General features: G+C 62.3%; 43 protein-coding genes (2 of these 43 cut by a window edge). 27 read left to right on the forward strand and 16 right to left on the reverse strand.

The features are described 5' to 3' along the window. The 6 genes from ATY78_RS20615 to ATY78_RS20640 form a co-directional block, all read left to right on the forward strand. On the forward strand, positions 1 to 423 hold the 3' portion of the coding sequence (locus ATY78_RS20615) for an alpha-L-fucosidase (protein WP_088684154.1). Its footprint begins 897 nt before the window's first position; the window shows 423 of its 1,320 coding nt (coding positions 898-1,320); the start codon falls outside the window, past its left edge; it ends in the stop codon at positions 421 to 423. Between the two features lie 48 nt (positions 424 to 471). Then, positions 472 to 1,692, forward strand: coding sequence for a sugar ABC transporter substrate-binding protein (locus ATY78_RS20620; RefSeq protein ID WP_088684155.1), 1,221 nt, complete (start codon positions 472 to 474; stop codon positions 1,690 to 1,692). 69 nt (positions 1,693 to 1,761) lie between these two features. Then, complete coding sequence (locus ATY78_RS20625; protein WP_088684156.1) at positions 1,762 to 2,688, forward strand: sugar ABC transporter permease; 927 nt, start codon at positions 1,762 to 1,764, stop codon at positions 2,686 to 2,688. Then, complete coding sequence (locus tag ATY78_RS20630; protein ID WP_088684157.1) at positions 2,678 to 3,562, forward strand: carbohydrate ABC transporter permease; 885 nt, start codon at positions 2,678 to 2,680, stop codon at positions 3,560 to 3,562. Before ATY78_RS20625 ends, ATY78_RS20630 begins: the two co-directional genes overlap by 11 nt. A gap of 199 nt (positions 3,563 to 3,761) precedes the next feature. After that, positions 3,762 to 4,691, forward strand: a complete 930-nt coding sequence (locus tag ATY78_RS20635; RefSeq protein WP_088684158.1) for a substrate-binding domain-containing protein — start codon at positions 3,762 to 3,764, stop codon at positions 4,689 to 4,691. Positions 4,692 to 4,707: 16 nt separating this feature from the next. Beyond that, positions 4,708 to 6,852, forward strand: coding sequence for a methyl-accepting chemotaxis protein (locus ATY78_RS20640; protein WP_088684159.1), 2,145 nt, complete (start codon positions 4,708 to 4,710; stop codon positions 6,850 to 6,852). Positions 6,853 to 6,984: 132 nt separating this feature from the next. Here ATY78_RS20640 and ATY78_RS20645 read toward each other — a convergent pair whose 3' ends face one another. Both ATY78_RS20645 and ATY78_RS20650 read right to left on the reverse strand, forming a co-directional pair. Then, on the reverse strand, positions 6,985 to 7,401 hold the full coding sequence (locus tag ATY78_RS20645; protein ID WP_245313609.1) for an MFS transporter: 417 nt from the start codon (positions 7,399 to 7,401) through the stop codon (positions 6,985 to 6,987). A 171-nt stretch (positions 7,402 to 7,572) separates the two neighbouring features. Beyond that, entirely contained in the window at positions 7,573 to 8,859 is a 1,287-nt protein-coding gene (locus ATY78_RS20650; protein ID WP_088684160.1) for an ABC transporter substrate-binding protein, read from the reverse strand. Between the two features lie 191 nt (positions 8,860 to 9,050). On the opposite strand from ATY78_RS20650, the gene ATY78_RS20655 reads away from it, so the two are divergent. The 7 genes from ATY78_RS20655 (at position 9,051) to ATY78_RS20685 (ending at position 19,673) form a co-directional block, all read left to right on the forward strand. After that, positions 9,051 to 11,573, forward strand: coding sequence for a hypothetical protein (locus ATY78_RS20655; RefSeq protein WP_088684161.1), 2,523 nt, complete (start codon positions 9,051 to 9,053; stop codon positions 11,571 to 11,573). A gap of 16 nt (positions 11,574 to 11,589) precedes the next feature. Then, on the forward strand, positions 11,590 to 12,684 hold the full coding sequence (locus ATY78_RS20660; protein ID WP_088684162.1) for a glycoside hydrolase family 88 protein: 1,095 nt from the start codon (positions 11,590 to 11,592) through the stop codon (positions 12,682 to 12,684). Then, positions 12,681 to 14,045, forward strand: a complete 1,365-nt coding sequence (locus ATY78_RS20665; protein WP_088684163.1) for a glycoside hydrolase family 28 protein — start codon at positions 12,681 to 12,683, stop codon at positions 14,043 to 14,045. The genes ATY78_RS20660 and ATY78_RS20665 overlap by 4 nt, the downstream gene beginning before the upstream one ends. After that, positions 14,033 to 15,139, forward strand: coding sequence for a sn-glycerol-3-phosphate ABC transporter ATP-binding protein UgpC (gene ugpC, locus ATY78_RS20670; protein WP_088684164.1), 1,107 nt, complete (start codon positions 14,033 to 14,035; stop codon positions 15,137 to 15,139). The genes ATY78_RS20665 and ugpC overlap by 13 nt, the downstream gene beginning before the upstream one ends. A 2-nt stretch (positions 15,140 to 15,141) precedes the next feature. Beyond that, complete coding sequence (locus ATY78_RS20675; RefSeq protein ID WP_088684165.1) at positions 15,142 to 16,128, forward strand: sugar ABC transporter permease; 987 nt, start codon at positions 15,142 to 15,144, stop codon at positions 16,126 to 16,128. Position 16,129: 1 nt separating this feature from the next. Further along, positions 16,130 to 17,176: a carbohydrate ABC transporter permease gene (locus ATY78_RS20680; RefSeq protein WP_088684166.1), complete on the forward strand. Its 1,047-nt coding sequence runs from the start codon at positions 16,130 to 16,132 to the stop codon at positions 17,174 to 17,176. Between the two features lie 574 nt (positions 17,177 to 17,750). Beyond that, a complete protein-coding gene (locus ATY78_RS20685; protein WP_088684167.1) occupies positions 17,751 to 19,673 on the forward strand; it encodes a HAMP domain-containing methyl-accepting chemotaxis protein in 1,923 nt (640 codons plus the stop codon). Positions 19,674 to 19,840: 167 nt separating this feature from the next. On the opposite strand, the gene ATY78_RS20690 is transcribed toward ATY78_RS20685, so the two are convergent. The 3 genes from ATY78_RS20690 to ATY78_RS20700 all read right to left on the reverse strand — a co-directional run bounded on the left by ATY78_RS20690 (position 19,841) and on the right by ATY78_RS20700 (position 22,386). Further along, the gene (locus tag ATY78_RS20690) at positions 19,841 to 20,275 is read right to left on the reverse strand and encodes an Imm50 family immunity protein (protein ID WP_088684168.1); all 435 of its coding nucleotides are present in this window, start codon (positions 20,273 to 20,275) and stop codon (positions 19,841 to 19,843) included. A gap of 174 nt (positions 20,276 to 20,449) precedes the next feature. Next, positions 20,450 to 21,487, reverse strand: a complete 1,038-nt coding sequence (locus ATY78_RS20695; protein WP_088684169.1) for a LacI family DNA-binding transcriptional regulator — start codon at positions 21,485 to 21,487, stop codon at positions 20,450 to 20,452. 266 nt (positions 21,488 to 21,753) lie between these two features. Continuing rightward, positions 21,754 to 22,386: a TetR/AcrR family transcriptional regulator gene (locus tag ATY78_RS20700; protein WP_088684170.1), complete on the reverse strand. Its 633-nt coding sequence runs from the start codon at positions 22,384 to 22,386 to the stop codon at positions 21,754 to 21,756. Between the two features lie 111 nt (positions 22,387 to 22,497). Here ATY78_RS20700 and ATY78_RS20705 point away from each other — a divergent pair, with 111 nt between their 5' ends. From ATY78_RS20705 to ATY78_RS20730, 5 genes are all read left to right on the forward strand, one after another. Next, positions 22,498 to 23,571 (forward strand): efflux RND transporter periplasmic adaptor subunit, encoded by a 1,074-nt coding sequence (locus ATY78_RS20705; RefSeq protein WP_088684171.1) that lies wholly within the window; start codon positions 22,498 to 22,500, stop codon positions 23,569 to 23,571. Then, positions 23,568 to 24,653, forward strand: coding sequence for an efflux RND transporter periplasmic adaptor subunit (locus ATY78_RS20710; protein ID WP_088684172.1), 1,086 nt, complete (start codon positions 23,568 to 23,570; stop codon positions 24,651 to 24,653). The genes ATY78_RS20705 and ATY78_RS20710 overlap by 4 nt, the downstream gene beginning before the upstream one ends. Next, complete coding sequence (locus ATY78_RS20715; protein WP_088684173.1) at positions 24,650 to 27,721, forward strand: efflux RND transporter permease subunit; 3,072 nt, start codon at positions 24,650 to 24,652, stop codon at positions 27,719 to 27,721. Before ATY78_RS20710 ends, ATY78_RS20715 begins: the two co-directional genes overlap by 4 nt. 181 nt (positions 27,722 to 27,902) lie before the next feature. Next, positions 27,903 to 29,057 (forward strand): alpha/beta fold hydrolase, encoded by a 1,155-nt coding sequence (locus ATY78_RS20725; protein ID WP_088684175.1) that lies wholly within the window; start codon positions 27,903 to 27,905, stop codon positions 29,055 to 29,057. Positions 29,058 to 29,198: 141 nt separating this feature from the next. After that, complete coding sequence (locus ATY78_RS20730) at positions 29,199 to 30,650, forward strand: NCS1 family nucleobase:cation symporter-1 (protein WP_088684176.1); 1,452 nt, start codon at positions 29,199 to 29,201, stop codon at positions 30,648 to 30,650. Positions 30,651 to 30,713: 63 nt separating this feature from the next. On the opposite strand, the gene ATY78_RS20735 is transcribed toward ATY78_RS20730, so the two are convergent. Then, positions 30,714 to 32,597 (reverse strand): HAMP domain-containing methyl-accepting chemotaxis protein, encoded by a 1,884-nt coding sequence (locus ATY78_RS20735; protein ID WP_088684177.1) that lies wholly within the window; start codon positions 32,595 to 32,597, stop codon positions 30,714 to 30,716. 201 nt (positions 32,598 to 32,798) lie between these two features. On the opposite strand from ATY78_RS20735, the gene ATY78_RS20740 reads away from it, so the two are divergent. The 3 genes from ATY78_RS20740 (at position 32,799) to ATY78_RS20750 (ending at position 34,990) form a co-directional block, all read left to right on the forward strand. After that, on the forward strand, positions 32,799 to 33,506 hold the full coding sequence (locus ATY78_RS20740; RefSeq protein WP_088684178.1) for a DUF4272 domain-containing protein: 708 nt from the start codon (positions 32,799 to 32,801) through the stop codon (positions 33,504 to 33,506). Positions 33,507 to 33,639: 133 nt separating this feature from the next. Beyond that, positions 33,640 to 33,828, forward strand: coding sequence for a DUF1778 domain-containing protein (locus ATY78_RS20745; protein WP_245313610.1), 189 nt, complete (start codon positions 33,640 to 33,642; stop codon positions 33,826 to 33,828). Positions 33,829 to 33,943: 115 nt separating this feature from the next. Then, positions 33,944 to 34,990 (forward strand): magnesium and cobalt transport protein CorA, encoded by a 1,047-nt coding sequence (locus tag ATY78_RS20750; protein ID WP_088684180.1) that lies wholly within the window; start codon positions 33,944 to 33,946, stop codon positions 34,988 to 34,990. Positions 34,991 to 35,094: 104 nt separating this feature from the next. Here ATY78_RS20750 and ATY78_RS20755 read toward each other — a convergent pair whose 3' ends face one another. The 3 genes from ATY78_RS20755 to ATY78_RS20765 all read right to left on the reverse strand — a co-directional run bounded on the left by ATY78_RS20755 (position 35,095) and on the right by ATY78_RS20765 (position 37,193). After that, on the reverse strand, positions 35,095 to 35,868 hold the full coding sequence (locus tag ATY78_RS20755; protein ID WP_088684181.1) for an aminoglycoside phosphotransferase family protein: 774 nt from the start codon (positions 35,866 to 35,868) through the stop codon (positions 35,095 to 35,097). Positions 35,869 to 35,878: 10 nt separating this feature from the next. Continuing rightward, positions 35,879 to 36,760: an MBL fold metallo-hydrolase gene (locus tag ATY78_RS20760; RefSeq protein ID WP_088684182.1), complete on the reverse strand. Its 882-nt coding sequence runs from the start codon at positions 36,758 to 36,760 to the stop codon at positions 35,879 to 35,881. A gap of 70 nt (positions 36,761 to 36,830) precedes the next feature. Beyond that, entirely contained in the window at positions 36,831 to 37,193 is a 363-nt protein-coding gene (locus ATY78_RS20765) for a hypothetical protein (protein WP_088684183.1), read from the reverse strand. 248 nt (positions 37,194 to 37,441) lie between these two features. Between ATY78_RS20765 and ATY78_RS20770 the strand changes: the two genes are divergently transcribed. Genes ATY78_RS20770 through glgB form a run of 3 tightly spaced genes read left to right on the forward strand, consistent with a single transcriptional unit; the run spans position 37,442 to position 46,146 of the window. Continuing rightward, a complete protein-coding gene (locus tag ATY78_RS20770) occupies positions 37,442 to 40,669 on the forward strand; it encodes an alpha-1,4-glucan--maltose-1-phosphate maltosyltransferase (protein ID WP_088684184.1) in 3,228 nt (1,075 codons plus the stop codon). After that, positions 40,670 to 43,951, forward strand: a complete 3,282-nt coding sequence (gene treS, locus ATY78_RS20775) for a maltose alpha-D-glucosyltransferase (protein WP_088684185.1) — start codon at positions 40,670 to 40,672, stop codon at positions 43,949 to 43,951. Next, complete coding sequence (gene glgB / locus ATY78_RS20780; RefSeq protein WP_088684186.1) at positions 43,948 to 46,146, forward strand: 1,4-alpha-glucan branching protein GlgB; 2,199 nt, start codon at positions 43,948 to 43,950, stop codon at positions 46,144 to 46,146. The genes treS and glgB overlap by 4 nt, the downstream gene beginning before the upstream one ends. 21 nt (positions 46,147 to 46,167) lie before the next feature. Here the strand turns inward: glgB and ATY78_RS20785 are convergent, their stop codons facing one another. Then, positions 46,168 to 47,796 carry a thiamine pyrophosphate-dependent enzyme gene (locus ATY78_RS20785; RefSeq protein WP_088684187.1) on the reverse strand — a complete coding sequence of 543 codons (1,629 nt, stop codon included), beginning with the start codon at positions 47,794 to 47,796 and terminating at the stop codon, positions 46,168 to 46,170. A gap of 25 nt (positions 47,797 to 47,821) precedes the next feature. After that, positions 47,822 to 49,000, reverse strand: coding sequence for an amino acid aminotransferase (locus ATY78_RS20790; protein ID WP_088684188.1), 1,179 nt, complete (start codon positions 48,998 to 49,000; stop codon positions 47,822 to 47,824). A gap of 155 nt (positions 49,001 to 49,155) precedes the next feature. On the opposite strand from ATY78_RS20790, the gene ATY78_RS20795 reads away from it, so the two are divergent. Further along, positions 49,156 to 49,623, forward strand: a complete 468-nt coding sequence (locus tag ATY78_RS20795) for an Lrp/AsnC family transcriptional regulator (RefSeq protein WP_088684289.1) — start codon at positions 49,156 to 49,158, stop codon at positions 49,621 to 49,623. A gap of 127 nt (positions 49,624 to 49,750) precedes the next feature. Further along, on the forward strand, positions 49,751 to 50,542 hold the full coding sequence (locus ATY78_RS20800) for a hypothetical protein (RefSeq protein WP_088684189.1): 792 nt from the start codon (positions 49,751 to 49,753) through the stop codon (positions 50,540 to 50,542). Positions 50,543 to 50,664: 122 nt separating this feature from the next. On the opposite strand, the gene ATY78_RS20805 is transcribed toward ATY78_RS20800, so the two are convergent. The 5 genes from ATY78_RS20805 to ATY78_RS20825 all read right to left on the reverse strand — a co-directional run bounded on the left by ATY78_RS20805 (position 50,665) and on the right by ATY78_RS20825 (position 54,408). Further along, positions 50,665 to 51,426, reverse strand: coding sequence for an ABC transporter ATP-binding protein (locus ATY78_RS20805; protein ID WP_088684190.1), 762 nt, complete (start codon positions 51,424 to 51,426; stop codon positions 50,665 to 50,667). Continuing rightward, complete coding sequence (locus tag ATY78_RS20810) at positions 51,423 to 52,463, reverse strand: iron ABC transporter permease (protein WP_088684191.1); 1,041 nt, start codon at positions 52,461 to 52,463, stop codon at positions 51,423 to 51,425. Before ATY78_RS20810 ends, ATY78_RS20805 begins: the two co-directional genes overlap by 4 nt. Beyond that, on the reverse strand, positions 52,460 to 53,485 hold the full coding sequence (locus ATY78_RS20815) for an ABC transporter substrate-binding protein (protein ID WP_088684192.1): 1,026 nt from the start codon (positions 53,483 to 53,485) through the stop codon (positions 52,460 to 52,462). The genes ATY78_RS20810 and ATY78_RS20815 overlap by 4 nt, the downstream gene beginning before the upstream one ends. 161 nt (positions 53,486 to 53,646) lie before the next feature. Continuing rightward, entirely contained in the window at positions 53,647 to 53,928 is a 282-nt protein-coding gene (locus ATY78_RS20820) for a hypothetical protein (RefSeq protein WP_088684193.1), read from the reverse strand. Between the two features lie 27 nt (positions 53,929 to 53,955). Beyond that, positions 53,956 to 54,408, reverse strand: coding sequence for a hypothetical protein (locus ATY78_RS20825; RefSeq protein ID WP_088684194.1), 453 nt, complete (start codon positions 54,406 to 54,408; stop codon positions 53,956 to 53,958). A 168-nt stretch (positions 54,409 to 54,576) separates the two neighbouring features. Between ATY78_RS20825 and ATY78_RS20830 the strand changes: the two genes are divergently transcribed. Further along, positions 54,577 to 57,671 carry the 5' portion of a HAMP domain-containing protein gene (locus tag ATY78_RS20830; RefSeq protein ID WP_088684195.1) on the forward strand. 3,208 nt of this gene lie beyond the right edge of the window, so 3,095 of the gene's 6,303 nt are visible here — the first part of the coding sequence; it begins with the start codon at positions 54,577 to 54,579; the stop codon falls past the right edge of the window.

Below are 57,671 nucleotides of genomic sequence, written 5' to 3' on the forward strand. Positions count from 1 at the left end.
GCGCTCGGCGGCAACCTGCTGATGAATGTCGGCCCGACCGGCCGCGGCACCTTCGATAAACGCGCCATCGCCGCGCTCGAGGTCTACCAGAACTGGATGGAGGTCAATGCACGCTCCATCTACGGCGCCGGTCCGTCCCAACTTCCCGCGCCGGCCGGCTGCCGCTACACCCAGCGCGGCAACCGCCTCTACCTGCATGTCTATAACTGGCCCTACCGCCACATCCATATCGAAGGACTCGCCGACAGGATCGCCTATGCGCAATTCCTGCATGACGCCAGCGAAGTTCGCTGGCTCGGCCATACCGGGGATGTGGATTCCAATATCGGCGTGATGGTGCCGGAAGGCATGATCACGCTCGAACTGCCGGTCCGGCGACCCGACGTTACCGTCCCGGTGATCGAGATCGTCCTCAAGGCGTAGTCGATCGCACCTGCGTGTCCATTGCGTTCATGGAGGGAGGAGAAACCCATGAAGGTTCTGAAGAAGACGCTTATGCTTGCCGCAATCGGCGGCAGCCTTTTTGCCACAGCCGCATCGGCCGAACAGGTCAACCTGACTTGGCAGATGTGGACCGGTTCCGACGCCGATACCAAAGGCTGGCAGCACCTGGCCGACATGGTGACCGCCAAATATCCCGATATCAAGGTGACGCTGACGACGACGGGCTGGGTCGATTACTGGACGCGGCTGCCGGTGCTGGCGGCCTCGGGCCAGCTTGCCGACATCGTGTCCATGCAGTCGCTGCGCATGCCGAATTTCTATTCGCTGCTCGAACCGCTGAACGACCGGATCGCGGCAGACAAGTTCGACGTCGGCGCCTTCACGCCCTCGATCATCGGCGGCATGTCTGTCGACAAGCAGCTCTACGGCCTGCCTTATGACGTCGGTCCGTGGGTCATCTACTATAACCAGGACGCGCTCGAAGCCGCCGGCATTCCGCTGCCGAAACCGGGCTGGACGCTCGCCGAATTTACCGATGCCGCCAAGAAGCTGACGAAAGACGGCCAGTACGGCTTCGGCATCACCCCGCAGAACTATTCGGTCCTGGCCTCGGCCTGGGGCGACAAATACGTCAATGATGCCGGCGAGCTCGACCTTACCAATCCGAGCGCCATTGCCGCTGCCGAGAGGGTGATCGGCTTTGCCGCCAAGGACAAGGTCGCGCCGCTGGTGCCGTCAAGCGCCGATGCCGGCACGGTCATCCAGGGCCGCTTCTATTCTGGCAATGTCGCCATGTATGTCGATGGTCCGTGGTCGATCATCGGCATGAAGGACAAGGTCAAGTTCAAAGTCGGTTCCACCACCCTGCCGCGCGGAGAGGGAGAGCTGACGGCCGTCACGGCGGGCTCCGGTTTCGGCATCGCCACGACGAGCAAGAACAAGGATGCGGCCTGGAAGGCGATCCAGGTGCTGACCAGCCCGGAGGCGCTGCAATATCTCGCCGAACAGGGCCGGGCGCTCCCGGCGCGCACGGCCTCGCAATCCTCCTGGTACAAGGTGGCGGCCAAGGACATCACCAATGGCGGCGAGGCGCTGGATTATTCGCTGGCGCATTCGGTGCCCTATGTCATCACCAACAATTGGGCGGCGGTGGAAAATCTCTTCAACCAGTATTTCCCGCCCGCCTTCGGCGGCAGCGCCGACGCCAAGCAGACGATGGAGTCCATCCAGAGCCTCGCGCAGCAATAGAGCGCCTGCGCGTCCGGCAGGGCGCGCTCGCTTTCGCCGCGGCAGGAGTTGCCGCGCACGGAGGAAGACATGTCGGAAGGCGCCGTTGCCGAAATCGCCATTCAGCCCGATCAGCCGCGGCGCTTCCTGAAGCCCGAGACGCAGACGGCCATGCTGTTCCTGCTGCCGAGTTTCCTCGGTTTCATGGTCTTCATGGCCCTGCCGATCGTTGCGTCGCTGGCGCTTTCCTTCACCAACTGGCAGCTGATCTCGACGCCGTCTTTCGTCGGCTTTCAGAATTACATCAAGCTCTTCACCGTCGATCCGGCCTTCTATACGATATTGAACAATACGCTGTTCTTCGCGGTCGAGTATCTGGCCGTGAATATCATCGTTTCGCTGACGCTCGCGGTCTGGATATCGAGCCTCAAGCGCGGCAAGGCGATCTTCCGGGTGATCTTCTTCCTGCCGACCTTTACCCCGACGATTGCAGCCTCCGTGGTGTGGCTGCTGATCTTCACGCCGGACGGGCTCGCCGACAGCGTCATCCGTTCGCTCGGCCTCGGCCTGCCGAACTTCCTACTGAGTTCGAGCTGGGCCATGCAGGCGGTCGTGCTCGTCACGCTCTGGGCCAATGTCGGCTACAACGTGGTGATGTTCAACGCCGCGCTCGACCTGGTGCCGAAGCATTATCTCGAAGCGGCGATGATCGACGGCGCCGGTCCCTGGCGGCGCTTCTGGCGCATCCGTCTGCCGCTCATCTCGCCGACGGTCTTCTTCGCCACCGTGATGACGGCCATCACCTCGCTGCAGGTCTTCGACGAGATCTTCGCCATGACGCGCGGCGGCCCCGGTTCGGCGACGGCGACGCTCGGCTTCGCCATCTACCAGAAGGGCTTCACCAATTTCCAGATGGGCTATGCCTCGGCGCTTGCCTGGGTGATGTTCGTCATGATCATGGGGCTCACCATCCTGCAGTTCCACATGCAGCGCAAATGGGTGCATTATGACGAATAAGCCGGCCTCACGGCATCCGCACTCCCTGTCGCAGAGCCGGTATCGCATCCTGCGGCGGATCGGCGCCTTCGTCAGCTATGCCGGGCTTTCGCTGATCGCGCTGCTCTTCCTCTTTCCCTTCTTCTGGATGGTGTCGAACGCGGTGCGCTCCAATACCGAGGTGATGGCCGTGCCGGTCCGCATCCTGCCCGAGGAATATCAGTGGGGCAATTTCGTCGAGGCGCTGGTGTCTCTGCCCTTCGGCATCTTCCTGCTGAACTCCCTCGTCGTCGCCTGCGGCGTGACCGCGATCGTCATCGTGGTCTCCTGCCTGTCGGCCTATGCTTTCGCTAGGTTGAGGTTCCCCGGCCGTGAAGGACTGCTGCTCACCTATCTCAGCACGCTGATGATCCCGCAGGTGATGCTGGTCATCCCGCTCTTCCTCGTCGTCAGCAAGCTCGGCTGGATCAACACCTATCACGGCATGATCCTGCCGGTCGCCTTCTCCTCCTTCGGCACCTTCCTGCTGCGCCAGTTCATCCTCGGCATTCCCAAGGATCTCGACGAGGCGGCGATGATGGATGGGGCCTCGCGCCTGCGCATCCTGGTCAGGGTCATCGTTCCGCTCGCCATGCCGGCGATCGGCCTGCTCGCGCTCTTTACCTTCATAGCGCAGTGGAAGAGCTTCCTCTGGCCGCTGATCGCCACCAGCGGGCTCGATAAGGCCACGCTGCCGCTCGGTCTCACCCTGTTCCAGACGCAGCAGGGCACCGCCTGGAATTACATCATGGCGGGCGCCACCATCTCCATGGTGCCGGGCGTCATTCTCGCCATCGTGCTGCAGAGGGTGATCTACAAGGGCATCAGCGTCGGCTCCGGTTTTGGCGGGCGCTAATTCTTATCAAAACAAAGACCTAAGCCCGTTGCATCAAGTCGAATGCGATGTCTTTCAAGTCCGGCCGAGGCCCTTCGAAGAGACGCTCGCGCTGCTGCGAGATCATATCCCCGCGCTTAACTTTCGTGTCCGGCCGAAAAGTAAAATTTAACCAAGATTTGAAATAACGCGTTCATATTCGAATTGCGCAGGGGAATTCATGAAAACGGCCACGCTTGCATCCATCGCTCTGGCGATATCGGTCTCTGTCGCCAATGCGCAGACGATCGGGGTTTCGATGACCAATCTCGACAAGTTCAGAGAGATGCTGGTGAACGGCGTCGTCTCGCACGGGAAGACGATATCAGGGCTCAAGCTCGTCACCGAGAATGCCAATGGCGACAATGAGCTGCAGAAGAAGCAGGTTCAGCAGTTCGTCGCCGACAAGGTCGATGCCATTATCATGATGCTGTCTGATGGCGATCTCGGGCCGCAAATGACCAAGATCGCAGCGGATGCCGGCATTCCGCTTGTTTACATCAACACGACGCCCTCCAATCTCCTGGACTTGCCGGACAATCAGGTTGTCGTCGCCTCCGATGAGAAAGACTCCGGTACGCTGGAGACGAAGCAAGTATGCTCTCTCCTCAAGGGCAAGGGCCGCGTCGTCGTGCTGATGGGGGAGGTCTTCCATGTGGCCGCCCGCACCCGCACCCAGGACATATTGGATGTCATCGCGACGCCGCAATGCAAAGGTCTTGAGATCGTCGAGCAGCAAGCGGCCTATTGGTCGCGCGATTATGCGGATCAGCAGATGCAGGAATGGCTGGCGGCCGGCGTCAAGTTCGACGCCGTCATCGCCAACAACGACGAGATGGCGCTCGGTGCGATCCGCGCCATGAAGAAAGCCAATATCCCGATGAAGGACGTCGTCGTCGCCGGCGTCGATGCGACCGACGATGCGCTTGCCGCAATGGTGGCGGGCGATCTCGACGTGACCATTCTCCAGAGCGCAGTGGGGCAGGGTGCAGCCGCTGTCGAAGCCGCCGTCAAGCTGATCAACAAGGAGAAGGTGCCGCGCGAAAACAACGTTCCCTTCGAACTCGTGACGCCTGAAAACCTTTCCAAATACCTGCCGAAGAGCCAGTGAGCATAAGAGGCCTATAATGTTGCATTTCTGGAATAAATTCGGCATTCGCGCGCAGATCACCTCGGGCTTCGTGCCGCTGATCCTGCTGATGAGCCTGCTCACCGTCAGCGCGATCTCCGGCATGAACGGGCTTGCCGCCATCTTCGCCTCCTATCGCGCCACGGCAGGCCAGAGCCTCGCCATCTCCGATTACAGCGACCAGCTGCACGAGATCCAGATGTCGGCGGAAGCCTTCCGCTCCACGCCGACGCAGGCTGTCGTCGACGGTTTCCGCGCCGGCGTGAAGGCCTTCGAGGCGGACGATCCGCGTTTTGCCGACAACAAGGAACTGCAGGCCGGCCTTGCGATGATCCGCCAGGATATCGCCGCCTACGGCAAGGCCTTCGAACAGATCGTCACCCTTCAGGGGCGGCGCGACCTGCTGATCTCCAAGGTCACTGAATTCGGCCCCTGGACCAGCATCGCACTCAACGACGTCATGCGCAGCGCCTGGCGCCAGAACGACGTGGCCCTGCTGCACACGACGGCGGAAACGCTGGAGGCCCTGAACCGCAGCCTTTATTTCTCCGAGCGCTTCGTGCATTCGGACGATTTTGCCGCCTATGACACGGCGCAGGCAGCGCTTGCCCAGGCCGTGGCGCTAAACGACGCCGCCGCCAAGGCTGCCAAGAACGAGTTGCAGAAGAAGCGCCTGATGGGCGCCGGCCAGCTCATGCAGAATTACACCGCGCGCCTCGGCGATATGAAGGACGTGTTGCAGACCTCCGGCAATATCCGCCAGACGCAGCTCAACGTCTTGGCGCCGAAGATCGCAGGCGAGTTCAAGGATCTGCAGGCGACCGTGACCGGCGCGCAGAAAAACCTCGATGGTTCGGTCGAAGCAACGGTCGCTTCCGCGACCAGCACGACACTCGTCATCAGCGGCCTGCTGATCGTCATCGGCCTCGTGCTCTCCTATTTCGTCGGCCGGCTGATTTCCTCCGCAGTTCGCGGCATGGCGCAGTCCATGGAGCGGCTTGCCCGCGGCGAGGAGTCGATCGTAATCACCGGCGTCGAACACCGTCATGAACTCGGCGCCATGGCGCGTTCGCTGAAGGTCTTCCAGGAGACCGGCCGCGCCAAGCTGATCGCCGAAGCCAATGCCGAACGGGCGCGTCTGGCCGCCGAAGAAGAGCGGCTGCGCCAGGAGGCCGAGCGCCTCAGCGATGCGCAGGTGATGGAGCATGCCTTCCACCAGATTTCGCTCGGCCTCGACGCGCTCTCGAAGGGCGATCTCTCGGTCCGCGTCGGCGACGTCGACCATCGCTATGTCCGGATCCGCGATCACTTCAACAGCTCGGTCGCAAGCCTTGAGGAAGCGATCGATTCGGTCATCCGTGCGGTCACCACCATCCGCTCCGGCCTTGCGGAAATCTCCACCGCTTCCAACGATCTTGCCCGCCGCACCGAGCAGCAGGCCGCTTCGCTGGAGGAAACCGTCGCGGCACTCGGCGACGTCACCCGCGGCGTCAACGGCACGGCGGAGGGCGCCAGCCGCGCCCAGGCCGTCGTGGCGACGGCCCGCACCAATGCCGAAAAGGGCGGAGAGATCGTTTCGCGCGCCATCGCGGCGATGACGGAAATCCAGAATTCGTCGTCGAAGATCGGCAACATCATCAGCGTCATCGACGAAATCGCTTTCCAGACCAACCTGCTGGCGCTGAATGCCGGCGTCGAAGCCGCGCGTGCCGGCGAGGCGGGCAAGGGCTTCGCCGTCGTCGCCCAGGAAGTCCGCGAGCTTGCCCAGCGCTCGGCCAATGCGGCGCGGGAGATCAAGCAACTGATCTCGACCTCCTCGATGCAGGTCAAGACGGGCGTCGAACTGGTCGGCGAATCCGGCGTCTCGCTCGAACAGATCGTCGAGCACGTCACCGCGATGAACGCGACCGTCGCCGAGATCGCGGTAGCTGCCCGCGAGCAGGCGACCAGCCTGCGCGAGGTCTCGGCCGCCGGCGACCAGATGGACAAGGTGACGCAGCAGAACGCCGCGATGGTCGAAGAGACCACGGCCGCCGCCCAGAGCCTGACGCAGGAAACCGAAAGCCTCGCCGAACTGCTGCGCCGCTTCAAGACGGGCAGCCGCCGCGCCTCGGAGCAGCGGTATTACGCGATGGCGTCCTGATGTCTATCGGCGCAAAACTGAATTGCGGTTTTGGGCACGGGATATGAAACAGAGATCTGAGGCGCGCCGCCATGCTGCGCGCCTCAGGCATTTTTGGCAGACAAAGGTGCGACGCCTGTCCCTCGTCGCCCCTCACAACAAGCGCCAGGCGATGACGCGGATCAGCGAAAGCGAGGCCGGCAGGAGAAGTGCGGAGCCGAAGCCGGTCAATGCCCTTGCTCCAATGATAAACGCCGTCGTCGGAGCGAAGGCGCAGCCGAGGCTCGCGAGCGTGAAGAGCATGCAGCCGGCGACGAATAGCCGGCGCCGGCCGTAGAGATCGGCGAACAGGCCGCCGCTGATGAGAAACGAGGCGTAGATCAGGTTATAGGCATCCACCACCCATTGCAGTTCGGCGACGGAAGCCTTGAGGTCGAGGCCTATGGGCTGAACCGCCAGATTGACGACAGACGTGTCAACCTGCGCCACGATCACGCCGAGGCAGAGAATGGCGAGGGCGGCAGGGTTCAGGTCCGGGCGGGAACTGGTGTTTCGTTCGATGATATTCATGACGCTACCTTTCCTCGGCGGAATGTAGCGTCTTCAGGTCATCGACAATTCGAAACGGGTCGAAGTGTCGGAAGCGGCGGTTTGAGCATCGCCCACAAAACGATCAGCCACGGCCCGTTGCGAGGTCGTGGCTGATGCAGCGCGCAATCTGTGGGAGACAGGCGCGGCCGGTTACTTGTTGGCGGCGAGCGCCACGTTGACCTTTTCGACGTCGGCGCTCATGGCCTTGAAGGTGTCTTCGAGGGAGAGTTCGCCGACGATCAGCTGGCTCATTCGCTGGACGATGAGCTGATAGATGGCGGACGATCCCTTGAGGCGTTCCAGGTCACGGGCTGCCTTCGGGGCGCTGTTGCGGGCAGCGAGGAAGACGGCCATGGCATCCTTGGCGTTCTTGCTCTCGAGCTTGTACTGCGGATCCTTGATGTCGGCGCCGGTCAGGATGACGTAGTTTTCGGCGATTTCACGCTGGATCTTTTCAGAGCCGAGGAACTCGATGAAAGCAGCGACTGCTTCCGGATGCTTGGTGCGCTTGAAGCCGACGATCGCGGTGCCGCCCGGCATCGCATAGCAGCCGGCTTCGCCGCAGGGCGCGCTGATCGCGGTCCAGTCGAAGGCATCGGCGATCTTCTTCTGGAACGGATTGACCATCCAGTTGCCGGCAAGATAGGTCACGACATTGCCGTTGACGAACTCGTCACCCATGTTCTTGTACTGGGTTCCGCCGGCAGCACCCCACATTTCCTTGGGGAAAGAGCCGTCCTTGGTCCAGTTGTAGAGATCGGTGATGTAGCGCTTGGCGGCATCGTCGGGGAACGAGAACTTGCCGTCCTTGACGTAGTTCGAACCGTAGGAGAAGGCAGCGCCCGAGAAGCGATGGCCCGAGCGGTCCATCGTGAAGGGGATCTGCGCGCCGGTCGCCTTGGCGACGCGGGCGGAGGCTTCGACGATGTCCTTCAGCGTGGCTGTGGGCTGCGGAAGCGGTTCCTTGGCCTGCTCGAAGAGCGTCTTGTTGACGAAGGGCAGGTTGAAGGTCTGCGACGCGACATAGCCGTTGATCGAGTTCGGATCATTGACGCCGGGGAAGCGAAGCGTGTTCAGGCTGTCGCCGTGCAGCTTGGCGAAACCATCCGGATCCTTCATCAGCGGGCGCATGTCGAGATAATAAGGCGCCAGCTGCCAGTCGGTGATCTTGGCAACGTCAGGGCCTTCGCCGATGGCAAGCTGCACCGGCAGCTGCTTGGCGACGGCATCATAGCCCGACGAAACGAAATTCACCTTGATATCGGGATGCGCCGTCTCGAATTCCTTGCTGAGCGCTTCCATCCGCTCGACGTAAGCCTGGTCGTCGTCGGTAAAGAGAAAGGTGATCGTCTGGGTTTCCGCCGTGGCCGCGCTGGACCATGCGAAAGAAACGGTGGCAAGCGCCAGTGCGAAAGCCCCTGATAGATACGTTTTCATTTTCATCCTCCCATGAAAACATTTTCATCACTCGCGGCCTCAGCCATCGATAAGTGAATTTCATATACTTGACATTCGTTCCGTCAAGCTATTTTCTAAGCGAATAGCGATGTTTTTGAGCAATTTTCAAAAATCACGCACCAAAATAACCTAATGAAAATATTTTCATTGGATTGCGGAGGAGGCGATCTGTGAAAACGGAAAGCATCAAGCAGCCGGACGACATGGCGCCAGCCTATGGCGTGGGCCAGGGGCAGACGATCACGGCATGGGCCGTGTCCACCCTCATCGCGCGTTATTTTCCAGGCGAGCCGGCGCCGGCCGAAGACCGTGTGAACTACCGTTTCATCAACGGTTTCGTCGATGTCGGCGACCTGCCGTGCCGCAAGGCCTTCTGGTCCACCATGGTCGGCCGCGAGCTGGCGCCCGATACATCCTGGCAAACCGAAAGCCTCTATCTTCCCGGCTCGAACCGCCGCGTCGAGTTCACCAGCTTCTGGCATGTGCCGACACATGTCAGGAAATGGCTGAAAGGTACGTTCAGGACGGAAGCGCCGCGCACGCTCAATCTCGCGCTCAAGACCTGCGGCGGCGTTCGCATATGGGTCAACGGGCAGGAGGCGGTGCGCTTCGAGCCCTTCAAGCGCAATGTCGAGAGCGCAACCGAGATAGCTTTGGCGCTCGAAGCAGGCGACAACGAGATTCTCGTGCATACCGAGGATCTTGCCGAGCGCGACACGACCTGGTTCTTCGAGCTCGAAATGCTGGACGAGGAGCCGCTCTGCGTGCTGCTGCCGGTATCGCTGGATCAGGATGAGGTGCGGGAGCTGGAAGCGCTTTCGCGCGGCGTGCGCCCGGCCCGCGACGTCTTCGTCAAAGAGCCGCTGGAGATCATCTTCGATACGGCGCCCGAGCGCGACCTGCCGGTGGAGCTCGAGGTGGTCGGCCATGGTCACGAGCGGCCGGTTCTCGCCCATGCGAAACTGACCCTCCGCGCCGGCCAGAACCGGCTGACGGCCGACGATGTCTGCGCCATTGCCGACGGTTATCACGGCATCCATATGACGATCGGCTCCGGGACGGACTCGGTCACCCGCGTCATCGATGCCGCCTTCATGAGCAGCATCTCGCCATTGCCGGCAGAGGCATCGCTTGCCGCCCGCAAGCGGCAGGCGCTGGAATACAGCGCCCGCTTCGGCGCCAACCGCGCCGGCCGCCTGATCGCCATGATGGAAACCGGCTACGACGACCGGGAGAGCTTTGACCGCATCGTCGATGCGACGCTCGCTTCCATCGATGCGCGAGAGGATTGCTCGGATTTCATCATGGTGCCGCTCCTTTGGCTGCTCGGAGCCTATGGCGACCGCATGCCCAAGGCCACGGTCGACCGCATCCGCCATTCCGTCCTTTCCTACCGCTACTGGGTCGACGAGCCGGGCAATGACGCGATGTGGTTCTGGAGCGAGAACCATGTGCTCTGCTTCCATACCAGCCAGCTCCTGGCCGGACTTCTGCTGCCCGACGGGCTGTTTTCGGCTTCGGGGCGCACGGGAAGGCAGCAGGCGGAACTCGCCGTCGAGCGCCTCGGGCGCTGGTTCGACAGCGTCGAGGCCCATGGCCTGGCGGAGTGGAACTCGGCCGCCTATTACCCGATCGATTTCATCGGCCTGCTGGCGCTGGAGCGCTGGGCGGAGAGCGGGATCGCCGATCGCGCCCGCGGCCAGATCGATCTCATCTTCCGCATGATCGCCCTTCATACGCTTGCCGGCGTTCCGGCCGGATCGCAGGGCCGCGCCTATGACAAGGAACTGCGCGCCGGCCCGCTGACCGAGCTTGCGCCCTTCGCTCAGGTCGCCTTCGGCACGGGCTGGCTCAACAACGGCGTGGCGGCGCTGACCATGTTCTGCGCCGGCGATTATGAGCCGCCGGCCGATCTCGCCGAGCTTGCTTGCCTTTCGCGGGGAAGAAGCGTCGAGGCGCGCTACAGCCAGGGGCTGGAGAGCGGCAAGCTGGTGCTCTTCAAGAACGAGGCCGCGCAGCTTTCGACCGTCGTCGATCACAAGACCGGCCGGAAGGGGCATCAGCAGCACGTTCTGGATATCCGGCTCGCCGGCCATCCGATGGCGAGGCTCTGGGTCAACCATCCCGGCGAAGACGACCCGTGGGGCAATCAGCGGCCGTCCTATTGGGCCGGCAACGGCATCCTGCCGCGTGTCGCCCAGCATCGCGACGTCGCCCTTTTCATCGAGGACACCGGCGATGCACGGCATGCCTGGACGCACGCCTATATCGGCCGCGACGGTCTCGACGATCTGATCGTCGAGGACAAATGGCTGATCGCCCGGTCGGGCCGGGGATTTGCCGCCCTCTGGGCCTCGAACGGCCTGGAGCTGATCACCGACGGGCCGACCGCCGGCCGCGAGGCGCGCTCGCATGGGGCGCTCTGCGGCTGGGCGGCCATCGCAGGCTGCGGCAATGACGATGCTTTCAAGGCCTTCATCGAGCGCCTGTGCCAGACGGCGGTGTCCTTCGATCCCGCGCTTCGGCGTCTTTCCCTGACGCCGCCGGGCGGTCCGGCGATCGCTCTTTCCTATGCCGACGGTCTTTCGATCGCCGGTCAGCCCCGGCCGTTCACGCATGATCAGCCGCACCCGATCCTCACCCACGACAGCGCCACGTCCCAAGCCGGCGCTGACGGGCCGTTCTACTCCTAAAACATAGGTCTCCAGCATGAACACAGCATCTGTCGACAACGCCGCTCTCCTGACGACGATCGATCGCGTGGCGACGGCTTTCAGCCGGCTCAGGGGCATCAAGGAAGGTCTCGTGACGGACAATGCCGCCTCCGGCATCCAGTTCGACGAATGGGACTGGGAAGTCGGCGTCGGCCTTTACGGATTCCTGCGCCGCGCGATCTCCGCCAACGACCAGAAGGCGCTGCAGGAGCTCGTCGCCTGGTACAGCGCCCAGATCGAGCGCGGTATTCCGCCGCGCCAGATCAACAGCACGGCGCCGATGCTGCCGCTCGCCATCCTCGTCCAGCATGTCGACCGTCCCGATTTTCGCGCCCTCGTCGAGGACTGGGCCGACTGGCTCATCAAGGAATTGCCGAAGACCGAGGACGGCGGCTTCCAGCACGTCTGCAAGGAGCGCGTCAACGACGGCGAATTGTGGGACGATACGCTGTTCATGGCCTGCCTCTTCCTCGCCCAGGCCGGCGTGCTCTGCGAGCGCCAAGACTGGATCGACGAGGCCGTCTATCAGTTCGTGCTCCACACCCGCTATCTCTCCGATCCGGTGAGCGGCCTCTGGTATCACGGCTGGACCTTCAACGGCCGGCACAATTTCGCCAATGCCTTCTGGGCGCGCGGCAATGCCTGGATCACGGTCGCCATCCCCGAGCTCTTCGATCTCGTTCCGACGCTCGGCGAGAAGGACCGGCGCTTCCTGTCGAACGTCCTCGTCAGCCAGGTGCGCTCCTTGAAGGCGTATCAGCGGCCGGACGGCATGTTCACGACGCTTCTGGACGATCCGTCCTCGCCGCTCGAAACCTCGGCAACCGCTGGCATCGCCTATGGCATGCTGCGCGCCATCGATGCTGGCATTCTCGACGAGAGCGACAGGGTTCATGCGGAGCGCGCGCTCAAGGCCGTGATGGCTGAGATTGACGACGAAGGCGTCGTCCACGGCGTCTCGGACGGCACGCCGATGGGTCATGACCTCGATTTCTACCGGCAAATCCCGAACCTGCCGACGCCTTACGGCCAGGCGCTGACCATGCTGCTGCTGACGGAAGTCCTGATCAAAGGCGGCCGCCGCCAATGAGCGCCACCTCCCTCGTCACGATCGAGGCGCTCGACGGCGACAATACCGACCGTCTGCAAGCCGAGATCGACAGCCTTTCGGCGTCCGGCGGCGGGCGCCTGGAGCTCCTGGCGGGCATCCACCTCTGCCGGGGGCTCCGGCTGCGATCCGGCGTCGATCTGCATCTTGCCGCCGGCGCGATCCTGCGTCCCGTTCCCGACTATGCCGCTTATCTCAATACGACGGTTTCGGTGATCGCCGAGAAATCGGACCGCGGCATGATCGTCGCGAGGGACGCGCGGCGGATCAGCCTGACGGGGGAAGGGCGCATCGAAGCCGGCTGCGAGAGCTTCATCATTGGCGATGACGAGATGGTGGGAACCTTCATCCCGGCCGAGTTTCGTCCCCGCGTCGTCGTCTTCGAAGGCTGCGACGAAGTCGAGATCAATTCCATCCATGTCAGCCGCTCGCCGATGTGGACGCTGCATTTCGTCGACTGCACCGATGTCGTCGTTCGGAACGTCACCATCGAGAACGACCGCCGCCTTCCCAATACGGACGGCATCGTGCTCGATGCCTGCCGCGGCGCCGTCATCGAGGATTGCAACATCTCGACGGCCGACGACGGCATTTGCCTGAAGACCAGCATCGGTCCTCAAGGGGTCGCCATCGGCCGATGCGAGAACATTCTCGTGCGCCGCTGCTCCGTCCAGAGCTTGAGCTGTGCGCTGAAGATCGGCACGGAAACGCATGGCGACGTTACCAACATCGTGTTCGAGGATTGCAACGTCTCCTCCTCCAACCGGGCGCTCGGCATCTTTTCCCGCGATGGCGGCCGGATCTCGAATGTGAGGTTTTCGAGGATTGCGGTCGAGTGCCGCGAAACGCTGGATGGCTTCTGGGGCTCGGGGGAGGCGCTGACAGTCAACGTCGTCGACCGTGTCGCCGAACGGCCCGCGGGCGCGATCGAAAATCTCATCGTCGAGGATATAACCGGGCGCATGGAGGGGGCGATCACCGTCATCGCCGCCGCACCATCGGGAATCCGCAACATATGGCTGAGGCGCGTCGCCATCGACCAGCAGCCCGGCGAACTCGGCACCGGGCAATCCTACGACCTGCGCCCGACGAATGCCGATCTCGCCCCCAAGGCTGAGGGCGGCGGGCGCGCCAATGCCTGGACCCGCGGCTCGGACGGGCGGGTGATCGGTCTCGAGCGCTATCCCGGAGGAATGCCGGCCATCTACGTGGCCGGCGTCAAGGGGATACTGATGAACGAGGTGCGGATGACCAGGCCGACACCGCTGCCGCAAGGCTGGAACAAAAACGACACCGTCTTCGAAACGGCGGCATCTGATGGGAGTGAGGCATGGCAGAACTGAAACTTTCCACCGTCAACAAGGCGTACGGCACGGTCAAGGTCCTGCATGACGTCGAACTCGACATCAAGGACGGCGAATTCGTCGTTTTCGTCGGCCCTTCCGGATGCGGCAAGTCGACCCTGCTGCGCGTCATCGCCGGCCTCGAAGAGGTGACGGAGGGCAAGATCGCGATCGGCGGGCGCGACGTCAGCGCGCTCTCGCCGGCCGAGCGCAAGATCGCCATGGTCTTCCAGTCCTATGCGCTCTATCCGCATATGAGCGTGCGCAAGAACCTCGCCTTCGGCCTTGAAAACCTGAAGTTCAAGCGCGCCGAGATCGAGGCGCGGATCGCCGAAGCCGCCAGGATGCTGGCGATCGAACCCTATCTCGACCGGCGCCCGAAGCAGCTTTCGGGCGGCCAGCGCCAGCGCGTGGCGATCGGCCGGGCGATCGTGCGCGAACCGGACATCTTCCTCTTCGACGAGCCGCTGTCGAACCTCGACGCGGCGCTGCGCGTCCAGACCCGCGCCGAGATCACCAAGCTCCATCGCGAAATCAAGACGACGATGATCTATGTCACGCACGACCAGGTCGAGGCGATGACCATGGCCGACAAGATCGTCGTGCTTCGCGCCGGGCGGGTCGAGCAGGTCGGCGCGCCGCTCGAACTCTTCGATCACCCGCGCAATCTCTTCGTCGCCGGCTTCCTCGGCTCGCCGCGCATGAACATCATCAAGGGCAAGGTCGCAGCCATCACGGAAAGCGGCATCGCCGTCGATGTCGCCAACGGCGGCAGGATCGTCAGCGATGTCGATCCCGCCGGCATTGCCGTGGGGCAGGAGGTTCTCGCCGGCATAAGGCCCGCGCATTTCTCGCGCTCCAGCGGTCAGGGCCTGCCGTTCGTGGTGCAGTATCACGAGGGCCTGGGCACCGAGACCTATGTCTATGGCAATCTCGAAGGACAGGACGAGCAGATCATCATCCATGAGGCCGGCCATTTCGCGCCCGTTCAGGGCGACCGGCTGGTGATCGATGCCGATCCGGCTCGGGTTCATCTGTTCGATCCCAAAAGCGAACTTGCTTTTGCCCGTCGGTCGGGACAGGGGAGGCGCTGACCATGGCAGCTGGTGCATTGCTCTCCCAGGCGGGTGAAACGGCGATGAGGGTGGTCGAGGCTCCGATGAATGCGTTCGAGCGCATCTTCGGCCGCAAGCGCATGCCCTGGATGTTCCTGGCGCCGAACCTCGTTCTCTTCGCCATCTTCACGTTCCTTCCGATTGCGATCGCGGTCGGCTACGCCTTCACCGGCGGCACCAATCTCTTCGTCTCGGAGCGGCCCTTCGTCGGTTTCGACAATTTCCGCGCCCTGCTTTCCTGCGGCAATTATTTGCAGCCGGGAACCTGCCAGGAATCCCTGTTCTGGACGGCCGTCTGGAACACGCTCTGGTTCGTGGCGTGCAATGTCGTCGCCACGTTGCTGGTGGCGCTGATCACGGCGCTGATCCTCAATCGGGCGATCTTCGCGCGCGGCTTCTTCCGCGCGATGTTCTTCTATCCCGTTCTCCTGTCGCCCGTCGTCATCGGCCTGATCTGGAAATGGTTCCTCGACCGCAACGGGCTCTTGAACGCCTTCTTCCAGATGCTCGGGGTGCCCCCGGAGATCTTCCTGCTCGACGTTGGCTGGTCGCGTTTCTTCGTGGTCGTGGTGTCGGTCTGGTTCCACATGGGCTTTTACACCCTGATCCTGCTCGCCGGCCTGCAGGCGATCCCTAGGGAACTCTACGAAGCCGCCTCCATCGACGCCGCTTCGCCGCGCCGCACCCTGTTCAGGATCACGCTGCCCCTGCTGGCGCCGAACCTGCTCGTCGTATTCATCCTTCTGATGATCAAGTCCGTGCAGATCTTTGACGAGGCTTGGGTTCTGACCAACGGCGGCGGTCCGGGCACGGCCAACAGCTTCATCGTTCAATATATCTACCAGATGGCGTTCAGCAGCGATCTGCGCCTCTTCGGCCTCGCTTCCGCCGCATCGGTTCTCATGGGGCTGGTGCTTCTGGTTCTCACCCTCATACAGCTGCGCTTGGGCAAGCGAATGGAGTCCTGAGATGAACCCGATCAGCTTTCTCTCGCGCACGCGCCGGGCCGGACGCATCGACATAACCGACATATTGTCATGGGTCTGGCTGATCGGCGGCACGCTCGCCGTGCTCGTTCCTGTCGTCTGGGCCGGCCTCTCCTCGCTGAAGCCGGCGGCCGAGATCACCCGCTTCCCGCCGACGCTGCTTCCCCGCGCCGCCGTGGAACAGACGGTGCCGGGCTTCGACAAGCCGCTCAGCCTCTGGCAGGTGACTGTCGACGGTCAGTCGCGCGAAATGGCCATGGTCAGGCGCATCGGCCTCAAGGCGCAGATGGTCGATCCGGCAAATCCCGGACCGCCGGTCAGCGTCGACGTGAAGGGGATCACGCCGGTGCAGCACATGACCGTCGCCACCGAAAACTACACCGACCCGCTGACGCGCTTCAACTTCCTGACCTTCCTCAAGAACTCGGTGTTCGTCACCGTGGTCGCGACGCTTCTGACGCTGATCGTCAATGCCATGGCGGCCTTTGCGCTGTCGAAATACAAATTTCGCGGCGATACGACGGTTTTCGTCATCATCATTTCGACGCTGATGATCCCGCTCGCCGTCGTCATGGTGCCGGCCTATCTCGTCATCGTCGGGGTCGGGCTTGCAGACAATCTCTGGGGCGTCATCCTGCCGACGATCGCCTCTCCGACCGCCGTCTTCCTGCTGCGGCAATATATGCTGACCATCCCCGACGAACTGATAGAGGCGGCGCGCGTCGATGCGGCGAGCGAATTCTGCATCTTCTGGCGCATCATCCTGCCGCTGACGGCGCCGGCGCTTGCGGTTTTGGCGATCTTCTCGGTGCTCTGGCGGTGGAACGACTTCCTGTGGCCGCTCATCGTCCTCAACAGCCGCGAGAACTTCACTTTGCAGGTTGGTCTCAACGCATTCCAGGGCGAATTCTCTGTGCAGTGGCACTATATCCTGGCGATGACCTTCCTCAGCCTGCTGCCGGTGACCGTCGTGTTCCTGTTCCTGCAGAAATACATCACGACAGGCATTGCCGGAACGGGGATGAAGTGACCGAAGCTGGCGCATGATCCCGTCAACCGGGGGCAAGACGTGGAAACCCTCCCGAGCGTTGCAAACCGCATTTCCGTCTCACTGCGCCCAATGAAGCGCGCCGCATCGATCAGCGTCGATGCGGCGCGCTTTAACGTTCGCGCATGGCTTGCGAGGCTGATGCCTGTTTTTCGGGCGCATTCCTCGGCTCGGACTGTACAGATTGGGCATGACTATCCGATATGCGCAAAATAGTGAGCGCTGCAGGCAACCCTTTTGTATCGTTTACACCATCTTAATTTTCGCGTGCAATTTTTTGCGTCAGGCAGAAACAGCAATAAATACGGCCATGAAGGGCCGAAATAATCCTGTCATTTCCTGAAGTCGTAAAGATATGTTCCCGAATTATTGGGCATTTAGCCATTATATTAGAAATTTCGGGAACTATTATTCTGATATTTCATAAATGTGCCAAAATATTATTTGGCGGAATGAATAGGTTCCTCCGTTTGGCTGTTCCTGAACGTCAGGATGAGAAGCAGATGCGATTCTGGGTTTCATTCAAGTTTTAAGGCGCATTAGGCTGGAACAACACATGATCTCTCTGAAGTCTCTCAAAATAGGCCCGAAACTGCTGGGATTGACAGCTTTCACCGTCATTATCGGGGTCAGCGTCAGCGTCTATGTCTCTTCGAAGCTGCGGTCGATCGACGACACCTACAGCGCGCTCCTGAACGTGGACGCAAGCGGGACGAATAAGCTTGCGGAAATCACCGGCAATTCCGACTCGATCGGCCGCGTTGTCTTCCGCCTCATTGCCGAGCCGGATCAGGAGAGCGTCAAGAAGTCGGAAGGCGAGTTGGCGCAGGTGTTTGATGAAACCGCCGGCTTCATCGATGATGCGGCAAGCCACTATCCAAGCGAAAAGGCACGGTTCGAGGGGCTCAAATCCGATCTGCGCGCCTTGCAGGCAACGACACCGCCCATCGTGGCGGCATCCCTGGCAGGTGACGATGCCGCCGCTCTGCGCCTGAACACCGACAGTTTCAAGCCTGCGAGAATGAAGTTCGACGCCGACGCGACCGAGCTTTACGACTGGGCAAAGACGGAACTGAAGCGGAAGAACGATGCCGCGAGCGCCGTGACCAACCAGACGATCTCCACGAGCTACATCGTGCTCGTGATCGCCGCCCTCGTCTCCCTGGCCGTCGCGACCGCTGTCAGCCTCGGACAGATCGTGCGGCCGATCCGCCGCCTCACCGAAACCATGGGCGCCATCGCCGGCGGCAACCTTGCCCTCGATATTCCCGGAGCCGACCGCCGCGACGAAATCGGCGAGATGTCCGCCGCCGTCGAGGTGTTCCGCGCCAATGCGCTTGCCAACAAGCGGCTGGAGGAAGAGGCGGCCGCCAACCGCAACATGACCGAGGAAGAGCGCCGCCAGAAGGCGGAAGCCGACAGGCTGCGCGCCGAGCAGATGGCGCAGGCGACGTCGGGCCTTGCCGACGGTTTGAAGCATCTTGCCGGCGGCGATCTCGGCTTCCAGCTGACGCAGTCCTTCGCGCCGGATTTCGAAAGCCTCCGGGCCGATTTCAACGCTGCCGTCAACCAGCTTCAGCAGACGCTGCGGGCCGTCGCGCAATCGACCGGCCAGATCGACAGCGGCACCCGCGAGATCAGCATCAGCGCCCAGGATCTCGCCAAGCGAACCGAACAGCAGGCTTCCTCTCTTGAAGAGACCGCAGCCGCCCTTGACCAGATCACCGCGAATGTTTCGAATTCCTCGAAGCGCGCCGAGGAGGCCCGCACGGTGGCGGTGCAGGCCAATGCCAGCGCCGTTCAGTCGGGCAAGGTCGTCGCCGACGCGGTCCATGCCATGCAGAAGATCGAACAGTCGTCGAGCCAGGTGTCCAACATCATCGGCGTGATCGACGAGATCGCCTTCCAGACCAACCTGCTGGCGCTCAACGCCGGCGTGGAAGCCGCCCGCGCCGGCGACGCCGGCAAGGGTTTTGCCGTCGTCGCGCAGGAAGTGCGCGAGCTCGCCCAACGCTCCGCGCAGGCCGCCAAGGAGATCAAGGATCTCATCCGCAATTCCTCCGTCGAAGTGGAGAGCGGCGTGCGGCTCGTCAGCGAAACCGGCGAGGCGCTGAAAACGATCGAGGAGTATATCGTCACCGTCAACCAGCACATGGACGCGATTGCCACCTCCGCCAAGGAGCAGTCCATCGGGCTTTCGGAGGTCAATACCGCCGTCAACCAGATGGACCAGGTGACGCAGCAGAACGCGGCTATGGTCGAAGAAAGCAATGCCGCAAGCGCCACGCTCGCCGGCGAGGCCGGCCGCCTTCGCGACCTGATCAACCGCTTCCAGCTCGGCGACAGCGGCGCTTCCCAGGCTGCGGTGCTCCGCAAGACCGCCACCGCCATGGCAGCGCCGGCGCGCACCGCAAGCGCCGGCCGCCCCGTCACACGCGGCAATCTGGCCGTGAAGCAGGAAGAATGGTCCGAGTTCTGATCTCGGCGCAGTAACGTCGGCGGGCTCTGTTCCTGCCTTGGAAAAGGAGCGGTTCAAGCGTGATTGGTTGAGCCGCTTTGCTCGTTTGTTGACAGAATTGCTGTCTCACGCACGACTGCGCGCCAAACGCGGTCATTTCTTGATTGGCGTTTGCCCACCGCTCAGGTCTACTCATCGGATACTGGGCGGCCTGGATTAAATGAGATGGCAACCTTCTTAGCTCTGATGAAGCCATCCAGGCCATAGCATGGGATAAGTTCGATCTCGATATCGTGAGGGTCTGCCGACACGGGATAGTAGCTGGATCGACCTCTGTCGGTCGCGTAGCGGAGGACTAATCCCGCAATGACATTCTGGTTGCTAAACCCGTCCAATTGCAGGTCCATAACCTCTTCGAGCTTAAACGTGACGATAGCATGCTTATCGAGAACGATGTAGCCATTGGGATCGACCTTATCGGTCATGATCCAACCGTGAATTTTCAACTCACTTGTGCCGGTTCGGTTGAGAGAAAGGCTAATGATTTCCGCGTCGTGAAAAGTTGGCTCTTCACCAAACCATGCCAGCAATTCGGCTCCGCCCGGCATGTCAGAATAGTTCATAGACGACCTGAATAAAGTTGATGGCGTCATCATAACAATCCAAGCCGGCGTGACAATGTAAATTGGGAGCCCTTACGGTGACTGCATTCGGCCGGAAAGTGTCGTCGGTGATATCCGAGACATACGATTTATCCCGGCTTGGAATGTCACTCAGTTGCCGTGCACGTGGATTCATTAACGCGGCGGTGCCACGCTGCCGCGCAAAACCAGGTGGCAGCCGAGTTCCAGGCGGTGGGCCGGGCGTTGCGGGTCGTTGGCGATCAGGCGTTGTTCGATGAGCGCTAAAGCCGCGGCGCCGAGTTTGTCGGTGGGGACGCTGACCGTCGAAAGCGGCGGGCGGCTGAATTCGCCGGGGACGATGTCGTCGAAGCCGAGGACCGATATTGCTTCGGGCACGCGTATGTCGCGGTCGGCGAGCGCTTTCAGGCAGCCGAGCGCCAGGTTGTCGGCGGCGCAGAAGACGGCGGTGGCGCCTTTCATCGTCGGGTCGCGCTCGAGCAAAGCATTGATGGCGGCCTCGCCGTGCCTCGGCTCGTATCCCTCGGCTTCCAGGATCATATCTTTGGGCATAGGAAGATGGGCGGCCAAATAGGCATCGGAAAAGCCGTCATACCGGCGCTGGATCGTCGTGCGGCCCTTCCAGGTCAGATGCAGGATGCGGCGATGGCCGAGCGCCAGTAGGTGCTCGATGCCGAGCCGCGCGCCGAAGCGGTTTTCAGGCGTCACCGTATCGACCAGCATGGCCGGGTCCTCGCCATTGACGATGACGACAGGCATGTCGGGGGAGGCGAGGCTGCGGATGAGTTCCGGTTGATCGTCGTTCAAGACCACGATGCCGTCCGCACGCTCGGACATTGCGATCTGCCGGACCTCGGCGCCGTCGATGCGCCGGCCGGTGCTGACATAAGGCACGATGCGGATGCCGCGGCGCTCGCACTCCCTGCGCAGACCGTTGAGGATCGTCCAGCTCACCAGGTTGAGATCGCTCTCGGGCGCGGCGTCATCGGGAATGGCGAGCAGCAGGACGCGCAGCGTGGCGATCGTCGCCTTTTTCCGGCGGCGGTCGAGATAGCCCAGGCGTTTGGCCGAATCCAGAACCCTTTCGCGCACTTCGATCGTCAGCGGCGCGGTTCCGTTCAGCGCGTGCGAGGCCGTGCTCAGCGACACATCGGCATCGCGCGCGACATCCTTGAGATTGACTTTGCGTTCCACTTTATTCCGTCACGATTGAGGTCGTGCCTTGAGGAGTTTCCGGAAAATCGCTGCCTTAAAAACCCCTTTGCCACAGAATGTTAATAGATTCAAATGCCTAGGATTGACAAAGAGGTTTTTAAGAGAGGTCAACATTTTAAAAAATGGGTACAGCCAAGATCCGCAGCCGATCTCCTGCGCATTTTTAAAAATGTTGGGCCTCCTTAAAAACGTCCTTCCAAACCTCCTTGCCAATCTTGGCGGAGGAAAATCGGCCGGGGAGGCGATCACTGAGGCTTGGCGAGCAGGCCGTTGAGCAGCAGGTCGATATAGGTCCTGAGAAAAGCCTCCTTGTCGGGGGTGGGCACGCGGCGGTTGTCGAATATCAGCCGCAGCACCGTCGTCGTCAGGATGGGCGCGGCCACGATGTCGGAGAACTCCACCGGAACTTGGCGAAACTCGCCGGATGCCACGCCCTCCAGAATGAGGGCGTCGAGCTTGGCGATCACAGGCGCGATGAACTGATCGTGGTGGCGGTCGATCAGGTCGGGGAATCTGTGTCCCTCCGCAATGACGAACCGCATCAGCTCGCGGGTCGTGCGATCCTCGGCGACCTGTTCGTAGAGCAGGCGGAGAATGGAAAGGAGCCTGTCGGTCGTGCTGCCGCTGAGCCCGTCGGTCATAGCAAGCAGTTCCTGAAACGGCACGGATAAGTGATTGATCATCGCTTCGAAAAGCTTTTCCTTCGTCTCGAAGTAAACGTAGACCGTGCCCTTGGTGACGCCGACCCTGTCGGCGATGTCTTCGACGCGCGTGCCGGCGAAGCCGCTTCGGACGAATTCCTCGAAGGCGGCATCCAGGATCTGGATGGGCCGCAGCGCCTTTTGCTCCGCGCGTGTGAGTTTCTTCTGATCTGCCATTCGTGCCTCGCCTCCCTTTAGTTGCCCGCCCTCATCCCTGCGGCAAAAGTTTCATTGACTAATGCGTCAGTCAATTATATAGCAGCTGCCGTTGAGAGCAAGAGGTCAACTATGAGAACCATTCTGGTCGCCACAGCGATCGTATGCGCCATCGGTCTGGGATCATGCAGCGATGCGGGCGGGCCGACCGAGCCGACCCCGCGGCAGGTCGGCGTCGTCGTCGCCAAGTCCGAGCCGCTGGCTCAGGGCGGCGTGATCACGGGAGAAGTCCGGGCACGCGTCCAGACCGATCTGTCCTTCCGCGTCAGCGGCAAGATCATCGAGCGGCTGGTGGAAGTCGGACAATCCGTGAAGGCGGGGCAGCTTCTGGCGCGCATCGATCCGGAAGAGCAGAAGGCCGACCTGGATGTGGCGGCGGCCAATCTTCAGTCCGCCGAGGCGCAGCAGACCCAGGCGCAGCTTGCCTTCGACCGCCAGCAGAGCCTGTTTCGAACCCAGGTAACGACACGCGCCGCGCTCGATCAGGCGCAGGAAGCGCTGCTGACGGCGCAGGCATCGACGAAATCGGCGCAGGCGCTCTTCGAAACAGCGCAGGACACCCTCTCCTATACGGAGCTGAAGGCCGATGCCGACGGGGTGATCACTGCCCGCAACGCCGAGGTCGGGCAGGTGGCGCAGGCCGCGCAGGTCGTCTTCACCCTTGCCCATGACGGCGATCGGGATGCCGTCTTCGAAGTGGTGGAGAGCGCATTCCTGCGCCCGATCGACGGCGACGGTACCGTGGCCCTTCTGTCGGACCCCTCGCAGAAGATCACGGCGAAGGTGCGCGAGATTTCGCCGACGATCGATTCGTCCACCGGCACCATCCGGGTCAAGGTCGCGATTACGAGCGACGCGCCCATTCCACTCGGCGCTCCCGTCGTCGGAAAGTTCCGTTACGTCCCGCAGGACGTCATCCAGCTGCCCTGGTCGGCAATGACCTCCAAGGGCGGCAAGCCGGCCGTCTGGACCGTCGATCCCGCATCCTCCGCGGTCTCGGTGAAAGCGATCGATGTCGCCGGCTACGAGACCGGCAGCTTCGTCGTCAAGTCGGGCGTGTCGGCGGGAGATATCGTCGTGACCGACGGCACCAAATTCCTCAGGCCCGGCGAAATCGTGTCTTATGTCAAGGAAGCATCCAAGTGAGCATTCGTCCCAAGATAATCGCACTGATGATGGGTACGGCCCTGATCTCCTCCTGCACCAAACAGGAGGAAAGCACTGCTGAAGCGCCCCGTCCGGTGCTGTCGGTGACGGTCAAGCAGACGCCGGCGACGAGCCTCGGACTGACCGGCACGATCCAGCCGACGATCGAGACCGATCTCGGCTTCCGGATCCTCGGGCGGATGATCGCCCGCAACGTCAATGTCGGCGATGTCGTCAAGAAGGGTGATGTCGTTGCCGCCATCGATCCGCTGGCGCTGGAACTTGCCGTGCGCAGCGCCCAGTCCGACGTGGAGAACAGCGATGCCCAGCTTCGAAACGCGGTGACGACGGAACAGCGCCAGCGCGCGCTGGTGGAATCGCGCTCGGGCACCGAAGCCTCGCTCGAAGAGGCTGAGCAGGCGAGACGGACGGCCACAGCCGCCGTCGCCAAGGCGCAGGCCAATCTCGACAAGGCCAAGGAGCAGCTTGGTTACGCGCAGCTTCAGGCGGAATTCGATGGTGTCGTGACGGCAACCTCGGCCGAGGTCGGCCAGGTCGTTTCGGCCGGCCAGACGGTCGTCACGATAGCGCGGCCGGACAAGCGCGACGCGGTGGTCGACGTGCCGCAGGCCGCCGCCCAGAAACTGAAGATCGGCGCGCCCTTCGAGGTGACGCTGCAGCTCGAGCCGTCGATCCGCACGACGGGCGTCGTGCGTGAGATCGCGCCGGAGGCGGAGACCGCCACCCGCACGAGCAGAACCAAGATCGCGCTCGCCGATCCGCCTGAAGCCTTCCGGCTCGGCGCGGTCATCACAGCCTCGGCAACCATTGCCGCCGATCCCGAGATCGTGCTGCCTTCCTCGGCGATCCTTGCCGGCACCGATGGCGCCAGCGTCTGGATCGTCGACGTGCCGGGCAAGAAGGTGGCGCTGCGCCGCGTGAAGATCGACGGCGACGTCGTCGACGGCGGCACCGTCCGCATCATCGAAGGGCTCGCTCCAGGAGAGCGGGTGGTCGTGGCAGGCGTGCATAAACTTGAAGATGGCCAGGCCATCAGGATCGACCAGGAGATCAGCCAGTGAAGTCCTTCAATCTTTCCGACTGGGCGCTCGAACACCGTTCGCTCGTCTGGTACTTCATGATCGTCTTCATTCTTGCCGGCGCCTTCTCCTACCTGAACCTCGGCCGCGAGGAAGACCCGAACTTTACCATCAAGACCATGGTCATCACTGCCCAGTGGCCCGGCGCTTCCGCGGAGGAAGTGACGCGGCAGGTGACCGACAGGATCGAGAAGAAGCTCCAGGAACTGGAATCGCTCGATTACACCAAGAGCCAGACCGTCGCCGGCCAGACGACCGTTTTCGTCGAATTGCTGCCGACGACGAAGGCCAGGGATGTCGCGCCGACCTGGCTGCGCATCCGCAACATGATCGCCGACATCAAGGGCGATTTCCCGAGCGGCGTCGTCGGTCCCTTCTTCAACGACCGCTTCGGCGACGTGTTCGGCAACATCTACGCCTTCACCAGCGACGGGCTGACCCAGCGCCAGCTTCGCGATCTCGTGGAAAATGCCCGCTCCGAAGTTTTGACGGTGCCGAATGTCGGCAAGGTCGATGTGATCGGCGCCCAGGACGAGGCGATCTATCTCGAATTCTCCACGCGCCAGATCGCAGCACTCGGCATCGACCAGCAGTCGGTCATCCAGACCCTGCAGGCCCAGAATGCCGTCACCCAGTCCGGCTTCGTCGATGCCGGTCCGGAGCGTATCGCGCTCAGGGTAAGCGGACAGTTCACCTCCGAGGAAAGCCTGCGGTCGATCAACCTTCGCATCAACGACCGCTTCTTCCCGCTGACCGATGTCGCCACGATCAAGCGCGGTTACGTCGATCCGCCCTCGGCGCTGTTCCGCTTCAACGGCGAGCCCGCAATCGGGCTTGCCATCGGCATGAAGCAGGGCGCCAACCTGCTCGAATTCGGCGAGGCGCTCGACGCGCGGATGAAACAGGTCGTCGCCGATCTTCCGATCGGGGTGGATGTCCATCGCGTTTCCGACCAGCCGCATGTCGTCGACGAGGCCGTCTCGGGCTTTACCCGGGCGCTCTTCGAAGCGATCGTCATCGTGCTCGTCATCAGCTTCATCAGCCTCGGCCTGCGCGCCGGCATGGTGGTGGCGATCTCCATTCCACTCGTGCTCGCCATTACCTTCGTGGTGATGGAATATTCCGGCATTTCGCTTCAGCGCATCTCGCTCGGCGCGCTCATCATCGCGCTCGGCCTGCTCGTCGACGACGCCATGATCGCCGTCGAGATGATGGTGGCTCGCCTGGAGGCGGGCGATGATCTCAGGAAGGCCGCCACCCACGTCTATACCTCGACGGCCTTTCCGATGCTGACGGGAACGCTGGTGACCGTCGCGGGCTTCATCCCGGTCGGCCTCAACAGCAGTGCGGCCGGTGAATTCACCTTCACGCTTTTTGTCGTCATCGCCGTTTCGCTCGTGGTGTCCTGGATCGTCGCCGTGCTCTTCACGCCGCTTCTCGGTGTCACGATCCTGCCGAAGACGATGAAGTCGCATCACGAGAAGAAGGGCCGCTTCGCCGCCATCTTCTCCTGGCTGCTGAAGCTCGCGATGCGCTGGCGCTGGGTCACCATCGTGCTGACGGTCGGCGTCTTCGCCCTTTCGGTCGGCGGCATGGGGCTGGTGCAGCAGCAGTTCTTCCCGAATTCGGACAGAACCGAGCTCGTGATCGACTGGAACCTGCCGCACAACAGCTCGATTGCCGAGACCAACAGGCAGATGGCCCGGTTCGAAAAGGAGATGCTGGCCGATAACAAGGATATCGACCATTGGACGACCTATGTCGGCCAGGGCGCGCCGCGCTTCATCCTGTCCTTCGACGTGCAGACGCCCGATGTCACCTTCGGACAGACCATCATCGTCACCAAGGGCCTCGACGTGCGCGACAAGGTGCGGGCGGAGCTGCAGGACTATCTGACGAAGTCCTTCCCCGGCACCGACGCCTTCGTGAAGCTTCTCGATATCGGCCCTCCGGTGGGCAAGCCGGTCCAGTACCGGATCACCGGCCCGGATATCCAAAAGGTGCGCGACATCTCCCAGCAATTTGCAGGCGTCGTCGGTACTCACCCGCTGCTGTCGAACATGGTGCTGGACTGGAACGAACCATCCCGCGTCGTGAAGGTCGATGTGCTGCAGGACAAGGCGCGCCAGCTCGGCGTTTCCTCCGAGGACATTGCGACCGCGCTCAACGGCATCGTCGAAGGTTCGACGGCAACGCAGATCCGCGACGATATCTACCTGGTCAATGTCATCGGCCGGGCCAGGGCATCCGAGCGCGATTCCGTGCAGACGCTCGAGAACCTGCAGCTCTCCACCTCCAACGGCAAGGTCGTGCCTCTCTCGGCCGTGGCGAATTTCCGCTACGAACTCGAGCAGCCGACGATCTGGCGTCGTGACCGGCAGCCCACCATTACGCTCAAGGCGGCCGTCATCGGTTCGACGCAGCCGGCGACGATCGTCGATCAGCTGAAGCCGAAGGTCGAGGAGTTCGAGAAGACCCTTCCCGTCGGATACAAGGTGGAAATCGGCGGCGCGGTCGAATCCAGCGCCGAGGCGCAGGGACCGATCGCCGCCGTGGCTCCGCTGATGCTGTTCACGATGGCGACGATCCTGATGATCCAGCTGCAGAGCTTCAGCCGCCTGTTCCTGGTCTTCGCGGTGGCGCCGACCGCCCTGATCGGCGTGGTGGCGGCGCTCTTGCTGAGCAATGCGCCCATGGGCTTTGTCGCCATCCTCGGCATTCTGGCGCTGATCGGCATCCTGATCCGCAACTCCGTCATCCTGGTGGTGCAGATCGAGCATTTGCGCGCCGAAGGTGTCCCGCCATGGCAGGCGGTCATCGAGGCGACCGAGCACCGCATGCGGCCGATCATGCTGACGGCGGCGGCGGCAACCCTGGCGCTGATCCCGATCTCGCGCGAGATCTTCTGGGGTCCGATGGCCTACGCCATGATGGGCGGCATCGTCATCGGCACCGCGCTGACCCTGCTGTTCCTGCCGGCGCTCTACGTCGCATGGTTCAGAATCCCAAGGGATGAGGGCGCTCCGGCCGAAGCCGCGGCAGAGGCATGATGCAGTCTTCGACGGCCATCGCCTACGGCCGCCGCGGCGGCCGCTGCAACACGGGCCGCGACGAAATGGGTGGGATGGCGCAGGCGATGCCGTCCCACACCGGAGCGGGAACGGCATGGCGAATGATGACGCGGACTGAACCACACGCCGGAGAGCGTCTGGGCTTGAGGGAAACGGATCGATGATGCAGCGACATTTCCGAGGCCTGCCAAGGGCAATGCCGGCGATCATCGTGACCATCGGCCTGGCGATACTTGCCGGCTGCGCCACGCGGCCATCGCCGGAGGTCTTGACGCCCGTTCATCTGAGCGAGCCGCCTCGTTCGGAGGCGGCGCCGGACAAAGTGAGCGTGCTCGTCGCGACCAACAGAACCCCCGATAGCGTGCGGGGCGGCTTCGGCAGCACATGGGCCGAGAAACTGACCTATGAGCAATACGCGTTTTCGGTTCCTCCCGGCAGGAAGGATACCGTGATCACCTATCCCAAGGCGAAACCGGATCCGGAGCGGCAATTTGCCGTCGTCGAGCGCAAGCAACTGCCTAAGGATGCTTTCGTGCAGCAGGCGCTCGCCTCCGTGCAACCCGACGGTACCGTCGGCATCTTCGTCCATGGCTACAACTACAGTTACCAGGAGGCGCTTTACCGCACCGCCCAGATCGCTGCCGATGCGAAGCTCCCGGGCGCTCCAATCCTGTTTTCCTGGCCTTCGGCGGCATCCGTTGCCGGATATGTCGCCGACCGCGACGCCGCGCTTTCCTCGCGCAGCGAACTCGATTCCCTCGTCACATCGCTCTCGGCATCGGCCAAGGTGAAGCGCATCATCCTGTTCGGGCACAGCATGGGCGGGTTCCTGGTGATGGAAACGGTGCGGGAGCTCAAGCTGCAGCATCGCGACGCCGTCATCGGCAAGCTGGCGGTGGTGCTCGCCGCCCCAGACATCGACGTCGATGTTTTCCGCTCGCAGCTTAGGGATATCGGTCCGATGCCGATGCCTATCTCCCTTCTGGTTTCCAAGGACGACCGGGCGCTCGTGGCTTCGAGCTTCATTGCCGGAGAGCGGCCGCGCGTCGGGCGCCTCGATATCGACGATCCCGTCATCGAGGAGGCCGCCTTGAAGGCGAGGCTTCGGGTCATCGACATCACGTCGATCAAGACATCCGATGGGTTGGGCCACGACCGATACGCGTCACTCGCCAAGTTCGGCGCCCAGCTTACCTCCTTCGAGAGCGGCAGGCGTTCGACCGCCGGCGATGTCGGCGCCTTCGTCTTCGATGCTGCCGGCGCCGCAGTCGCGAGCCCGTTTCGCCTGGCCGGACGGGTCGTCGGCGCCCGGTGACCCCGAGAACGCTCAAGAGTTTCTGTACATCCAGGCCGTCAACATTGTGTACAATGTGACTATTAAATTGTCAGATGCATAAATGAAGAGCAGACTTCCGTCCGTGGCCGAGTCGGCCTCAGGGGATATGGGAGGGCATTCATGAGCGTAAAAAATCCGTCTCCCTCGTTGTATAACGAGGATCTTGCACCCGCCGAGGAGCGCAAATGGGGTGCATTCAGCATCTTTAACGTCTGGACATCTGACGTTCACAGCCTTTGGGGCTATTATCTGGCCGCGAGCCTGTTTCTGCTCTGCGGCAGCTTCGTGAATTTCGTCATTGCCATCGGCATCGGCTCCCTCGTCATCTTCTTCCTGATGAGCCTGGTCGGAAATGCCGGCGTGCGCACGGGCGTGCCTTTTCCGGTTCTGGCGCGTGCCTCCTTCGGCACCTTCGGGGCCAATGTTCCCGCACTCGTCCGGGCGGTCGTCGCCTGCTTCTGGTACGGCGCGCAGACGGCGGCCGCATCCGGCGCGATCGTCGCCCTGCTGATCCGCAACGAGAGCCTGCTCGCCTTCCACCAGAACAGCCACATGCTCGGCCATTCGACGCTCGAACTCATCTGCTACGTCATCGTCTGGGCGCTGCAGCTGCTGATCATTCAGCGCGGCATGGAAACGGTGCGCAAGTTCCAGGATTGGGCAGGTCCTGCCGTCTGGATCATGATGCTGATCCTGGCCGTCTATCTGGTCGTCAAGTCGGGCACCTTCTCGTTCGGCTCCGAAATCCCGCGTGACGTGCTGATCGAAAAGACCAAGGATGCCGGCGTGCCGGGCGAGCCCGGCTCCATTGCCGCACTCGCCGCGGTGGCCGCCACCTGGATCACCTATTTCGCAGCGCTTTACCTGAATTTCTGCGATTTCTCGCGTTACGCGACGAGCGAGAAGGCGCTGCGGAAGGGCAACCTCTGGGGCCTGCCGATCAACCTCCTGGCGTTCTGCCTCGTCGCAGGTGTCACGACCACGGCCGCCTTCACCGTATATGGTGAGGTCCTGCTGCATCCGGAAATGATCTCGGCGAAATTCGACAGCTGGTTCCTGGCGCTGCTTGCTGCGCTGACATTCGCGGTCGCTACGCTCGGCATCAACGTCGTGGCGAACTTCGTTTCGCCGGCCTTCGACTTCGCCAATGTCTTCCCGCGCCAGATCAACTTCAAGCGCGGCGGATATATCGCCGCTTTGATCGCCCTCGTGCTCTATCCGTTTGCTCCCTGGGAAACGGGTGCGGCGCATTTCGTCAACTTCATCGGTTCGACGATGGGCCCGATCTTCGGCATCATGATGGTGGACTATTATCTCATCCGGAAGAGCCAGTTGAACGTCGAGGCGCTCTATCACGAGAGCGGCGAGTTCCGCTTCCAGAACGGATGGCACGGCAATGCCTTCATCGCATTTGCGGTGGGTGCGCTGTTCTCATCGATCCTGCCGACCTTCACCTCGATCCTGCCGGACTGGTGGGGCACTTACGGCTGGTTTTTCGGCGTCGGCATCGGCGGGGCGATCTATTTCGTGCTGAGAATGGGCGCTCGTCACAAGCCGGCCTTCGCGTCCTGACAAACGAGAGGCGCCCGGCATTGCCGGGCGCCTTGATCATCGAGGCTCATGCCGCCGCCCGTCTCAGCGGTGTGCGGCAACCGCATGGATGGCGGCGCGGGCTGCCGGTTGCGCCATTGATCTCGCCGTCGAGCGAAGGGCCGCCGATTGGCCGGACGCAGCGTCGTCCAGCCTGAATTGGGTGACGAGCTCGCGAAGCTTCTGGGCTTCCTGCGCGAGCGAGTCGGATGCGGCCGTCGATTGCTGAACCATGTGGGCGTTCTGCTGGGTGGTCTGATCCATCCGGTTGACGGCGCCGTTGACTTCACCGAGTCCGATCGACTGCTCCTTCGCCGATGTCGCGATCGAATCCATGTGCTGATTGATCTCGGTGATGAAGCCGCCGATGGTCTTGAGCGCCTGTCCGGTATCGCGCACCAGCTTGACGCCGCTTTCCACTTCTTTCGAAGAATTCTGGATCAAGCTCTTGATTTCCTTGGCAGCGCTTGCCGAGCGTTGGGCGAGTTCGCGCACTTCCTGAGCGACGACGGCAAAGCCCTTGCCGGCTTCGCCGGCTCTGGCCGCTTCCACCCCGGCATTGAGTGCCAGGAGATTGGTCTGGAAGGCGATTTCATCGATGACGCTGATGATGTTGGAAATCTGCTGCGACGACGTCTCGATGCGCTCCATTGCCTCTTCGGCGTGGGAAACGACATCGGCTGACATGACGGCGTTGCGATTTGCTTCCGTGGCGACCTTGCGTGTCTCCTCGGTGCGTTTGGTGGAGTTCGACACGTTGGCGGTGATCTCCTCCAGCGCTGCCGCCGTTTCCTCGAGCGAGGCGGCCTGCTGCTCGGTGCGCTTGGACAGATCGCCGGCGCCCGAGGAGATTTCCCGCGTGCCCTCGTCGATCGTGCCGATACTGTCGGAAATCGCTCTCAGTGTCGCGCCGAGCTGGGTGACGGACTGGTTGAAGTCATGCCGCAGCGCCTCGAAATCCGGGGCGAAGGCCTCGTTGAGCTGGAAGGCGAGGTCGCCTGCGGCGAGCCGCTTCAAGCCGCCGGCAAGGCCCGAGGTGGCGACGCGCAGCCGCTCCGAAGCCTCGGCTTCCGCCTGGGTCTGGGCGGCAAGGCGATCGGCCTCCGCCCGGTTGCGATTTTCCTCGGCTTCCATCGCCATGCGCCTGTTCGTGATCGCGGCCTGGCGGAAGATTTCCACCGCGCCGGCCATCGAGCCGATTTCGTCGGCACGATCGGAGAACGGAATCTCCGAACCGGTATCTCCCTCGGCGAGGCGCCGCATCGCGCCGGTGATGCCGGTAATCGGATTGGCGATGCCCTTCAGCACGAAGATGACGGCGCCGAAAACGAGCAGACCTGCAAAGCCGATTGCGGCAAGCAGGTAGAATTCGATGGAGGCGAAGGTTTCCTTGCTAAGCTCGGCGGCATTCTTGCTGCCGTCTATGTCCAATGCGACTAGAGCCGTCGTGGCCCCTTTGAGCTTGTCGGAATAGGAGCGCATCTCCCCGCCCAGATATTGCCCGGCTTCCTCGGTCTTGTTGGCGCGCGAAAGAGCGAGCAGTTGGGAACTGCTGGCGATATAACCCCCGACGCTCTCCTTGATCGATTTGATCAGGTCGCGCTCGTGGTCGGACGTGGCTTGCGAAAGATAGGCATCGACCGATTTGCGAACCGCGTCCTCGGCGGCTGCTATGGCTTCTTCACGCGTTTTCTTTTCCGCCTCCGACTGCGCGATGATGTGATCGCGGTAGGCAAGGCGCAAATTCGTCATATCGAGATTGATCGCCTGCGAAGCCTGCACGCTTGGCAGCCAGCGGTTTGCAATTTCCTCTGTCGAGCCGTTCGTCTTTTGCAGCCCGTCGACCGCGAGATAAGCGACAAGGCCGAAAAGAACGGCTATGCCGCTGAAAATCAACAGCAAACTGGACTTGATGTTTGGACGGTGCATTGAAAAGTCCTCAATCGAGCGCCGGCGTCAGACCGGGCTGGCCAGGATCTTTTGTACCGAAAAGAATTTAACGATTGGTTCTTTAGGTAAAGACGCGTTTACCAATTCTGCGGAAAGCCGCGCTTGTTTTCAGGCTCGCAATCCCGCTGATACGAAAAATGCCTATTGCTCAATTTGCCGCGATGACGGGAGCCAGACACGATGAAGCGCATACTTTCCACTCTTCTCGCACTGATCATTCCGGTGCAGGCAGCCGTCTCGCAACCCGCTGACGAGGCGCAGACGCGCAAGGCCCGGTCCGTCGCTCAGCTGCAATCGGAAGGTGTTCCCACAATCGATCATCTGCCGACGATCGAGCCCGAGAGCGCGAGTACCCGACGCAATACCAAGCTGGTGGTTCAGCGCGCCATCGCGCTTGTTATCGTCGCCGTGAAGGGCGAGACCGGCGACCACGCGATGGGGCAGGCCCTGATCAAGCAGTTCGACGCGGCAGGTTTTTTCACGCCGAAGGAACAGGCTTTCATGGACGATCCAGATCCCTCGGATCAGGACCGGACGAATTTCGCCTGGCGCTACGAAGGCGTGCACGTCATGCTGTGGGCGCTCGGCATCGCGCCGGAACTCGAACGCCCCGATCATATCTGCGATGTCCCCTTCATCGCGAACACGCTTCGCGAACTGGGAACGGACGGGCTGATGCGCCGCGCCAAGCTGCGTCCGCAGAAAGAGCTGCTCGACGCCGCCGATCTGATCTACCGCTATGATTGGGCCGCTGTGAATGCCAGGCTGAAAGGCGAAGAGGCGCCCGCCGGGTTGGACAAGGGCGTGGTCTACGAGCGCCATTATGCGCTAAACTGGCTGATCGGTTATATGGATCAGGATTGGGACGATATTTCCACGGATACGTGATGCGCGGGCTGCCTGCCGAGGCCCACGCGTTCGGTGTGTCCGAACTGACATGCTGTCTTCGACTGCCCGCGGGATTTTTCACATATTGCGTTCCATGGCATATTGGCTTGTAGTTTCCCGCATGAGGAAAAACATGACCAATACAGAGTCCGTGCAGCATGCCGCCGAGGAGGAGGCGCAGATGGCGATCCTGAGGGAAAGCGCTTTTCGTCTGTCTCCAGATGCTTTCGCTGCCTTTGTCGCGGCGATCGAGGGTCCGCCCTCAGCCGCGTCACCGAAGGTCGCAGAGCGCTTGCAGCGCAAGGCGCCGTGGGAGGCGTGATCGTAGTTGCCCCGAAGCGGATGCATGTTTTTCGAAATGGCATTATGATCGGCGCAACGCCTGACCGGCGTTGATGGCGGATGCGTGATCCGCCGGACGGGGAGGACGGCAGGATTTGGAACGGTTGAAGGATCTGGAGAGTTCTCCAGCGCGGGAGAGCAGCGGTTCGGCCTCGCCTCGTCATGAACAGCGGCCCGGCGTCGTGGCTGCCGCCGTTTACGAGCATGGGCAGCGCATTCGCGACATCAGGATAGAGGAAGCCGGCGAGTGGCGAAGCCGGGAGAATGCCATCGTCTGGATCGGCCTGCACGAGCCGGATGAGGTGCTGCTGCACCAGATCCAGGCCGAGTTCAATCTCCACCCGCTGGCGATCGAGGATGCGGCGCAGCCGCACCAGCGCCCGAAACTCGAGATTTACGGGGAGGCGATGTTCATCGTCGCCCGCACTGCCCATATGAAGGACGGCGAAATCGTCTTCGGCGAAACGCATCTCTTCGTCGGCCGCGGTTATGTCGTCTCGGTTCGCCACGGAGAATCCTCCTCCTATCTCGCCGTCAGGCAACGATGCGAGGCGACGCCAGCGGCGCTTGCCCATGGTGAGAACTACATTCTCTATTCCATCCTCGATTTCATCGTCGACAATTACATGCCTGTCATCGAGGTGGTGCAGGAAGAGGTCGAGATGCTCGAGGATCTCGTGCTGCGCGAACAGCTGGGAAAATCCGACATCGAGCGGCTTTACCTTTTGCGGCGCAAGCTCCTGCGGTTGCGCAACGCCGTGGTGCCGCTCGTCGATGTCTGCCGGCGATACGAGCATATCGATCTTCCCGGCATGGACCCGACGCTCCAGTCGCTGTTCCGCGATGTGACCGATCACGTGCGCCGGGTTCAGGAGGATATCGACGCGCTGCGCGAGGTGCTTGCCTTCGCCTTTGAAGCCAGCGTGATGATCGGCCAGACGGAGCAGACGGCGATCGCCCGCAAGCTCGCCGCCTGGGCGGCGATCCTTGCCGTTCCCACTGCGATCGCCGGCATCTACGGGATGAATTTCAGCGATATGCCGGAACTGAAATTCCAGTACGGTTATTTCGTCGTGCTTGGCGTCATCGCGGTCTTGTGCCTCGGTCTTTTCGGCTTCTTCCGCCGGAGAAAGTGGCTCTAAAGCATGTCGCGCAAAAGTGTGCAGCGGTTTTGCGAGAACGACATGCGTAACAACAAAGACCTAAAGCGCGACGAGCGAATCTGAAAGATCGCGACGCGCTTTAGTCAGCACAGAACCTCCAGCAGCCGGTCCTGATGTTTGCCGATATAGTCGATGTCGTGGAGATAGAGCCGGGCATCTCCCGCATCGACATCCTCCGCGAAAGTCTCGTCTCCAACTGCGGCGCTTGCCAGCATGAAATCGACGAGGGCCTGGAGCCGCCTGCAGATCATCGCGGGAAGCTGGCGCCGTTCCTCCAACATCGCGCCATAGGCGGTGCAGAAGATATCAGTCCGCCGCAACTGTTCGTCGAGGCCGAATGCCACAGACGGATTGGCGGGATCGGAGAGAGGCGCCCAGCGATAGACCGCATAGGCGAGATCCCACAGCCGCGGGGCGGGATGGGCGGTGTCGAAATCGATGATCCCGACAGCCTCATGATCGGCGGCGGCGACGTTGTAGGGCGCGTAGTCTCCGTGGCAGACGATTTCGCGCGGCTCCTGCGCCGGCAGCATCCATATCTGTGCCTCGCCATCCGATTCCAGAAAGCCTTGAGATGCAGTATGAAAAGCGCTGAGAAGTCTCGCCGCGGAAATCAGCATGCGCTCCGATCCGGCAAGAGGGTCACTGAGTTCTTCGCAGACGCGGCCAGTGACGTAGCTGACGACCTCCCGACCTTCATCGGTAATTTGAATGGGCTCCGGCGCCGCCAGGAAGCCCTTGCTTCTGAGATGGCGCAGGAACCGGTGCGTGGTCGGCGTCCATGCGCCTGATGGTCTGATGACGGTTTCGCCGTCGCGCCAGATCTGCCCGGTTCGCCCGCCCTCCAACTGTTTCACCCTTGGTCTCCTACGCGGATTTCAGTTTTTCGATATGCGCCTGAACCGTAGCGCCGAGGTTCGTTTCATGGCAGCTGCGGTAGAACGCCGCCGTGTCCGAAGGCATCCCCACGGGAATGGCGACGAAGTCTTCGAGCCGCAAACCCTCTATATCGCCGAGTTGCGGGTCGGCCAGCCGGCGATCGCTCAACGTACCGACGCGATCGGCCAGGGCTTCGAAGTAGGTGAGGTTCCCGTCCACCGCGGAAGGCGAAGACGTCCTGCCGTGCGCGGGGATGACCAGTCTCGCATCGAGGTCACGAATCCGCGTGAGCGAGGAGCGGATCAGGCGAAGATCACCGGCGCTTCTGCTCCAGACTTCGGGAATGGGCGACTCCACTGCATCGACGGCGAGGCAAATGCGGAGTTCTGGAATCCAGACGGCGATATGATCGGGCGTATGTCCCGGCGTATGAATGAGTTCGAGCGTCAGATCGCCGCCATTCAGAACCATCGAGCCGGAGAAGGTGATGTCCGGGCCGATGAGTTCGACATTGCGAAACCGCGCTTCCTGGCTCGCCTTGTCCTTCAGGACCTGTTGCGTGGAGGCATCGCGCAGGCGGTCGAGTGCGGCGGCATGCGCGATAATGGGAGCACGCCCTGCAATGGCTGCATTTCCCCAGAAGTGATCCCAATCCATATGCGAATTGACGACGATCAGCGGACGGGCCTCGGCTCTTTCCTCAAGCAGATCGAGCGCCATCCGGCATAATTCGGGGGTACCGAGCGTATCGATCAGGACGTTGAACCTCTCGGTCCGGACAAACATGGCGTCCACTTCGTCTCCCGCCCGGACGATGACGATGCGCTCGTCGAGCCCGGGATAGGAGCACAATTCTACCGCTGGGTTCATGTCCGGTTGCCTCCATTGCACTCGCAGCGACTTCATCCACTACATCAGGTTTCGTTCGGATACCTGCCTTTTACGGGCTGCCCGATTTCTGCTTTACCGGCACGAACACATCCCACCGCTTCATCACCGTATTCGGTACGGCTGCCGGGCAGATCACCATCACGCTGGGCTTCGAGCGGCCGAGGCTCTTCGGCGTCCATTCTGCCTGGAGCGGGACAGCGCATCGGGGGACGAACACTTTCGCATTGGGCTCCAGCACGTCCCAGCGCTCGCGCCCCTTGGCGTTCTCCTGCGCGATGAAGCGCCTGGCCTCCTCGCGGATTTCGAACAGGCCATGTTTATCCGGTGTCGAGCGGTCGGTCTCGATGCTCCAGGAGGCGAGGCACGGTATGCAAGCCGTGAGGGCGGTGATGAAAATTATTGATCGAAGCATTGATGGGCTTTCAACCGCTCGATAATTTCCGGATCGGAAACAGTCAGAGGGTCTTTTAACGCATGGCGGCAATATCTCTATCGGCAAATGTGAGGCCTTCCTTCTCTCGTTGAGCGGGGCCGACCCGTCTGATGATGTCGTCTCCCATCTCGCCTTACGATGCCTCATGCAGCCGTGAATTGACGGGTTGAGTGGAACAACCTCCGCCAAAGGAAGTTTGCCTGAAAAGCAACTCGAGGCGGCGGCCGATGTTACTCTCTGCGAAGCAGGGTGCGTTCAGTACCCCACCCCGTATCTATTATGTCAATCCGCTACTTCTCCAAGGCATCGATGCATGGCGCGAGGTTTTCGATCATGCGGCGGATACCGGCTTCGACCATGTGCTGACGGCGCCGCTCTTCGACCGGGGTGGGGATTGCAGCATTTTTACGTCCCGGGATTTCGATCGCCTCGACCCCGAATTGCAACTGGGAAGCGCGGTCGAGGAGGGGCTGTCGCGCCTCGTGGAGGCTGCCGGCACGAGCGGCGTCGGCTTGATGATAGACCTGATGCTCGACGGGAAGGCCCGAGACCCGCAAGCGGGCTTTCGTCCCGTCGATCCCCGGCGCTCGCCGCTCGACCCGGCGGAGCCGATGACCATGATGGGAGCGGAGCGGCAATCGCAGCTGCTGGCGGAATGGACTGAACGGCTGCGGCGGTTCTCCGGTTTCGGCCTCTCCGGCTATCGGGTGCTCGGGATCGATCGCGTAGCGCCGGCGTTTTTCAAATCGCTGATCACGGCGGTCCGTGAGAAGGCTGACACGCAATTCCTCGCATGGACGCCCGGCACCGATTTTGCGGTGAGGCGAGCGATCGCGGATGCGGGTTTTACAGGATGTTTCTCATCGATGGCCTGGTGGGATCTCGACGAGAGATGGTTCCTCGAGGAGCATAACGTTCAGGAGCCGCTCGGCTGGCAGGTCGCCTTTCCCGAGCCGCCCTTCGCAAGGCGGATCGCGCACGGGACCGAGAGCCGCGAAATCCTCGAGCGGCGCGCCGTCAGGGCGCTGCGGCTCGCGGCCTCGCTTGGCGGCGGCCTCATGGTTCCCATGGGTTTCGAATACGGTGCGGCTACCCCGCTCGATCCCACGCATGGGGACGGCTCTGGCTTGCGGAAGCTGCGCCATGATCTCGCCTTCGATATTTCCTCCGAGATACGCCTCGCCAATACCGAGATCGCCAAGGCCGGCCGTGCACGCGCTCCATCGCTTCGCCTGATCCGAAACGCCAGCGGGCCGGTTTCAGCGCTGGTGCAATCCGAGGCACAGGATCTGCGCAGTGCATCGGACGTGCGCTTCATTCTGCTCAACCGCGATCTCAGGCGAAGTGCGCCCGCGCCGGTGACGGCGCTTCGCGAGGCTGTTTCCGGTTATCTCCCTGTCACGGCCGATGGCGCGGTCCTGCGCCTGCGGCCAGGGGAGATGCGGATCATCGAAGGCAAGGCGCCGGAGCCGATCACATCGCGGCCCGCCCTTGACGTCGAACAGGCGACAGCCTCGCCGCGGCTTGCCATCGAAAACATCACGCCGCGGGTCGATGACGGACGCTTCCCTGTCAAGCGCGTCGTCGGCGAGACCGTCACCGTCGAGGCCGACATATTCGCCGACGGCCACGATCCGATCGCCGCCGTCCTGCTCTGGAAGCCGCACGATGCCATGGCGGAGTGGAACGAGACTGAGATGCAACTGGGCGAGAACGACCGCTGGCGCGCTGAATTCCTGCTGGAACGCGTCGGGCGCTACGAATTCGCGGTCGAGGCGTGGAAGAACGCCTTCGCGATCTTCCGTTACGAGCTGACCAAGAAGAACGATGCGAGGCTGGACCTGAAGCTGGAGCTTCAGGAGGGCTTGAACCTCGTTCGCGCCGCGAAGGCTGAAGCGCCGGCAGCACTCGGCGCCGATTTGCAGGCTCTCATCGGCAGTCTCGAAAACGCCTCCGATTCCGAACGCACGGCGATCCTGCTCGATCCCCAGACTTCCGAGCTGATGAACCGGGCCGACAGGCGGCCGTTCCGGCTTCGCTCCACGACGAGCGCCGTCGATTCAGAACGCAAATCGGCAGCCTTCGCCAGTTGGTATCAGATCTTCCCGCGCTCGCAGAGCGGCGACCCGAACCGGCACGGCACCTTCGACGACGTCATCCCAAGATTGCGCGCCATTCGCGACATGGGTTTCGACGTGCTCTATTTCCCGCCCATCCATCCGATCGGTTCGACCAACCGAAAGGGGCGCAACAACAGCCTCAAGGCCGCGCCTGACGATCCCGGCAGCCCCTATGCCATCGGCTCCGAGGAGGGCGGCCATGATGCCATCCATCCCGAGCTCGGCGATTTCGAGGATTTCGGCCGGCTGGTCGAGGAGGCAGGCCGGCATGGGCTGGAGATCGCGCTCGACCTTGCGATCCAGGCTTCACCGGACCATCCCTGGCTGACGGAGCATCCCGGCTGGTTCGACTGGAGGCCCGACGGCACGATCAAATATGCCGAGAACCCGCCGAAGAAATACGAGGACATCGTCAATGTCGATTTCTACACGAAGGACGCGCTGCCCTCTCTATGGGTGGAGCTCCGGGATATCGTCCAACTGTGGGTCGACCAGGGCGTCAAGCTGTTTCGCGTCGACAATCCGCACACAAAGCCCTTCCCATTCTGGGAATGGCTGATCGGCGATATCCGGGCGCGCCATCCCGACGTCGTCTTCCTGTCGGAAGCCTTCACCAAGCCGAAAGTCATGTACCGGCTGGCGAAGATCGGCTTCTCCCAGTCCTACACCTACTTCACCTGGCGCAATGCCAAGTGGGAACTCGAGCAATATATGCGGGAGCTGACGCAGACGGCGCCGAAGGAATTCTTCCGCCCGCATTTCTTCGTCAACACCCATGACATCAATCCGGATTTTCTCCAGAACGCGCCGCGCCCGGCCTTCCTGATCCGCGCGGCTTTGGCCGCCACCTTGTCGGGCCTTTGGGGCGTCTATAACGGTTTCGAACTTTGCGAGGGGCGCCCCGATGCCAAGCGCAAGGAATATGCCGACAGCGAGAAATACGAGATCCGTGCCTGGGATTACGACAGGCCAGGCAACATCATCGCCGAAATCAGGATGCTGAACCGCATTCGCAACGAAAATCCGGCGCTGCATTCGCATCTCGGACTGACGCTGCTGAATGCCTGGAATGAAAACATCCTGTTCTTCGAAAAGGCGAGCCGCGCCCGCGACAATGTTTTGCTGATCGCGATCAGCCTCGACCCCCATAATTTTCAGGAAAGCGATGTCGAGCTGCCGCTCTGGAAGTGGTCGCTCGGCGACGGCGGCGGGCTCGACGCCGAGGATTTGGTCACGGGGCATCGGTTCAGGTGGAACGGCAAACGGCAGAGAGTGAGCTTCAATCCTCAGATCCTGCCCTTTGCGATCTGGCGCGTTCGCGCAGCGGAGGCATGAATGGACACGATGAATCCCGGCAACACCGAGCAGCCGCTCTGGTACAAGGATGCGATCATCTACCAGCTGCACATCAAGTCGTTCTACGACGCCAATGGCGACGGCGTCGGCGATTTTGCCGGCCTGCACGACAAGCTCGATCACATCACCGCACTCGGCGTCAATGCCATCTGGCTTTTGCCGTTCTTTCCCTCACCGCGCCGCGACGATGGTTACGACATCGCCGATTACGGCAATGTCAGCCCGGATTACGGGACCGTGGAGGATTTCCGCGCTTTCGTCGACGCAGCCCACCAGCGCAATATCCGCGTCATCATCGAGCTCGTCATCAACCACACCTCCGACCAGCATCCCTGGTTCCAGCGCGCGCGCCAGGCGCCCGCGGGATCGCCCGAGCGCGACTTCTACGTCTGGTCGGACAGCGACCAGAAATTCCCGGAAACCCGCATCATCTTCCTTGATACGGAAAAATCCAACTGGACATGGGATGCCGTCGCCGGTGCCTACTACTGGCACCGCTTCTATTCCCACCAGCCGGATCTCAATTTCGACAGCCCGCTCGTCATGGAGGAACTGCTGAAGGTGATGCGCTTCTGGCTGGAAACCGGCATTGACGGCTTCCGCCTCGACGCGATCCCTTACCTCGTCGAGCGCGAGGGCACGATCAACGAGAACCTGCCGGAAACCCATGCGATCCTCAAGCGCATCCGCGCCGCGCTAGACGCCACCCACCCCGGCGTCATGCTGCTGGCCGAGGCCAATCAATGGCCGGAGGACACGCGCGAATATTTCGGCGAGGGTGACGAGTGCCATATGGCTTTCCACTTCCCGCTGATGCCGCGCATGTACATGGCGATCGCCAAGGAGGATCGGTTTCCGATCACCGATATCCTGCGCCAGACGCCAGAAATCCCCGAGAATTGCCAATGGGCGATCTTCCTGCGCAATCACGACGAGCTGACGCTCGAAATGGTGACGGATGCCGAGCGGGATTATCTCTGGGAGACCTATGCCTCCGATAAGCGCGCCCGCATCAATCTCGGCATCAGGCGGCGTCTCGCGCCGCTGATGGAGCGCGACCGCCGGCGCATCGAGCTGATGAACGCGCTTCTGCTCTCGATGCCGGGAACGCCTGTGATCTATTACGGCGACGAGATCGGCATGGGCGACAACATCTATCTCGGCGACCGAGACGGGGTGCGGACGCCGATGCAATGGTCGCCCGACCGCAATGGCGGCTTTTCCCGGACGGACCCGGCGCGTCTCGTCCTGCCGCTGATCGGCGATCCGCTCTACGGTTTCGAGGCCGTCAACGTCGAGGCGCAGAGCACCGACGCGCATTCGCTGCTCAACTGGACACGCAAGATGCTGGCGCTGCGTGGGCGGCATCCGGCCTTCGGGCGCGGCTCGCTACGGTTTCTCTCGCCAGAGAACCGGAAAATCCTTGCCTATCTCAGGGAATATGAGGGCGAGACGCTGATGTGCGTCGCGAACCTCTCGCGGCTGCCGCAGGCGGTCGAGCTTGACCTCTCGGCCTTCGAGGGCCGCGTGCCTATCGAACTGACCGGCATGTCGCCCTTTCCGCCGATCGGCCAGCTGACCTATCTGCTGACGCTGCCGCCCTACGGCTTCTTCTGGTTCCAGCTGGAGGCCGATGCCGATCCGCCGGCATGGCGCACCGCGCCGCCCGAACAATTGCCCGATCTCGTGACGATGGTCATTCGCCGCGGCCTGCTCGATCTCGTCGACGAGCCGCGCCTCGGACGCGTCCTCAGCAACGAAATTCTGCCTGCTTACCTCGCCAAGCGGCGCTGGTTCGGCGCGAAGGACCAGCCGCTTCAGGCCGCGCGGCTGATCTCGGCGACGCCGATCCCTTATGCCGACGGGATCGTTCTCGGCGAACTGGAGGTGGAGCTGCCGGATCACAGCGAAGCCTACCAGCTGCCGCTGGCGGTCGCCTGGGACGATGCCCAGCCGTCGGCGCTGACCCAGCAGCTTGCGCTCGGACGGGTTCGCCAGGGCAGGCGGGTCGGTTTCCTCACGGATGGGTTTGCTGTGGAGGCGATGGCGCGCGGCATCCTGCGCGGGCTGGCCGACCGCTCGCGCATCACCGGGCGCACCGGCACCCTCGAATTTCTCGGCACCGAGCGGCTCGACCGTCTTGATGTGACCGACGACATGCCGGTTCATTGGCTTTCGGCCGAGCAATCCAACAGTTCGCTGATCGTCGGCGATACCGCGATGATCAAGCTGATCCGGCACATTTTCCCGGGTGTCCATCCTGAGGTCGAGATGACGCGGTTTCTGACCTGCGCGGGTTACGACCACACCGCTCCGTTGCTCGGCGAGGTCGCGCACACCGATTCCAGCGGGCGCCGCTCGACCCTGATCATCGTCCAGGGCGCGATCCGCAACCAGGGCGACGCCTGGAACTGGATGCTCAACAATCTGCGCCGCGGCGCCGACGAACTCGTGCTGGCCGACCCGGCGGTCGAGCCCGGCGACGACGTCTTCCAGCCGCTGATCAGCTTCGTCGCCATGGTCGGCATGAGGCTCGGCGAATTGCATGTCGTCCTCTCCGGGGAAAATGCCGACGAGGCTTTCAGTCCCGTCGTCGCCGGCGACGATGAGGTGGAGGCGATCAGGAAGGCGGTGGCGGGCGAAGTCGCCTATGCCATGTCGAAACTGGCGGAACGCGAGGAAAATGCCGATCCCGCGATCGATCTTCTCGCCCGCCCGCTTCTGGAGCGCCGTTCCGAGCTCGTCGAACTTGGCGCGAGGCTGGCGGAGAGCGCCCGCAGCACGCTGATGACGCGCACGCATGGCGACTTCCATCTCGGCCAGATCCTGGTCAGCGAGGGCGATGCCGTCATCATCGACTTCGAAGGCGAGCCCGCGAAAAATCTCGCCGAACGCCGGGCGAAGACGGTTCCGTTGCGAGATGTCGCCGGGCTTCTGAGGTCGCTCAGCTACCTCGTCGCCACCGCCCAGCTCGACAATGACGCGGTCACCGAACACGAAAACGAGGTGCGCCGCGACGCCATCGCCCGTTTCGGGCGCCATGCCGAGAAGGCCTTTCTCGATGCCTATTGGCAGGCGGCCTCCGCATCGAAGGCGCTCGCCATGCCGACGGAACAGCGTCGGAGGGTTCTCGATGCCTTTCTTCTCGAAAAGGCCGCTTACGAAGTCGCCTATGAAGCCCGCATCAGGCCGAAGTGGCTGCCGATCCCGCTTGCCGGCCTAACCGAAATCGTATCGCGCTTGGCGGGGGTAACGGCATGAATGTCGAACGCTCGGAACTTCTCGCAGGCATCGGGCACGATGCGCTCTGGGCCCTGATCGAAGGCCGCCACGGCGATCCCTTCTCGATCCTCGGTCCGCATGAGAGCGGCGGCATGACGATCATGCGCGTCTATTTGCCGGGCGCCGAAGGCGTCGACCTCATCGAAGCGGCGAGCGGCAGGGTGGTGGCGCCTTTCAGCATCGCTCATCCCTCCGGCCTGTTTGCGGCGGCGGTGGGTTCGAGGATGCCCTACCGGTTGCGGATCACATGGCCGGATGGCGAACAGATCACCGAGGACCCCTACAGCTTTGGGCTTCTGCTCGGGGAACTCGATCTCCACCTGATATCCGAGGGCACCCACTACAGCCTGAGCCGGACGCTCGGCGCGGTGGAGATGTCGGTCGACGAGGTGGCTGGGGTTCGTTTCGCCGTCTGGGCGCCGAATGCCCGCCGCGTCTCTGTCGTCGGCGATTTCAACGCCTGGGACGGGCGGCGAAACCCGATGCGGCTGCGGCAGTCGGCCGGCGTCTGGGAACTGTTCGTGCCTCGGCTCGCGCCCGGCGAGAGATACAAATTCGAAATCATTGACGCGCATGGCAATTGCCTGCCGCAGAAGGCCGACCCGGTGGCGAGAGCGAGCGAAGCTGCCCCGTCCACCGCATCGATCGTCGCATCGTCGACACGGTTTCGATGGACTGATGACAATTGGATGAAGGGGCGCTCGCGACAGGAAAGACTGGAGGGTCCGATCTCCGTCTACGAGGTGCATGCCGGTTCCTGGCTGCGGGAGAATGGCGGGCGGTCGCTCGACTGGGCCGAACTCAGCCAGCGGCTCGTTCCTTATGTTCGTGCGATGGGGTTTACCCATATCGAGTTGCTGCCGATCATGGAGCATCCCTTCGGCGGCTCCTGGGGCTATCAGCCGCTCGGCCTCTTCGCTCCGACCGGCCGTTACGGCACGCCTGAGGATTTCGCCTATTTCATCGACCGCTGCCACGGCGCCGGGATCGGCGTCATCCTCGACTGGGTGCCGGCCCATTTCCCCACGGATGTCTGGGGGCTCGCCCGCTTCGACGGCACGGCGCTTTACGAGCATGAGGATCCGCGCGAGGGCTTTCACCGCGATTGGAACACGCTGATCTACAATCTCGGCCGCAACGAGGTGAAGGGCTTCCTGATCGCCAGCGCGCTCGAATGGCTCGAACGCTACCACATCGACGGATTGCGCGTCGACGCCGTCGCCTCGATGCTCTACCGCGACTACAGCCGCAACGAGGGGGAATGGATTCCCAATCAATATGGCGGGCGCGAAAATCTCGAAGCGGTGGAATTCTTCAAGCACCTGAACAGCATCATTCACGAGCGCTGCCCGCATGCCATGACGATCGCCGAGGAATCGACGGCCTGGCCCGGGGTGACGAAGCCGCCGGAAGAGGGAGGCCTGGGCTTCGACATGAAGTGGAACATGGGCTGGATGCATGACAGCCTGAGCTACATCGAGAAAGATCCCGTCTACCGGAGCTATCACCACGGCACGATGACCTTCGGGATGATCTATGCCTATTCCGAGCGCTTCATCCTGCCGATTTCGCATGACGAGGTCGTTTACGGAAAGGGCTCGCTGCTCGGCAAGATGCCGGGCGACGAGTGGCAGAAATTCGCCAATCTGCGCAGCTACCTCGCCTTCATGTGGGGCCATCCCGGCAAGAAGCTGATGTTCATGGGCGGCGAGATCGCCCAGCCCGGCGAGTGGAACCATGACGCCTCAATCAGCTGGGATGTGCTGGACCGGCCGGCGCATGCCGGGCTTCAGCGGCTGGTCAAGGATTTGAACGGTTTTTACGGAGAAGAGCCGGCCTTGCAGTTCGGCGATTTCCATTCCGAGGGCTTCGAATGGGCGGCGGCGAACGACAGCGTCAATTCCGTTCTCGGCATGCTGCGTTATGCTCCGGAGCGCTCGTCCTCCGTCCTCGTCGTCTCGAACTTCACGCCGGTGCCGCGTTACGGCTACCGGATCGGCGTGCCGCGGGACGGCGTGTGGATCGAACGGATGACGACGGATGCGCGCGAATATGGCGGCTCCGGTCTCGTCAATGGCGCAGTGCCGAGCGAACCCATACCCGCCCACGGCAGGCAGCATTCGCTCTCGCTGATGCTGCCGCCGCTGGCGACGGTTTTTCTCAAGTCACCTTGATAGGGCTTCACGTCCTTCCGGTCATTCCGCGTGCGGAGCCGGATGAATGAAAGGCCAGGGGCTCGCCTCGGAGCCCTTTTCGACAGGAACCTCGATGAGGACAGGTTCATCGAGAGCAAGCGCTTTCTCCAATACCTCCCTCAATTCGCCGGGGCTCGTCGCCTTGAAGGATCGGATGCCGAAGCTCTCGCCCAGGGCGACGAAATCGGGATTGGTGAGATCCGAGCCGAGATAACGGCCTTTATAGGTCTGCTTCTGATCGCGCAGCACATTGCCGTAGGCGGAGTTGTTGAAGACGATGGCGACGACATTGATCTTGTGCTGGACGGCGGTGGCAAGTTCTTGAACACCGAACATGAAGCCGCCATCCCCTGAAACCGAGATAACGGCTTTATCAGGATGGGCGACTTTCACACCCAGGGCGGTGTTGAAGCCGAAACCGAGATTATCCTGGTAACCGCAGGTTACATATTGACGAGGGCCATAGACGGGAAATCCAAACCGGGCGGTGAAGCCCATCTGACTGACCTCCTCGACGAAGAAACCGTCCCTCGGCAAGGCTTCGCGAATGGCGTCGAGATAGGCGAGTTGCGGCTGCACCGCCGAGAAGCGAGACTTGGCCTCCCTGTTGAACTCGGCAAATTCGCTCGTGCGGTCCTCGCGACGCGTGCCCGTGAGGGCATCGATCAGAGCTTGCGTCCCATCGCTTGCATCCGCGACGATACCGATATCAGGCTTGAGGCGCACCATCTCGGTCGGATCGACATCGATGCGGATGATCTTCAGCCCCTTTGGCAGCCATTTCCAGCGCATGTACTGCAATTCGAGCCGGCTGCCGACCCCGATCAGCACGTCGACCTTCTTCCAATATTCATAGGCGGCGACGAAATTCAGGTAGTTCGGGTGGTCGTCGGCGACGATGCCCTTGCCGGAGCGATGCGAAGTGACGGGCGCCTGCAGCAGTTCCGCCAGCGCGGCAATCTCCGCACCGGCATCCGCCGCGCCGCCGCCGACCATGATCATCGGATTGCTGGCGCCTGATATCAGCGCCGCCGCGGCGGCGATCTGATCGGGATTGACCGCCGGATGAGGCGCGCGCGTTGCTACGGGAACGTCGATTTCAGGGCCGGCTTGTCCGAACACGTCCCACGGCGCTTCGACCGCTCCTGGGCCCTGGCGGCCGGAGAGCATCTTGGCGACGACCTCGGCCATGATGGACCCGGCCTCGGACTGGTGGTTGATGCGCTCCGACGTCTTGGTAATCCCGCGCATCGTCGCGAGCTGATCCGGCAGTTCGTGCAATTGCCCTCTGCCGCGCCCGATCAGGTGCGACATGATGTTGCCGGTGACGCAGAGTACGGGCGCATTGGCGCCGTAAGCGGTGCAGAGGGCCGCACCCGAATTGAGAACACCGGGACCTGGCACGACGGTATAGGCGCCGATCCGGCCGGTGGATTTGGCATAGCCATAGGCCATGTAGCCCGCACCCTGTTCATGCCGGGTGTGAATGAACCGGATCTTGTCGCCGGCGTCATAAAGGGCGTCGTTGAAATCATACATATGGGCGCCGGGGATGCCGAAGACCGTGTCGATCCCGTGGGCGACAAGCGAACGGGTGATCGCCTGGCCGGTCGTTTCTTTCCTGCTCATTCGAAAGCTCCAAGAATGCGATTGGTTATGATTTCAGGCAGCCTTCGGCCCGGAGCGCCGCGACGATGGCGCCGGCATCGGCGGGCTGCATGCCGGCAAGGTTCATGCGGCCGGAATCGGCCATGTAGATGCCGTGGTTTGCCCTGAGCGCGACCGCCGTTTCCCTACGCATGGAGAGATTGGAGAACAGGCCGCGTTGCCGGCTGATGAAGGCGAGATCGGGAGAGGCGGCGGCCAGTGCCGCGCGATTGCCGTTGACGCGCTCGCACATTTCTTCGAGCTCCGCACGCCACATTGCCGTCATTTCGGGGCTTTCGAGAATGACCCTGACGACAGCCGCGCCATGGTCTGGCGGCATGGACCAGTTGACGCGGGCAAGCGCCGCCATGTTGCTTTCGGCCTTCGTGACGTCATCGGCATTGCGGGCCACGACGTAGAGCGCGCCGACGCGCTCGCGATAGAGGCCGAAGTTCTTGTCGCAGGAATAGGCGATCAGCGCCTCGTCGACCGCATCGAGGATCATGCGTGCCGGCGCGGCATCCTGTTCGAGACCGTCGCCGAGCCCCTGATAGGCGAGATCGATGAAGGGCACGAGCCTGTGCGCAACGAGGAGATCGGCAATCTCTCGCCACTGCTCCATGGTGAAATCGATGCCCGTGGGATTGTGGCAGCAACCATGAAGCAGCACGACGTCGCCCTCGTTGGCGGAAGACAAGGCTTCCACCACGCTTTCGAATTTCACCTGCTGTAACGTAAGGTCGACGAAGGCATATTCCTTCACGGTCAGGCGCGCCGAAGAGAAGATCGGCGCATGGTTGGGCCAGCTCGGCGTCCCCAGGAGAACCTTCGCCGATGGGTTTGCCGTTTGGATGAGCTCCGCGCCGAGGCGGAGCGCGCCGCTTCCGCCCGGCGTCTGAATGCCGACGAGGCGTTGGGCGAATTTCGGCGAGTTTCCGAAGATAATCGGCTCAAGCAGGCGGACGAATTGCAGATCGCCTTCGGGGCCGAGATATTTCTTGCTGTCCTGGGTTTCGAGAAGAAGCTGCTCCGCCGCCTTGACGGCACGCATGACGGGCGTGCGTCCCATGGCGTCGCGATAAACGCCGACGCCGAGGTCGATCTTTCCGGAGCGCTCGTCGGCCTGAAAGGCCTTGATGAGTGCAAGCAGGCTGTCGGCCGGCCGGTTCTTCAGTTCCTCAAACACGAGCTCCACCTCCGCTTTTGTGTCATTGGCCGGAGATTAACGGAACTTTCATGACGAATTTCTGCGATTATCTCCTTTCGGAGGTGAATCGATGCAGACAATCGGCGCGCAAAGGCTATATTGCGCAGAAATTCCCCTTATATGAGAGGGCGTCAATGCTCGACCAGTTCGATATCAAATTGCTTGCCGCCCTCCAGCAGAACAGCGAACTGACGCAGAGCGAACTCTCTCAGAAGGTCAATCTCTCGGCGACCCAATGCGCCCGCCGTTTGGAAAGGCTGCGCAAAGAGCAATATATCCAGAGCGTCGTCGCCATCCTCAACCCGGTGAAACTGGGCTTTACCGTCGTCGCGCATACGCTTGTCAGCCTCCGAGCGCATACCGAGGGCGGAAACGAGCGGCTGCATCGCTTCATCGAGACCGCGCCGGAGATCCTGGAGTGCTATTCGCAGACCGGCGACGCCGACTTTCTGATGAAGGTCATGACGCGCGACCTCGACCATCTCAGCCAGTTTCTCGAAAGAATGATCCGCGTCACCGACAATCTGGCCTCGATCAAATCGAGCATCGTGCTCAAGACGATCAAGAAGACCACCGCTCTGCCGCTGCAAATCGTGACGTGAGCGTGTCAGCACATGGAAGCTGCCGCAGCAAACAGAGAGACACGCTTACCGAACTTGCCAAAGCCTACCAAGACCCGATAGCCAAGAAATAATGATCTCTGCGTATTGATACCGGGAGAACTCTCAAATGGTATTCGGGTGGCGGCTTTTGGGGCTCGCTCTGATCGTGGCTGTGCTTTCCTTGCCGGCCTGGATCGCTTGGCAGTGGCACGCCGAGCATCAGATCTACGCCGATCCGGAAGACCCCGCGCTGACCATCACACCTCAGCACATCGAGGCATTGCGGAAACTGCAGTTTGCGTGGAGCACCTCGATCGAAAGCGGGGGGCCTGTTGTCAATCCACTCGCTCCATATGGCAGCGACGATCTGGCCGCTGACCTCGGCCCGATCATCGGCACGAGCGATCGAATTGTCATCGCCCGATTTCACCGCGAGGTCTCGACACTGCTGACTTGGGCTCTTGCAAATTGCGGGCTAGCGGACGGACAATATCACCTCGACCATCTCGATAATGCGACGATGCAACGCCGGCTTCGGAACGATCTCGCTGGATTGCCGGGCGCACGGATTAATTCATATCTGGCAGAAATGCCGCGCCTTGAGCCAGATGGCTATTTTCAATTCACCCGCCAGCATCTCCAACTCCTGCACCACCTGAGCTTCGAGTGGCCGGACAGTCGGATCATCTCGACCGTCGCCGGTGAAGGCTATCCCGCGCCCGTGGTCAATTTCAAGCGACCGTTCGGCGACATGAGCGCGTTTGAAATCGATATGGCCGCGATTCTGGGCCAGCCTCGCCCCGTTCTCGACCATGTTGATCCAGCGCTGAATCGTTACTATTGGGAAATGTGGCCAGCACTCCAGGCATTCGTGCAGAACGTTCGCCTGGACGCGGCAAAGTCGACCTGCGTGGACTAGAGCATGATGCCGAAAAGTGTGAGTGGTTTTCGGACGACATCATGCTCTAACTCTTTAATTGAGAACAGGATTCAGATTTTAGGCCAATCGGGCCTAAAATCTGAATCCTGTTCTAGCCGCTCTCACTTGAGATAGTGGATGTGCGGGCGGGAGTGATAGGGCGAGGCTTCGACGCGCGCCTCGATCGAGAAGACCTCGCGCAGCAGCTTCTCGCTCAGCACGTCTTCAGGTGTGCCGGAGGCGACGATCCTGCCCCGCTGCATGATGATCAACTCATCGCAGAACATGGCGGCATGGTTGAGATCGTGCAGGGCAACGATGCTGGTGATCGGCAGGCCGGAGACGAGCCGCATCAGGCCGATCTGGTGCTGAATGTCGAGATGATTTGTCGGTTCGTCGAGGATCAGCTCCTGCGGCGACTGGGCGAGCGCCCTGGCGATGTGGGTGCGCTGTTTTTCGCCGCCCGAGAGGCTCTGCCAGCGCTCGTCGCGCTTTTCCGCCATGCCGGCGCGCGCCAGTGCGGCCTCGACCGCCTCTTCGTCGGCTCTCGTCCAGCCGGAGAACATCGACCGGTGCGGGAAGCGGCCGAGCTTGACGACGTCGACGACCTTGAGATTGGCGTTGGTCGTCGCGTGCTGCTCGACGAAGGCGATGCGCCGGGCGATCGAGCGGCGGCTGATCTTGCCGATATCGCTGCGGTCGAGCGTGACGCGGCCGGAATGCGGCCTCTTCAGACCGGCGAGAAGCCTGAGCAGCGACGTCTTGCCCGAGCCGTTCGGCCCGAGCAGGCCGAGCATCCGGCCGGGCTGCGCCGCCATGGAAACGCCGTCCAGAATGGTCTTCCTGCCAATTTTCCAGGTGAGGTTGTCGGCCTTGATGCTCATGACGCGCGCTGGAACCGGTAGAGGATGATCGAGAAGAAGGGAACGCCGACCAGCGCCGTGACGACGCCGATCGGTAGGATCTGGCCGGGAATGAGGGCGCGCGCGGCGATGTCGGCGAGCACCATGAAGATCGCTCCTGCGATGGCGCAGGCCGGCAGCAGACGGATATGGAGCGGCCCGACGACGAAGCGGGCGACATGCGGCACGACGAGGCCGACGAAGCCGATCGAGCCGACCATGCTGACGATGGTGGCCGTCATCATGGCGGTGAGCGCGAAGAGCGCCATTCTGGCGCGGCTGACATTGACGCCGAGCGAGGATGCCGCTTCATCGCCGAACGCGAAGGCGTCGAGCACGCGGGCAAAGAGCAGACAGGCGGCGAGGCCGAAGCCGACGACGATCGAGACCAGCGCGAATTCCGGCCAGCGCACGCCGCTGAAGCTGCCGAGCAGCCAGAACATGACGTCACGCGCCTGCTGCGCATTGGCCGAGGTGGTGACGATATAGGAGGTGGAAGCGTTGAAGAGCTGCGATGCGGCGACACCGGCAAGGATGGTGCGGTCCGCGCCGCCGCGCGTGCCGTTCGACAGCAGCGCCACGAAGAAGAAGGCCGCGAAAGCACCGGCAAAGGCGCCTGCCGAGAGCGACACCGCGCCGGCGCCGAGGCCCAGGATGACGATCGCGACCGCGCCGGTGGAGGCGCCGGCGGAGATGCCGAGCACATAGGGCTCGGCCAGCGGGTTGCGCAGCAGCGACTGCATGACGGCGCCCGACAGCGCCAGCCCCGCGCCGCAGAAGGCGGCGACGAGCGCCCGGCTCAGGCGATAATCCCAGATGACAGTCTCGTGGATGCGGTTGAGCTCGACCGCGGTCCAGCCCAGCCGGTTGGTGACGGCCGAAAACGTGGTTGCGAGCGGGATCGGCAGGTCGCCGATCCCGACGCTGACGCCGATGGCGACAGCGATGAGGCAGAGGGAAGCCAGAAGCAGCGCGGTGAGTGCTCCCAGCTGCCGGAAGAGACGCCCCGCCTCGGTCACTTCAGCAGACCGAGGGCCTTCAGCTGCTCGGCAACCTGCTCGGCGCCGTAGATCGTGCGAATGGTCGGGTTCATCGCCTGGCCGTCCATCACGACGAGCGCCTTGTTCTTGACGGCCGGGATCTGGCTGACGGCCGGATCGGTGTTCAGGAAGTTGATCTTGGCCTCGGGCTTGTCGAGCTCCCAGCGGTTGCGGTCGAGGCTGGCGACGACGATGACGTCGGGGTTGGAGGCGATGATGCCTTCCCAGCCGACGGTCGGCCATTCCGCATCCGCGGTGATCGCATTATGTCCGCCAAGCAGGTCGGCGATGAAGCCGGAGGCGCTGTTCTTGCCGCCGACATAAGCGTCGGCCGACGGGCTGGGGCTGGAGAACCAGAAGACGTAGGACAGGTTCTGGCCGTCCTTGGCAACGCTGCCGCGAAGCTTGGCTTCACGCGCCTTGAAGTCGGCAATCAGCGCCTGGCCGCGATCTGCGACGTCGAAAATCTGCGAGAGTTCGTCGATCTCCCTGTAGAGGAGATCCATGTTCCACAGCTCGCCGCGGCTGCCGTACTGGTCCTTGACATCCTTGGTGCTGAGGCAGGTGCTCGGCGAGAGATAGGTGGAAACGCCAACCTTGTCGAAATCTTCGCGCTTGGCGATCTTGCTGTTCGGGCCGACGAGGCTCGGCAAAGCCACGGCCACGAAATCGGGATTTTCGGCGAGCATGGATTCGAAGGTCGGCATTTCGACGGTGAGGAGCTTGACCTTGGCATTGGCTTCGGCAAGCTGCGGCAGCACCTTGCTCGGCCAGAAGGCGGTGCCGACCATCTTGTCCTGGAGGCCGAGCAGCAGCAGGATTTCCGCGCTGTTCTGGCCAAGGCCGATCGCCCGCTCGGGCGCCTTCTTGAAGGTCACTTCAGCGCCGCAATTTTCGAGCGTCAGCGGGTATGTCGTCGAACCGGCGAACGACGGGGCTGCGGCAAGGCCGATCAGGGCGGAGAGGCCGCAGGCGGCCAGAAGTGATTTGAGGCAGGTCACGATGAAAATCCCGGTGCGTGAGTATATGCGGCCGGGGTATAGCCGCAGGAACGACCGGAAAACAAGACCAAAAGGATCAACTTATTGCAAAAATCGACGGCACTGAACATTGCCGCCGGAACAATGTTCGCCAGCGTCGAAAGAAAAGCCTTCGAACACGGTCAGCTAAGCCTACCGACAAGCTTGGCATAGTCCGAAAACGTCGCCCCTTCGCCTTTGCTGCCGGCTTCGCCGGCAAGCTGCAGCACGCGGATCGGAAACAGGATCGCCGCGAGGTTGGCGCCGGAGAGCTCATGGTCGTCATCCTGCTCGATCGCCCTTTTGGCCTTCGAGAGCGCGGTATCGAGTTCCCCGCGCGTGAGCAATTCCTTTTCGACGATCGCGTCGCATATCGAGGCCATCGCCATGATCAGGCCTTTGAGCTGCAGATTGGCGGTATTCATGAAAACTCCCAGGTGACGAAAGGATTTCTAGTCCGCCTCGACCGGCCGGATCGTGTCGACCGAGACCGTGCCGTCGAGGATACCGCGCTTTATATCACGTCTGTTCCGATCGATCTCGATCACGGTGTAGAGTTTGTCGTCACGAAAGGCGCTGGCATTGGTCGTCGTCACATCCTCGGCGGGCGCCGCATCGACTTCCATGAAATCGAGTTCGCGCGCCGCAGCGACGATCCTGGCGTCGCCGGGCGTCCGGGCGGCGACGACGACGGCGCCGTGATTGGGGGCATTGCCCCATCTGGGATCGTCTGATTTGGCGATCGGCTCCAGCCGGTAGATGTTGAGCATCTCGCCGCCGGCTTCGGGCGATGCCTCCGCGGCGGCATCCTGCATCTGCGCCTGGCTTTCGACCGAGCGCCCGAAGGTGGTCGCGCTGGTCGCATTGTTGATTTCGTCTTTCCCTGTCCTTGAGACGTTCGACATGTCGTTCTCCTTGTCAGGACGGAAACGACGGCCGGCGGGAAACTGTTCCCGCGCAGGCAAAGTTTGGCCGTTGACGTTGGGTTAGGCCTATCTCTGCAACCCTGCGGCACACCCATACCCTTTTTCCAGCGGAGCACTAATTACCTTTGTTCGAACAGGGGGGATTTCGTGAGCAAGCAGACCAGTGAATATTCGGCCGATAGCATTGCGCCAGACAGCCTCAACGGACGTGACCACAAAAGCATGGCGTTCGACGATGCCAGCGCGCTTCTGGAGGTTCTGGTCGCCGTCAGGCGCGGCGACTTTTCCGTGCGGATGCGTTCGGATCTGACCGGTCTTACCGGCAAGGTCGCCGATGCGCTGAACGACATCATCGCCGCCAACCAGCGCATGGCCAAGCAGCTCGAACATGTCGGCCAGGTCGTCGGCCGCGACGGGCGGACGAGCACGCGCGTGCGCTTCGGCCTGTCGGACGGTTCGTGGTCGGAAATGGAAGGCTCGATCAACGGCCTGATCGACGATCTCCTCTGGCCGACGACGGCCGTCACGCGCACGATCACCGCCGTCGCCAAGGGCGATCTGCTGCAGACCGTGCCGCTTGATGTCGACGGGCGGGCGCTCAAGGGCGAATTCCTGCGCTCGGCCGATATCGTCAACACGATGATCAAGCAGCTGAGCGTCTTCACCTCCGAAGTGACACGTGTCGCCCGCGAAGTCGGCACCGACGGCAAGCTCGGCGGGCAGGCGCAGGTGCCCGAGGTGACGGGCGTCTGGAAGGACCTGACCGAAAGCGTCAACTCGATGGCGTCGAACCTGACGGCGCAGGTGCGCAACATCGCCGAGGTGACGATCGCGGTCGCCAACGGCGACCTCTCCAAGAAGATCACCGTCGACGTGCGCGGTGAAATCCTGCAGTTGAAGGAAGCGATCAACACCATGGTCGATCAGCTTCGCTCTTTCGCCTCCGAAGTGACGCGTGTCGCCCGCGAAGTCGGCACCGAAGGCAAGCTCGGCGGGCAGGCGCTGGTGCCCGGCGTCGCCGGCACCTGGAAGGACCTGACCGACTCCGTCAACGCCATGTGCGGCAACCTGACGGCGCAGGTGCGCAACATCGCCCAGGTAACGACGGCCGTGGCGCGCGGCGACCTCTCGCGCAAGATCACCGTCGACGTCTCGGGCGAAATCCTCGAACTCAAGGAAACCATCAATACGATGGTGGATCAGTTGAACGGCTTTGCCGGCGAAGTCACGCGCGTGGCGCGCGAAGTCGGCACGGAAGGGCGGCTCGGCGGCCAGGCGCAGGTGCCGGGTGTCGCCGGCACCTGGAAGGACCTGACCGACAACGTCAATTCCATGGCTTCTAACCTGACGGCGCAGGTGCGCAACATCGCGGAGGTTTCGACCGCGATCGCCAATGGTGACCTGTCGAAGAAGATCACGGTGACGGTGTCGGGCGAAATCCTCGAACTGAAGGAGACCATCAACACGATGGTCGACCAGTTGAACGCCTTCGCCTCGGAAGTGACGCGTGTGGCGCGTGAAGTCGGCACGGAAGGCCGGCTCGGCGGGCAGGCGAACGTGCGCGGCGTGGCCGGCACCTGGAAGGACCTGACCGAGAACGTCAACTCGATGGGCGGCAACCTGACGGCGCAGGTGCGCAATATCGCCGAGGTCTCCACCGCGATCGCCAATGGCGACCTGTCGAAGAAGATCACCGTCGACGTGAAGGGCGAGATCCTCGAACTGAAGGAAACCATCAATACGATGGTGGACCAGTTGAATGCGTTTGCCTCCGAGGTGACGCGCGTGGCGCGTGAAGTCGGCACGGAAGGCCGGCTCGGCGGGCAGGCCAACGTGCGCGGCGTGGCCGGCACCTGGAAGGACCTGACCGACAGCGTCAATTCCATGGCCTCCAACCTCACAGGCCAGGTGCGCAACATTGCCGAAGTCGCGACTGCCGTCGCCCAGGGCGACCTTTCCAAGAAGATCACCGTTCCCGTGTCGGGCGAAATCCTCGAACTCAAAGAAACCATCAACACGATGGTCGACCAGTTGAACGGTTTTGCCGGCGAAGTGACGCGCGTGGCGCGCGAGGTCGGCACCGAAGGCCGGCTCGGCGGCCAGGCGAACGTGCTCGGTGTCGCCGGCACCTGGAAGGACCTGACCGACAGCGTCAACTCCATGGCCGGCAACCTGACGGCGCAGGTGCGCAATATCGCCGAAGTCTCCACGGCGATTGCCAATGGCGACCTGTCCAAGAAGATCACCGTTTCGGTCTCGGGCGAAATCCTGGAGCTCAAGGAAACGCTGAACACCATGGTGGACCAGCTCAACCGCTTCGCCTCGGAAGTGACGCGCGTCGCCCGCGAAGTCGGCACCGAAGGCAAGCTCGGCGGCCAGGCGCAGGTGCCGGGTGTGGCCGGCACCTGGAAGGACTTGACCGAAAACGTCAACTCGATGGCCTCGAACCTGACAGGCCAGGTGCGCAACATCGCCGAAGTCACCACCGCTGTCGCGCGCGGCGACCTCTCGCGCAAGATCACCGTCGACGTGAAGGGCGAAATCCTCGAACTGAAGAACACCATCAACACGATGGTGGACCAGCTTAACGCCTTCGCCGGCGAAGTGACGCGTGTGGCGCGCGAAGTCGGCACCGAAGGCAAACTCGGCGGCCAGGCGCAGGTCTCGGGCGTGGCCGGCACCTGGAAAGACCTGACCGACAGCGTCAATTCCATGGCCGGCAACCTGACGGCGCAGGTGCGCAACATCGCCGAAGTGGCCACCGCAATCGCCAATGGCGACCTCTCGCGCAAGATCACCGTCGACGTGCGCGGCGAAATCCTGCTGCTGAAGGACACGCTGAATACCATGGTCGACCAGCTTCGCTCCTTCGCCGGCGAAGTGACGCGTGTCGCCCGCGAAGTCGGCACCGATGGCCGCCTCGGCGGCCAGGCCGTCGTTCCCGGCGTCGCCGGCACCTGGAAGGACCTGACCGACAACGTCAACCTTCTCGCCGCCAACCTCACGACCCAGGTGCGTAACATCGCCGAAGTGACGACGGCTGTGGCGCGCGGCGACCTCTCGCGCAAGATCACCGTCGACGTGAAGGGGGAAATTCTCGAACTGAAGAACACCATCAATACGATGGTGGACCAGCTCAACGCTTTCGCCGGCGAAGTCACACGCGTGGCCCGCGAAGTCGGCACCGAAGGCAAGCTCGGCGGCCAGGCGCAGGTGCCGGGTGTGGCCGGCACCTGGAAGGA

The organism is Rhizobium sp. R635, from assembly GCF_002211285.1.
Classification (GTDB): Bacteria; Pseudomonadota; Alphaproteobacteria; order Rhizobiales; family Rhizobiaceae; genus Rhizobium.

What these genes read in the sequence shown, in the direction of transcription:
- ATY78_RS20690 (WP_088684168.1), bottom strand. Translation starts at nt 20,275, where the DNA reads ATGAACTATTCTGACATGCCGGGCGGAGCCGAATTGCTGGCATGGTTT.
- ATY78_RS20825 (WP_088684194.1), bottom strand. Translation starts at nt 54,408, where the DNA reads ATGTCGAACGTCTCAAGGACAGGGAAAGACGAAATCAACAATGCGACC.
- treS (WP_088684185.1), top strand. Translation starts at nt 40,670, where the DNA reads ATGGACACGATGAATCCCGGCAACACCGAGCAGCCGCTCTGGTACAAG.
- ATY78_RS20725 (WP_088684175.1), top strand. Translation starts at nt 27,903, where the DNA reads ATGATGCAGCGACATTTCCGAGGCCTGCCAAGGGCAATGCCGGCGATC.
- ATY78_RS20760 (WP_088684182.1), bottom strand. Translation starts at nt 36,760, where the DNA reads ATGAACCCAGCGGTAGAATTGTGCTCCTATCCCGGGCTCGACGAGCGC.
- ATY78_RS20765 (WP_088684183.1), bottom strand. Translation starts at nt 37,193, where the DNA reads ATGCTTCGATCAATAATTTTCATCACCGCCCTCACGGCTTGCATACCG.
- ATY78_RS20705 (WP_088684171.1), top strand. Translation starts at nt 22,498, where the DNA reads ATGAGAACCATTCTGGTCGCCACAGCGATCGTATGCGCCATCGGTCTG.
- ATY78_RS20805 (WP_088684190.1), bottom strand. Translation starts at nt 51,426, where the DNA reads ATGAGCATCAAGGCCGACAACCTCACCTGGAAAATTGGCAGGAAGACC.
- ATY78_RS20630 (WP_088684157.1), top strand. Translation starts at nt 2,678, where the DNA reads ATGACGAATAAGCCGGCCTCACGGCATCCGCACTCCCTGTCGCAGAGC.
- ATY78_RS20635 (WP_088684158.1), top strand. Translation starts at nt 3,762, where the DNA reads ATGAAAACGGCCACGCTTGCATCCATCGCTCTGGCGATATCGGTCTCT.
- ATY78_RS20700 (WP_088684170.1), bottom strand. Translation starts at nt 22,386, where the DNA reads ATGGCAGATCAGAAGAAACTCACACGCGCGGAGCAAAAGGCGCTGCGG.
- ATY78_RS20800 (WP_088684189.1), top strand. Translation starts at nt 49,751, where the DNA reads ATGGTATTCGGGTGGCGGCTTTTGGGGCTCGCTCTGATCGTGGCTGTG.
- ATY78_RS20640 (WP_088684159.1), top strand. Translation starts at nt 4,708, where the DNA reads ATGTTGCATTTCTGGAATAAATTCGGCATTCGCGCGCAGATCACCTCG.
- ATY78_RS20625 (WP_088684156.1), top strand. Translation starts at nt 1,762, where the DNA reads ATGTCGGAAGGCGCCGTTGCCGAAATCGCCATTCAGCCCGATCAGCCG.
- ATY78_RS20730 (WP_088684176.1), top strand. Translation starts at nt 29,199, where the DNA reads ATGAGCGTAAAAAATCCGTCTCCCTCGTTGTATAACGAGGATCTTGCA.
- ATY78_RS20675 (WP_088684165.1), top strand. Translation starts at nt 15,142, where the DNA reads ATGGCAGCTGGTGCATTGCTCTCCCAGGCGGGTGAAACGGCGATGAGG.
- ATY78_RS20740 (WP_088684178.1), top strand. Translation starts at nt 32,799, where the DNA reads ATGAAGCGCATACTTTCCACTCTTCTCGCACTGATCATTCCGGTGCAG.
- ATY78_RS20820 (WP_088684193.1), bottom strand. Translation starts at nt 53,928, where the DNA reads ATGAATACCGCCAATCTGCAGCTCAAAGGCCTGATCATGGCGATGGCC.
- ATY78_RS20645 (WP_245313609.1), bottom strand. Translation starts at nt 7,401, where the DNA reads ATGAATATCATCGAACGAAACACCAGTTCCCGCCCGGACCTGAACCCT.
- ATY78_RS20745 (WP_245313610.1), top strand. Translation starts at nt 33,640, where the DNA reads ATGACCAATACAGAGTCCGTGCAGCATGCCGCCGAGGAGGAGGCGCAG.
- ATY78_RS20620 (WP_088684155.1), top strand. Translation starts at nt 472, where the DNA reads ATGAAGGTTCTGAAGAAGACGCTTATGCTTGCCGCAATCGGCGGCAGC.
- ATY78_RS20685 (WP_088684167.1), top strand. Translation starts at nt 17,751, where the DNA reads ATGATCTCTCTGAAGTCTCTCAAAATAGGCCCGAAACTGCTGGGATTG.
- ATY78_RS20660 (WP_088684162.1), top strand. Translation starts at nt 11,590, where the DNA reads ATGAACACAGCATCTGTCGACAACGCCGCTCTCCTGACGACGATCGAT.
- ugpC (WP_088684164.1), top strand. Translation starts at nt 14,033, where the DNA reads ATGGCAGAACTGAAACTTTCCACCGTCAACAAGGCGTACGGCACGGTC.
- ATY78_RS20665 (WP_088684163.1), top strand. Translation starts at nt 12,681, where the DNA reads ATGAGCGCCACCTCCCTCGTCACGATCGAGGCGCTCGACGGCGACAAT.
- ATY78_RS20770 (WP_088684184.1), top strand. Translation starts at nt 37,442, where the DNA reads ATGTTACTCTCTGCGAAGCAGGGTGCGTTCAGTACCCCACCCCGTATC.
- ATY78_RS20680 (WP_088684166.1), top strand. Translation starts at nt 16,130, where the DNA reads ATGAACCCGATCAGCTTTCTCTCGCGCACGCGCCGGGCCGGACGCATC.
- ATY78_RS20795 (WP_088684289.1), top strand. Translation starts at nt 49,156, where the DNA reads ATGCTCGACCAGTTCGATATCAAATTGCTTGCCGCCCTCCAGCAGAAC.
- ATY78_RS20650 (WP_088684160.1), bottom strand. Translation starts at nt 8,859, where the DNA reads ATGAAAACGTATCTATCAGGGGCTTTCGCACTGGCGCTTGCCACCGTT.
- glgB (WP_088684186.1), top strand. Translation starts at nt 43,948, where the DNA reads ATGAATGTCGAACGCTCGGAACTTCTCGCAGGCATCGGGCACGATGCG.
- ATY78_RS20735 (WP_088684177.1), bottom strand. Translation starts at nt 32,597, where the DNA reads ATGCACCGTCCAAACATCAAGTCCAGTTTGCTGTTGATTTTCAGCGGC.
- ATY78_RS20785 (WP_088684187.1), bottom strand. Translation starts at nt 47,796, where the DNA reads ATGAGCAGGAAAGAAACGACCGGCCAGGCGATCACCCGTTCGCTTGTC.